At 45.2% G+C, this 57,671-nt stretch carries 45 protein-coding genes and 1 pseudogene (1 of these 46 only partly in view); 25 read left to right on the forward strand and 21 right to left on the reverse strand.

Annotated elements, in window-relative coordinates:
• Nucleotides 1-61 precede the first annotated feature (61 nt).
• Together ACYVF1_RS29110 and ACYVF1_RS29115 are read left to right on the forward strand one after the other, a co-directional pair.
• Complete coding sequence (locus tag ACYVF1_RS29110; protein WP_461085661.1) at nt 62-439, forward strand: hypothetical protein; 378 nt, start codon at nt 62-64, stop codon at nt 437-439.
• 122 nt (nt 440-561) lie between these two features.
• Complete coding sequence (locus ACYVF1_RS29115) at nt 562-768, forward strand: hypothetical protein (RefSeq protein ID WP_461085663.1); 207 nt, start codon at nt 562-564, stop codon at nt 766-768.
• 668 nt (nt 769-1,436) lie between these two features.
• Here ACYVF1_RS29115 and ACYVF1_RS29120 read toward each other — a convergent pair.
• The gene (locus ACYVF1_RS29120; RefSeq protein WP_461085665.1) at nt 1,437-2,915 is read right to left on the reverse strand and encodes a toll/interleukin-1 receptor domain-containing protein; all 1,479 of its coding nucleotides are present in this window, start codon (nt 2,913-2,915) and stop codon (nt 1,437-1,439) included.
• 207 nt (nt 2,916-3,122) lie between these two features.
• Here ACYVF1_RS29120 and ACYVF1_RS29125 point away from each other — a divergent pair, with 207 nt between their 5' ends.
• The 4 genes from ACYVF1_RS29125 (at nt 3,123) to ACYVF1_RS29140 (ending at nt 5,467) form a co-directional block, all read left to right on the forward strand.
• Nucleotides 3,123-3,782, forward strand: a complete 660-nt coding sequence (locus ACYVF1_RS29125) for a recombinase family protein (RefSeq protein WP_461085667.1) — start codon at nt 3,123-3,125, stop codon at nt 3,780-3,782.
• An 86-nt stretch (nt 3,783-3,868) separates the two neighbouring features.
• A complete protein-coding gene (locus ACYVF1_RS29130; RefSeq protein ID WP_461085668.1) occupies nt 3,869-4,132 on the forward strand; it encodes a hypothetical protein in 264 nt (87 codons plus the stop codon).
• The gene (locus ACYVF1_RS29135) at nt 4,129-4,542 is read left to right on the forward strand and encodes a PIN domain-containing protein (protein WP_461085670.1); all 414 of its coding nucleotides are present in this window, start codon (nt 4,129-4,131) and stop codon (nt 4,540-4,542) included. The genes ACYVF1_RS29130 and ACYVF1_RS29135 overlap by 4 nt, the downstream gene beginning before the upstream one ends.
• 28 nt (nt 4,543-4,570) lie before the next feature.
• Nucleotides 4,571-5,467 (forward strand): DUF4238 domain-containing protein, encoded by an 897-nt coding sequence (locus ACYVF1_RS29140; RefSeq protein WP_461085672.1) that lies wholly within the window; start codon nt 4,571-4,573, stop codon nt 5,465-5,467.
• 358 nt (nt 5,468-5,825) lie between these two features.
• Here the strand turns inward: ACYVF1_RS29140 and ACYVF1_RS29145 are convergent, their stop codons facing one another.
• The gene (locus ACYVF1_RS29145) at nt 5,826-6,020 is read right to left on the reverse strand and encodes a transposase (RefSeq protein WP_461085674.1); all 195 of its coding nucleotides are present in this window, start codon (nt 6,018-6,020) and stop codon (nt 5,826-5,828) included.
• Nucleotides 6,021-6,065: 45 nt separating this feature from the next.
• Between ACYVF1_RS29145 and avs1a the strand changes: the two genes are divergently transcribed.
• Genes avs1a through avs1c (ACYVF1_RS29165) form a run of 4 tightly spaced genes read left to right on the forward strand, consistent with a single transcriptional unit; the run spans nt 6,066 to nt 13,594 of the window.
• Entirely contained in the window at nt 6,066-7,259 is a 1,194-nt protein-coding gene (avs1a, locus tag ACYVF1_RS29150; protein WP_461085676.1) for an AVAST type 1 anti-phage system MBL fold metallo-hydrolase Avs1a, read from the forward strand.
• Nucleotides 7,256-13,093 carry a S1 family peptidase gene (locus tag ACYVF1_RS29155; protein ID WP_461085678.1) on the forward strand — a complete coding sequence of 1,946 codons (5,838 nt, stop codon included), beginning with the start codon at nt 7,256-7,258 and terminating at the stop codon, nt 13,091-13,093. Before avs1a ends, ACYVF1_RS29155 begins: the two co-directional genes overlap by 4 nt.
• Nucleotides 13,090-13,335 (forward strand): AVAST type 1 anti-phage system protein Avs1c, encoded by a 246-nt coding sequence (gene avs1c, locus ACYVF1_RS29160; RefSeq protein ID WP_461085680.1) that lies wholly within the window; start codon nt 13,090-13,092, stop codon nt 13,333-13,335. Before ACYVF1_RS29155 ends, avs1c (ACYVF1_RS29160) begins: the two co-directional genes overlap by 4 nt.
• The gene (gene avs1c / locus ACYVF1_RS29165) at nt 13,322-13,594 is read left to right on the forward strand and encodes an AVAST type 1 anti-phage system protein Avs1c (RefSeq protein WP_461085682.1); all 273 of its coding nucleotides are present in this window, start codon (nt 13,322-13,324) and stop codon (nt 13,592-13,594) included. Before avs1c (ACYVF1_RS29160) ends, avs1c (ACYVF1_RS29165) begins: the two co-directional genes overlap by 14 nt.
• 251 nt (nt 13,595-13,845) lie before the next feature.
• Here avs1c (ACYVF1_RS29165) and ACYVF1_RS29170 read toward each other — a convergent pair whose 3' ends face one another.
• Together ACYVF1_RS29170 and ACYVF1_RS29175 are read right to left on the reverse strand one after the other, a co-directional pair.
• Entirely contained in the window at nt 13,846-14,283 is a 438-nt protein-coding gene (locus ACYVF1_RS29170) for a transposase (protein ID WP_461085684.1), read from the reverse strand.
• A gap of 130 nt (nt 14,284-14,413) precedes the next feature.
• Entirely contained in the window at nt 14,414-14,578 is a 165-nt protein-coding gene (locus tag ACYVF1_RS29175; protein WP_461085686.1) for a transposase, read from the reverse strand.
• A gap of 869 nt (nt 14,579-15,447) precedes the next feature.
• Between ACYVF1_RS29175 and ACYVF1_RS29180 the strand changes: the two genes are divergently transcribed.
• The 3 genes from ACYVF1_RS29180 (at nt 15,448) to ACYVF1_RS29190 (ending at nt 18,411) form a co-directional block, all read left to right on the forward strand.
• Nucleotides 15,448-16,503 (forward strand): sensor histidine kinase, encoded by a 1,056-nt coding sequence (locus ACYVF1_RS29180; RefSeq protein ID WP_461085688.1) that lies wholly within the window; start codon nt 15,448-15,450, stop codon nt 16,501-16,503.
• A gap of 15 nt (nt 16,504-16,518) precedes the next feature.
• Nucleotides 16,519-17,574: a sensor histidine kinase gene (locus tag ACYVF1_RS29185; protein ID WP_461085690.1), complete on the forward strand. Its 1,056-nt coding sequence runs from the start codon at nt 16,519-16,521 to the stop codon at nt 17,572-17,574.
• A gap of 63 nt (nt 17,575-17,637) precedes the next feature.
• Nucleotides 17,638-18,411 (forward strand): LytR/AlgR family response regulator transcription factor, encoded by a 774-nt coding sequence (locus ACYVF1_RS29190; protein ID WP_461085693.1) that lies wholly within the window; start codon nt 17,638-17,640, stop codon nt 18,409-18,411.
• 129 nt (nt 18,412-18,540) lie between these two features.
• On the opposite strand, the gene ACYVF1_RS29195 is transcribed toward ACYVF1_RS29190, so the two are convergent.
• From ACYVF1_RS29195 to ACYVF1_RS29215, 5 genes are all read right to left on the reverse strand, one after another.
• Nucleotides 18,541-19,188 (reverse strand): DAPG hydrolase family protein, encoded by a 648-nt coding sequence (locus tag ACYVF1_RS29195; protein WP_461085695.1) that lies wholly within the window; start codon nt 19,186-19,188, stop codon nt 18,541-18,543.
• A 71-nt stretch (nt 19,189-19,259) separates the two neighbouring features.
• The gene (locus tag ACYVF1_RS29200; protein WP_461085697.1) at nt 19,260-20,228 is read right to left on the reverse strand and encodes a c-type cytochrome; all 969 of its coding nucleotides are present in this window, start codon (nt 20,226-20,228) and stop codon (nt 19,260-19,262) included.
• A 51-nt stretch (nt 20,229-20,279) separates the two neighbouring features.
• Nucleotides 20,280-21,626, reverse strand: a complete 1,347-nt coding sequence (locus ACYVF1_RS29205; RefSeq protein WP_461085699.1) for an NAD(P)/FAD-dependent oxidoreductase — start codon at nt 21,624-21,626, stop codon at nt 20,280-20,282.
• A gap of 82 nt (nt 21,627-21,708) precedes the next feature.
• Entirely contained in the window at nt 21,709-22,854 is a 1,146-nt protein-coding gene (locus ACYVF1_RS29210; protein ID WP_461085701.1) for an FAD-dependent monooxygenase, read from the reverse strand.
• An 88-nt stretch (nt 22,855-22,942) separates the two neighbouring features.
• Complete coding sequence (locus tag ACYVF1_RS29215; protein WP_461085703.1) at nt 22,943-23,416, reverse strand: cupin domain-containing protein; 474 nt, start codon at nt 23,414-23,416, stop codon at nt 22,943-22,945.
• Nucleotides 23,417-23,748: 332 nt separating this feature from the next.
• Here ACYVF1_RS29215 and ACYVF1_RS29220 point away from each other — a divergent pair, with 332 nt between their 5' ends.
• The gene (locus ACYVF1_RS29220) at nt 23,749-24,843 is read left to right on the forward strand and encodes a Fic family protein (protein WP_461085705.1); all 1,095 of its coding nucleotides are present in this window, start codon (nt 23,749-23,751) and stop codon (nt 24,841-24,843) included.
• Between the two features lie 208 nt (nt 24,844-25,051).
• Here ACYVF1_RS29220 and ACYVF1_RS29225 read toward each other — a convergent pair whose 3' ends face one another.
• From ACYVF1_RS29225 to ACYVF1_RS29255, 7 genes are all read right to left on the reverse strand, one after another.
• Nucleotides 25,052-28,408 carry a ThuA domain-containing protein gene (locus ACYVF1_RS29225; protein ID WP_461085707.1) on the reverse strand — a complete coding sequence of 1,119 codons (3,357 nt, stop codon included), beginning with the start codon at nt 28,406-28,408 and terminating at the stop codon, nt 25,052-25,054.
• Nucleotides 28,409-28,457: 49 nt separating this feature from the next.
• The gene (locus ACYVF1_RS29230; protein ID WP_461085709.1) at nt 28,458-29,438 is read right to left on the reverse strand and encodes a sugar phosphate isomerase/epimerase family protein; all 981 of its coding nucleotides are present in this window, start codon (nt 29,436-29,438) and stop codon (nt 28,458-28,460) included.
• Entirely contained in the window at nt 29,439-30,302 is an 864-nt protein-coding gene (locus tag ACYVF1_RS29235; RefSeq protein WP_461085711.1) for a sugar phosphate isomerase/epimerase family protein, read from the reverse strand. It abuts the gene before it with no gap.
• Nucleotides 30,303-30,355: 53 nt separating this feature from the next.
• Nucleotides 30,356-32,365, reverse strand: a complete 2,010-nt coding sequence (locus ACYVF1_RS29240; protein ID WP_461085713.1) for a RagB/SusD family nutrient uptake outer membrane protein — start codon at nt 32,363-32,365, stop codon at nt 30,356-30,358.
• 10 nt (nt 32,366-32,375) lie between these two features.
• On the reverse strand, nt 32,376-35,540 hold the full coding sequence (locus ACYVF1_RS29245; RefSeq protein ID WP_461085715.1) for a SusC/RagA family TonB-linked outer membrane protein: 3,165 nt from the start codon (nt 35,538-35,540) through the stop codon (nt 32,376-32,378).
• Nucleotides 35,541-36,064: 524 nt separating this feature from the next.
• Nucleotides 36,065-37,099, reverse strand: a complete 1,035-nt coding sequence (locus ACYVF1_RS29250; protein ID WP_461085717.1) for a helix-turn-helix domain-containing protein — start codon at nt 37,097-37,099, stop codon at nt 36,065-36,067.
• Nucleotides 37,100-37,215: 116 nt separating this feature from the next.
• Entirely contained in the window at nt 37,216-38,844 is a 1,629-nt protein-coding gene (locus tag ACYVF1_RS29255; RefSeq protein WP_461085719.1) for a serine hydrolase domain-containing protein, read from the reverse strand.
• Nucleotides 38,845-39,006: 162 nt separating this feature from the next.
• On the opposite strand from ACYVF1_RS29255, the gene ACYVF1_RS29260 reads away from it, so the two are divergent.
• The gene (locus ACYVF1_RS29260; protein ID WP_461085721.1) at nt 39,007-41,136 is read left to right on the forward strand and encodes a glycoside hydrolase family 36 protein; all 2,130 of its coding nucleotides are present in this window, start codon (nt 39,007-39,009) and stop codon (nt 41,134-41,136) included.
• A gap of 40 nt (nt 41,137-41,176) precedes the next feature.
• The gene (locus ACYVF1_RS29265) at nt 41,177-42,013 is read left to right on the forward strand and encodes a phytanoyl-CoA dioxygenase family protein (protein WP_461085723.1); all 837 of its coding nucleotides are present in this window, start codon (nt 41,177-41,179) and stop codon (nt 42,011-42,013) included.
• 475 nt (nt 42,014-42,488) lie between these two features.
• Here ACYVF1_RS29265 and ACYVF1_RS29270 read toward each other — a convergent pair whose 3' ends face one another.
• Nucleotides 42,489-43,613, reverse strand: a complete 1,125-nt coding sequence (locus ACYVF1_RS29270) for a PDDEXK nuclease domain-containing protein (protein WP_461085725.1) — start codon at nt 43,611-43,613, stop codon at nt 42,489-42,491.
• Between the two features lie 660 nt (nt 43,614-44,273).
• On the opposite strand from ACYVF1_RS29270, the gene ACYVF1_RS29275 reads away from it, so the two are divergent.
• The 4 genes from ACYVF1_RS29275 to ACYVF1_RS29290 all read left to right on the forward strand — a co-directional run bounded on the left by ACYVF1_RS29275 (nt 44,274) and on the right by ACYVF1_RS29290 (nt 49,366).
• Nucleotides 44,274-45,113 (forward strand): alpha/beta fold hydrolase, encoded by an 840-nt coding sequence (locus ACYVF1_RS29275; protein WP_461085727.1) that lies wholly within the window; start codon nt 44,274-44,276, stop codon nt 45,111-45,113.
• Between the two features lie 220 nt (nt 45,114-45,333).
• A complete protein-coding gene (locus ACYVF1_RS29280; RefSeq protein ID WP_461085729.1) occupies nt 45,334-46,275 on the forward strand; it encodes a ring-cleaving dioxygenase in 942 nt (313 codons plus the stop codon).
• Nucleotides 46,276-46,336: 61 nt separating this feature from the next.
• On the forward strand, nt 46,337-46,906 hold the full coding sequence (locus ACYVF1_RS29285) for an antibiotic biosynthesis monooxygenase (protein WP_461085731.1): 570 nt from the start codon (nt 46,337-46,339) through the stop codon (nt 46,904-46,906).
• 207 nt (nt 46,907-47,113) lie between these two features.
• On the forward strand, nt 47,114-49,366 hold the full coding sequence (locus ACYVF1_RS29290) for a tetratricopeptide repeat-containing sensor histidine kinase (protein ID WP_461085733.1): 2,253 nt from the start codon (nt 47,114-47,116) through the stop codon (nt 49,364-49,366).
• 23 nt (nt 49,367-49,389) lie between these two features.
• On the opposite strand, the gene ACYVF1_RS29295 is transcribed toward ACYVF1_RS29290, so the two are convergent.
• Both ACYVF1_RS29295 and ACYVF1_RS29300 read right to left on the reverse strand, forming a co-directional pair.
• Complete coding sequence (locus ACYVF1_RS29295) at nt 49,390-51,015, reverse strand: Na+/H+ antiporter (protein ID WP_461085735.1); 1,626 nt, start codon at nt 51,013-51,015, stop codon at nt 49,390-49,392.
• A gap of 96 nt (nt 51,016-51,111) precedes the next feature.
• A complete protein-coding gene (locus ACYVF1_RS29300; RefSeq protein ID WP_461085737.1) occupies nt 51,112-53,652 on the reverse strand; it encodes a sigma 54-interacting transcriptional regulator in 2,541 nt (846 codons plus the stop codon).
• A 236-nt stretch (nt 53,653-53,888) separates the two neighbouring features.
• Between ACYVF1_RS29300 and ACYVF1_RS29305 the strand changes: the two genes are divergently transcribed.
• From ACYVF1_RS29305 to ACYVF1_RS29320, 4 genes and pseudogenes are all read left to right on the forward strand, one after another.
• Entirely contained in the window at nt 53,889-54,734 is an 846-nt protein-coding gene (locus tag ACYVF1_RS29305; protein WP_461085739.1) for a helix-turn-helix domain-containing protein, read from the forward strand.
• Nucleotides 54,735-55,014: 280 nt separating this feature from the next.
• On the forward strand, nt 55,015-55,227 hold the full coding sequence (locus ACYVF1_RS29310; protein ID WP_461085741.1) for a Fic/DOC family N-terminal domain-containing protein: 213 nt from the start codon (nt 55,015-55,017) through the stop codon (nt 55,225-55,227).
• A 286-nt stretch (nt 55,228-55,513) separates the two neighbouring features.
• Nucleotides 55,514-55,831, forward strand: coding sequence for a Fic family protein (locus ACYVF1_RS29315; protein ID WP_461085743.1), 318 nt, complete (start codon nt 55,514-55,516; stop codon nt 55,829-55,831).
• A gap of 20 nt (nt 55,832-55,851) precedes the next feature.
• Nucleotides 55,852-56,109 (forward strand): annotated as a pseudogene (locus tag ACYVF1_RS29320) (hypothetical protein).
• A gap of 286 nt (nt 56,110-56,395) precedes the next feature.
• Here ACYVF1_RS29320 and ACYVF1_RS29325 read toward each other — a convergent pair.
• Nucleotides 56,396-56,707, reverse strand: coding sequence for a hypothetical protein (locus tag ACYVF1_RS29325; protein ID WP_461085745.1), 312 nt, complete (start codon nt 56,705-56,707; stop codon nt 56,396-56,398).
• A 165-nt stretch (nt 56,708-56,872) separates the two neighbouring features.
• Here ACYVF1_RS29325 and ACYVF1_RS29330 point away from each other — a divergent pair, with 165 nt between their 5' ends.
• On the forward strand, nt 56,873-57,250 hold the full coding sequence (locus ACYVF1_RS29330) for a hypothetical protein (protein WP_461085746.1): 378 nt from the start codon (nt 56,873-56,875) through the stop codon (nt 57,248-57,250).
• A gap of 79 nt (nt 57,251-57,329) precedes the next feature.
• Here ACYVF1_RS29330 and ACYVF1_RS29335 read toward each other — a convergent pair whose 3' ends face one another.
• Nucleotides 57,330-57,671: the 3' portion of a ParB N-terminal domain-containing protein gene (locus ACYVF1_RS29335; RefSeq protein WP_461085748.1), read on the reverse strand. Its footprint extends 621 nt past the window's final position; only the last 342 of its 963 coding nucleotides appear in the window; the start codon falls outside the window, past its right edge; it ends in the stop codon at nt 57,330-57,332.

Consider the following 57,671-nt stretch of genomic DNA (forward strand, 5'->3'; position numbering starts at 1 on the left):
ACGACGGTGAGCAACTCTTATGAAACGCGAAATTTACTACATTAACACCGATCTTTTCCTGTTGGCTCCCTATGACTTGGCTCCACTGGCCGAGGCTCTGATGAGGCATGGCGTGCTCTACTCGCTTCACGTTGGACCGGCGCAGAACGGCTTGTGGTCGGCCAGCTTCGAGACAAGTGGATCCTGCTCAGAACCTGACCTGAATATCGGTGTCATGCTCATGGCAATTGATGGCTTGGACGAGCCATCCCGTAAGCTGTGGGCAGCCTGCACCCGTCGCGAATTCGATATCGGCTATCAGTGCGGAGAGGAGCCCAGGGTGTTCAGTCAGCATCTTTCGACCCATATACTGGCCAGAATTGCCGCCGTTGGTGCGCGTGTGGTGCTTACGTTCTATTCGGTCGAGCAGCATCCGGGAAGTATACTGGATGCGAAGTAGGTCATTAAGGGGTTACTTTGCCGTTGCGCTGGGCCGCGCAACGGTGGCCGCCGATGCCATACGAAACGGCAAAACCATTCTGAATTATAAATTAATTAGCAGACTCGTATCTCCAGTACTTCATGAAGAAAAACCATGAGTTTAAGCTTGACGACTTGGTTACACTGATTGACCCGCAGGCTGCTCAGGAATTAGTTGCGGCTAACGGTGAAATTGACTGGCCTGTTCCGGTGATCAGTCAATATGGGCAGCGGGTGCACTGCTGGAACAGCCAACGACGCGAATTTACCATCACCCTGAGTGCGACTGAGATTAGGAAAGTGAATTGACTGGAGCGTTTACCACCCAAGGGGGATAGAAAGGGGAATAATAGAATTAGTGTATCTACTTCATACCTCCCTTTCCAATTATATGAGCTTTCGCTGAACCTATCAGCTATAGCTAATAACTAATCGTTAGGGCTGTTCATCGATGGAAAATCCAAATCTTTAAAATTCTGATTATCAATAGAATACTTGATTGGCGTTGACAACTGGTAGTAAAGAAGTTCAAATCCAATAACGACCGTCATGGCTTTGTTACATTAGAAATTATAGATCGAATAAGACTGACAGGATGACAGAGGAGGGTATAATATCCCATTATCCCTCAATAGCTAATCAATTAGTGGTAAAGCCGAGTCATTTCAATTGGCGATAAGTTGAAAAAATAGATCTTAGGCGGAGAATAGGCTGTTAGCTAAGGCGAAAATTTTTATCAGTGAAGCCGAGCGGCTACGGTAAGACCATGTGGCAAACCGGCGACCGGCTGAAAGGAGAGGCTGAAACCAACATGAAATAATCAGCTACCCGTACTGACCTCTGAAAATGTCTTGGGTAGAATTGGAATTATTGCGGAAATTCTAGTACAGAGCTAGCTATAAAATAATTCAGAGAAAGATACCAAGCAAAAAGTAATAAAATTTTGGTTAATACATAGAGTTTTCCTTAACACATTTTTATCGTTCAGTTGCCAATGTTTCTGGTCTTACGATCTGATTAATATTGATTGTATCACGGTAAGCTCTGGAACCTATAAAATTTTTATCGTTTTCTTCAGATAATTTTGTTTTTAATTCCTGTGGTGTTTCTACGCCAAGCAAACCTTTGACTTTATCAAAATATCGTTTAGAAACCAATTGAGTAAAAAATTCAAGATCGACATAGTTTTGACTTAGATAAGTCAAGGGTACCCACCGCTCATCATAATAGTTATCAACATTACTTTTAATATTATACTCGAAGATGAAATAACAAAGAACATCAGCCGAAATAAGTATATTTTTAGGTATTATTTCTGAGATACGCTCAACTAAAAGAACGCCCATTGGATAGCTATAGTCAATGTTTTTCAGGCGTTTGTAATAAACATCGATTGAGTTAATCGGATTATAAAATAAGCCAAACGCTAATCGTTTACTGGTAAAATATGGATTCGAGCTACTCGCTTGATATTTAGAATAAAGTAACTCTTCAAGTAATTTATATTTCTCGTTTTTTAATAATAATGCTGTCAAACTTAAGAAAAGCTCGTGAATAATAAACTTATAATGGTCGAACTGTACTTCATAATATGAACCACTTCCGGTATGTTGTGCGTGCTGAGGTAACTTATTAAAAAACTTTATCAAAATGTCCACATCAATCTCATGGCCATTTTTGGTTATTTTATCAAAGAAAGATATAAAATCATTTCGTAAATTTTTGTACTCATTCAGTAAATTGATAATTTGCTCACCACAGAATAAGTTAGTTAGTTCTTCAGGCTTAGGGATTTTAAACTTGAAAGTTATAAAAACCTTATAGAATTCATCTAAAAATTCCTCAATTGCTAATTTAACACGTTCTGGTTTTTTACTAAGTAATATATCAATTCCACGAACTAAATAGCTTGTTTTAAAGCTATCTGTCTCCTCATCTTCTTCTACAAGGAATTTAGGTAGTGTCCCCCGTTTAGGTCTTCTATGAGCTGGCTTGTTGACAATATCCCTCATTAGATCTTCAAATCCCTCTTCAAATTCATCATTATTAGAAAAATCAAGATAGACCCGTCCAGCTAAAAAAGCTGGCATATATGGATGTCCTTTATCATCACGTTCCCGTACGATAGGAATAAATTTTTCCTGATCAACCGCTTCGTAGATCTTATGGCTGATTATCAATGTTTCTGTTCCGACCCCGCCGCTTCTTTTGTCTGCCTTCTCGGTATAGCCTTTATCTATAATAATAAGAACCTTGTCAATATCTGGAGATTTAACAGACATCTCCATGAAATGGTATTTATCATGTCCTCTCTTTAAATCCCACTTGTCGAGTACAACACGAAAACCTGCTAACTCCAAACGTTTGGCTAATTCAACCACCCAGTCCTCATGTTCGGGGGTTGTCCAACTATATGAGATAAATACGGCAGGTTCTTTTTTTAACTCCACATCCATGATGTATATAAGAATCAATTTAGGCACGAATGACAAAGATACTTGCACAGAGTGAAAGGTTATATCCTAGCTACATATCGAATTCGCTGGTAAAATGTTGTTTTGATCATTTATGGCATTTTATAGACGCTCGTTTATAAAACGCCATAAAGCACTATATTTGATTCAACCAGCCGTGGAACACCTACCTTCGGTAAGGAGCGTATCATGAATTACATCTGCTATTATCGAGTATCGACCAAAGCGCAAGGACGATCCGGCTTGGGCCTGGGCGATCAGCAAGCTATTGTCAGCCGGTATCTGCGAGAAGGGGACCAAATCAGATCTGAATTTACTGAAATCGAATCTGGCCGAAAGAGTGAGCGGCCAAAGCTGGTTGAAGCAATCCGGGCTTGTCAGCAACATAAGGCAAAGCTACTTATTGCCAAGCTTGACCGGCTAAGCCGTAATGTTGCCTTTGTAATGACGCTGAGAGATTCGGGCGTTGACTTCGTAGCTTGTGATCTGCCCGATGCCAATACATTAACAGTAGGTATGATGGTGACCTTTGCTCAATATGAAGCGGAACGAACTTCTGAACGTACCCGCGCTGCCCTAGCTCAGAAGAAAACTCAGGGGTTCAAACTAGGTAAACCGGAAAACTTGACCTTGCAAGCCATTCAAAAAGGAGAAGCCATTCGGGTAGCCAATGCTATTACGAACAAAGCCAATGTCCAAGCTACAGAGCTAGCTACCCTATACCGAAACAAGGGCATGACCTATGCTCAGATTGCGGACAAGCTGAATCAAACCCACTACCAAACCAGGCGTAGCAAGCAATTTGATGGCAAAGCCGTGTATCGGCTCCTTCAGCGAGTAGGTTTGTGAGGCCTTTACAAAGCGGCTAGAACCCGATAAAATGGAAAAGCGTTATATTGGCACCAATAAACACAAATACGGATACTGATAAAACCATGCAAACTACTTACCATATAAAGCCTAATCAAGTAGATGATAGCTTGATGAAGGCTATAAGAGAGCTTTTCAAAAATGAGGACGAGCTAACCATAACTGTCTCTTCAGAAAAGAAACCTGAAGCTGTCATAACTTCAGAAGAAGAAAAGGAAAAGCTTTTCTATAGTTTGTTCGGAAGCTGGGAAGGGGAAGAATCCGGGACTGAACTAGTAGAGCAAATTTATTCAGCTCGTGTTAGCGGGACTCGTGACATAGAACTATGAGTCAGTATTTACTAGACACAAATATTTGTATTCATTTTATCAAAGGCGAGTACGATTTAGGAAGTAAAATTCAAAAGGTTGGTTTTCAATCCTGCTATATATCGGAAATTACGATTGCTGAATTACTGTATGGAGTTGAGAACAGCGCACCTGATCGAAGGTCTATAAATCTTCAGAGAGTCAAAAGTTTGAGGGCATCATTTTCCGAGCGTGTAATCCCCATAAGTGAATGCTTAGAAGAGTATGCTAATCAGAAAGTCCAACTAAGAAAAATTGGCCGACGCGTTGAAGATCTAGATATTTTCATTGGGGCAACATCAATAGTCAAAGGGTTGATTTTGGCTACTCGTAACACAAAGGATTTTATTAATATGGAAAATATCAAATTGGAGAACTGGATTAATAGCTGATAACTTACCACGTTTATTATTTGTTACTATGAAAAGCAAAAATAAACCTAAGCAACAGCATTATATTCCAAGAACCTACTTGAATCAGTTCCGAATCGCAGAAGTAGAAGGAAGTTTCACCTACTGTTACGACCTATCGAATAAATACAGAAAAAATATTCAAAAAATAGGCCTTAATCACGCCACGTTTAAAAGGAATAAATATTATCATCATTCATCTTTGATAGATCCATACTCTATCGAAACAGCTTTCTCAGAAATTGAGAATGATTATAATCGTATAATTGAAGTAATTAGCTCGGAGAAAACTATTGGTACGGAAACGGTAGAGTTACTAATTGAATGGATTTTTGTTTCAAGAATGCGAAGTCCACTTATTAGAAATAATATTGAGAATAAACTACTATTGTTAAATGCTTTCAATAAAAATACTGATTATCAATCTATTATAGAAGAGTCAAAGATAGAACACTTGTCTATTTTCTTTGACCCTCATAAATTTAGTTCCACAATGTGGCCGTTCATAAGTGGAATAAATGCGAAGAATTGGAAAATATTAGCAGCTCCAAATGGCTATTCGTTTTTAGGCTGCGACAATCCTGGATTTCTGTTAAATGCAAATCCAGAAACATACAAGAAAGAACTATTTAAACAGTTTATCGAAGTAGACGCTGATTCCTTAATATATTTTGTTTTATCTAATAAATACTGCTTGGAGATATGTTACTTTGAACAGGGAACACCACTGGATAAGTGCGCTATGAATATGGCTATAGAATTTGAAGAAATTTCTGTTTGGCATTTAGACCTTATTAATCATGGCACTTTTTTCACTGCTGTTGATGTAGTGTTTTGTGACAATAGAGAGCAGTTAAAGTTTATAGAAGATTTTGGCAAAACATACTCATCAGAAATTGATGAGTAATGTAGAAGAAAATGAAAAGCATAGGGGTAACAAACCTGCAACGCTCGTTCTTGGTTTGTTACCCCTATGCTTCTTAAGGTGCTTCGCCTTGGGTAGCTGCATCGACATCGGCTACCCAAAGCCGTCCCTGTGTGTCTACCACGAAGGTACGTTTACGCCCATTGACCTTCTTGTGAGCGTCAAAACCTCGCCATTTACCGATTATGGGAGCAAGCTTAACCGATTGTGTATCAATACTTACTACCGAAGGAAAGTTTTGACGTTCTACTTGCTGTCGGTCGAGTTGGTTAAGGGCCGCGTTAATGTGTTCAAAATAGTCGGCCTTTTTCCAGCGATCAAAATAATAGTATACGGCCTGCTAGTGGGGGAAGTTAGGCGGCTGGTTTCGCCATTGACAATCGGTACGTAAGATCCAAAAAATGGCATCCGTGATGGTACGTAATTCGTGTTTACGCTTACGCTGAAGGTCAAAAAAAGGCGAAATTGCGGCCCACTGGTAGTCGGTCAGTGGTTGCCACTGAGTAGTTATTACTTTGTTTCTTGGTCGATACAAAGTTGACTCGGCTACCAGTCCTTGTCAATTCCCTAACACGTTCTTATGTTAATACTAATTAAAAGTTATCCAGCCAAAAACGGAGATTGTTTCTTAATAAGCTTTGGGGAAACTGAAAAAGAGCGAAAGCATTTGCTTATTGACTGCGGTTACGTTGATACTTTCCAAAAGTATCTAAAGGATGATCTAATAAAAATTGGCAAGAACGAAGGAACCCTTGAAAAATTAATCCTGACACATATTGACGCTGACCACATTCAAGGAGCAATAAGGCTTTTAAAAGATAACAATGCCAAAAAATTTATAGCAATAAAAGAAGTTTGGCATAACACATATCGTCATCTCAGTGGGCAAAAGGAAGGTGAAATAAGTTTAAAGCAAGAGCGAATTTTACAACAGATAATCCGAAGAGGATATATCCAAAGCGAAAGCAAACAGGGAGAACAAGGAATTAGTGCAGAGCAAGGAACAACAGTGGGTGCATTACTGCTGCAAGGAAAATATTCATGGAATAGCGACTTTAATAATCAGGCCGTTTGTATTGAACAAAGGCCAGAAATTGAACTAGATCCTGATACTAATATCTATCTTCTCTCCCCTGACAAGCAAAAGTTAGAAAAGCTGAAAGATCTTTGGACTGATGAATTAAAAAGGTACGGCGATAATTTCAATTCGGGCAATTCGCAATTATATGATGACGCATTTGAGATGCTTGTGTCATGGGAGCAAGAGAAGGCTAAGGTATCCCCAAAGCCAATTTCCGCCACAAAAGAAACGCTCGAAGAATTATTAAAAACACCTTTTGATGAAGACAAAACGGCTACAAATGGCAGTTCTATTGCCTTTATTTTACAGTTTCAAAACAAAAGAATACTTTTTCTTGCCGATGCTCAACCTGGCTTGATAGTTCAGTCCCTTAATGAATACCAAAACGAAGGCACAATAATCTTTGATTTAATAAAAGTTTCCCATCATGGCAGCTTTGGTAATATCAGCCGTGAATTGTTAAATAAAATTGATTCGGAAAGGTACCTTATATCTACTAATGGCCAAAAGCATGGTCATCCGGACAAAGAAACTATAGCACACATCATTACCAGGAAAGCGGATTTTCATAGAAAACTATATTTTAATTATATCACTGCTAATTCAAAATATTTTGATAGGAAAGACTGGACGGGTAAATATAATTACTCAATCCACTACTTAGATCAGCAGCCTTATACACTAACATTATGAGCCAAAAAATATTAAACCCAAAGCAAATAGAAAGAGCAACTGTGCAGGTCACTTGCGGAAACAAGTCGGGCACAGCCTTTTTTGTTGCCACCGAAGGAGATAAACAAATCTTACTTACATCTGAACATAATCTGCCTGAAGGGCAACCGGTAAAGCTATATTTAAATGAAAAGGAAGTAGACGCGGAAATCCTGGAAAGAATATCAGATCGTGATGTTGCCATACTGAAGCTTAAAAATAAACCTGCAACTATTATTCCTGCCCTTCCTTTAAAAAAAACAGAAATTCCTTACGATGAAAATTGGGAAACTTATGGGTTCCCAACACAAAGGGTGGAATCTGGTGGAAGGTATACTGGCAGCGTCTCTCGGACTAATAATGGCACAAAATGGGACGTGGATTTAGAATGTGAGCAATACAACAATCTCGATCAATTTGATGGATTGTCCGGCTCGCCGTTAGCAATGAACGGGCATGTAGTAGGAGTAATTGGCTACGATACCGTAGGGACACTTGGCGCAACAAGTATCAGTAGTATTGCCGAGATCTTGAACAAGCACCATATCATGGTCACTATTGATAAAGGGCATGCTATACCAGATTCGATAGAAAGTGATATATCAGACACTACGCCCAATGAAGAAGTATTGCAAAAAATAAATGATGTAGTTGCAGCGCAAATTGATGGGAGCTATTTTTTGGTGAGTGGCAGCCCGGGGTCAGGCAAAACTACACTAGCTGCTCAATTGGAGTTGGAGGCTGGCAATCATATTATTAGCGACCGTTTTTTTGTAAAGGTTCCGGAAAGCGAAGAAATTCCGACACAAATCAGGGCGACACCGGATTTCTTTATGAGATGGGTAGAAGAAGTTTGTCACCGTACCTTGTATAACAGTCCGCCACCTAAGCCCAAGGCTGAAAAATCATTAAATGACAGGATAATAGACATCCACCAGGCGATACAGCAGTTATCCTTGCATTATCAACAACAAGAGAAAACAGCCTTTTTGATTATAGACGGGTTGGATGATGTTGGCGAATCCCAAATAGAGAACTTTCTCTCCGTGTTGCCTGCTAAGTTGCCACCCCACATCAAGGTGATTTTATCATGTACATCAAAAGAGTTATTACCTAATGTATTCCAGACCACAATTGATGCATCAAAAGAAATTAAGGTTACACCACTCTCCATTCAGAATGCGGAAAAATATCTTTCCGAGCATGTAAAAGAAAAAGGACTTAATACAAATCAAATAGCCGCACTGGCAGAAAAATCAGAAGGGCATCCTCTTTATCTAAGGTATTTGACCAAGTATATTTTAGGAATGGACGAAATACCTTCCATTGATGATTGGATTAATTCCATTCCTGTAATTGGCGGGGAAATAGAAAACTATTATAACAAAATCTGGCTGCAAATAAATGAACATCCAGATGAAATTTGGCTTGCAGCTACTTTATCCAGATTAAGAATACCGGTAGATAAGAAAACTTTATCAGAAATACAGCCCGAGGCTACGAAACACAGTTTCCTGCCAAGTTTTAAGAAAATCGAACACTTGTTGAGAGACAATGAAGCAATAAATATCTATCACACTTCTTTTTCTGATTTTGTAAATAAAAAGACTGCTGAATTAGACGAACAGGTACATAAAAATATAAGTGATTACATTCAAAAACACCCTCAGACAAACTTTAGTCTGTCTGAAAAAGTGTATCACCTGGCACATGGAGATGAGCAAAGCAAAAGAAACGCATTAGACGAGTGCAACCAGGCATGGATTGATGACTGTGCATTGAATAGTATTAATCCTGATATTGTTTTGGTAGACGTTAAAAATGTCATTGGTCTTGCTGCTGAATTGGGAATAGCGCACAAAGTCATTTCTTTATTGCTTCTTTCGCAGCGGGTAAATTTTAGGTACAATACACTCTTTCAGGAAAACGCCATTTTTCTTGTAAATGCTTTATTGGCTTTAGGCAAACCGGAAGAAGCGATAAGGTATGTTGTACGCAATAAAACGCTAATCACTGCTGATGGAGATGCATTATACCTTCTACAAAAATTTTATGAGTATGAGGCAGACGAAGAAGCTGAAATTTTATTGAATGCGATTAACCAAACTTGTAGAAACATAATTGAGAATGAGTTAGACGCTGGTTCTTTTAATCGTTTTATTAAACTAAAATTTAGTGCTGTTACCCTGTCTTCAAATTCAGATTTTAAAAACGCTTTTCGTGAATTCGACCATATTAAGAAAGTAACTATAAAGCTGATTGAAGATAATGGAAACCCAGAGGAAGTAGTTCACAGCTTTAAGGATGAGGTTGGGGCATATAATGGAGGATACTTTGTTTGGCGTTTTAATATTCCTCCAACAACAAAGAAAATCGAAGAAGAGCTTAAAAAGTTCAAATTTGATAATCGCTCAAGTGGATTTATTGCCCTGGTAATTCATCAAGCCTTAGAGTTTCAGGATAAAAGTCCAAAAAGAAAAACGGCTGATAATATCCCTGCCTGGATAGAGGATTTAGAATACGTGATTGACAAATATGGTACTCATCCTGACTATTATTTCTTTCTGCTTTATATTTTATTGGGCAGATCTAAGAGGTTTGATCTCATCGAGAACCTATACAAAGACGTCTTTCCAGGTACCGAAGAATTCGATTTGCGAAAAGAAAATGGCGTTGACTTAAATCATCAATCCATACATCGGTTTACACTCAATGCAGAATGTCTTGGGTATTTTGATACTGTAGACCAGTATCCGCCACTACCACAATATGGCTACTCATCCAATTGGGAAGAAAGTATAAAATCTGTTTTTAAGCATTTATGCTTTCTGGCAGGAAAAGTAAAACGTTATAAAATTGATGGCAGGAATGAAGAGGTCAAACAGCTTCAGAGTAAACTAACTGCTTTAATTGAAAAGTTAATTCCGGACTTAAGGGATAGGATGAATTGGAAGAGAAGTTATGCCCTTCCTGAGTTGATTTACCCGGTCATCTACAAAAACCTGATTCATTTATTAATAGATGCTTTTCCCGATTATATTCCCGTTTTTGTTGAGCAGATAGTCAATAAGAAGCCATATCAACTTGGACTCTATACCGAAGGTTATACCGATAGCTTATTTGTTGTTGCCAGGGAATTAGCTAAGGAGGTCAAACATGAAGTGTCGGCTTTCAAAGTAGCAAAAGTCTTAGAAGAGCATATTGTAAACACAGTAGAAAATAGATGGGAAAGAAATGAATACCTGTTGAGATTAGTAGAATTGTATGCGCTCCTGAAGAATCATGATAGAGCTAAACAAGTTTTCAAGGAAATGATTAATACCTCAATGGGGCCGTCATGGTACAAAGAAGCTCAGTTGGGAATAATCAATACTGCTGTTTCAAATATCGTTCCTAAAGATGGCAATCTTTCCTACCTGCAGAAGTTCGCAGCACATCTTCATAACGCATCTGGTGAAATGACATTTCAACGATATGTGAAACAGCAACAGGAAGAGTTTGTCGGTGACCTGGCTAAAGTCGGGTTTTTAAATAAGTCAATAGAGTACTTTAAGCACTTGTTGCTTCCGGATCACCGAACGGTTATTGCTAATGCTGAGTCGGGGACGGTTGATATGCCTTACATAGGCGGGGGATATGTGTTAGGAGCCAGGGCAATTGAGGAGCAGAGTGGTATAATGGACATGCTGCGGAATACTGAAGATTCAGGTTCCCTTATCGTTTGGGGACTCTGTGAATTGTTTATGCTTGGAGATGATAGATACATTAGAGGCTATGCAAAGATTCAGGCAGGTATTCTAAACCATTTGGAAAACAGCGATCCAGGAAAGTTAGACATAGTATTTAAACGCCTGGCTCGCTTTGTAGTAGCTGAAATAAGCGATGAATTTCGATACGAGTACCTACGGGAATTGTTTAGTGAATTGAGTGTTTCAAATTTCGAGAAGGTGAAACCGTATTTAGAAGCGGTTGGAATGCAGCCAACTGAACCCTCAAAAGAAGAAACTGAAGATGAAAGAGAATCTTCGACGCCTAAACAAGAAGAGAAAGATGCCCTTGACGATCTAATTATTGCAAGAGAAGAAGCACAGAGGAAAATTGAAACAGAAAATAAGAGCGGTGCAAGAAAAGTAATAGTCGACGCACTGCAAAAAGTTCAGGATGAAAAATATGGCGTATGGTCATTTAACTATTCCAATAAAATTAATGACATAAGAAATCTTTTTGCGGAAACGTACGATAACTCAGCAGAATTTATCAAAGACATAAAACAACTGATTATTAATGAGCCCTATTTTGAAGAATGGGTAATTGCCAACCAAATTATTTCATTGCTTCGGAATATAAATGATGAGAACGAAAAGCAGTTGATCTTAGAAGCTGTCCTGGAACATATTAATTTGATGGTGAGGACTGACCAGCATTTTTATGACCGGTATGAGTGGCTGAATAAAGGAGCCGATAAAGTAAACATAGATGAACAAGATGATCATTTACTAAAATTCCTTATTTGGTTTTTAAATCATCCGTCATTAGTTGTAAAAAATCGAGTTATTGAAACCTTGGTTTGGCTCGGCTCCATTAACCCAGGCATTGTTTTGCGAGCACTAGTGAAGGAAATACTTTGTGAAGGCTATAGCATTTCAAAAGAACTCTCCGCTGCTATTATTCATCAGCTCTCAAATGTAAGTCCTGATAGTTTTGCAGAAAACCTGAAAGTTGCTTTGGAAGAAAAGGAGCAAGAGCTATTGAAGCTTAATCACTTTATGATAAGGGAGGCCATTCTCGCATCTCTTATCGAGCTTAAAAATAATGGCATTGCTGATCTGGATGAGTTGATTGCAAAGTTGGAGCGAACTTTTGCTGCAACTAATAAGAGCAAAGGTGAAATAGTGCTTGAAGAAGAATTTTTGGAACCGTTAAGCGACTCCATATATGAACTTAATGAGTTAAATATTTTGACCAAACAGTTTGCTGAAACATTGGTGGGACAGGTAAAAGCATTAGTACCACTCTCCATTAAAGATAGCAGGAAAGCGAGTGAGTATATTGATCGAAGTTTTAATGATCATAACGACATTTCACTTGTTTCGGATTTTGATGCTCTTTTGAGATATGCTTTAAATGTTGCTGTGTGTTCTTGCACAACACTCAGTAACAGAGAGAAGGTTGCTGATATATTGCGGTTTTATCAACCAACTTTCCCTGAAAACAAATTAACACCTCAGTTTAATAGCAGTAACGAAAATTTTGAAAATGCGGTAAAGGATTTTATTAAAACTGGCAATATTGCTTTTGACAAACTGTCAGTTAACAATGATCTTCCGTTGAATTACTATGCTACAGAACACTCGGAATCTCGGCGAAGCATTAAAGAGAAAATAGAGCTCACCGCCTACCTGATCCCAGTAGCAAAATTCTCTGCAAAACGCTACCCTTATCCTTTGCCGACTTTTTCTGCGAATGGTTACCCTAGTAGTGTTTCTGAGAAAGAAGAAGATGTAATTCCGTTATTTATCAAGAGTGAATATGCGGGTAATGTTACTGGAAGTGAGTTAGTACCGGCTGTAATGACTGCCACTCTAAGTACTCTAATTCCAAATCTTAAAGACAATACTCAATCGGTATACTGGCGTAAAGGAAGAAATTGGGATAATAGAGCACAGGGGGTTGCTGAAAAAACAGGTTATTATACAACCGTAACGAAAGACAAAATCGAAACGCTGAAAGCCGGGTATAAGCTTATTTGGCAAGTATCTTTTGGATATAAATTCAAATATATTGATGTGTTTGAACAAAAGGAGATAGTAAGATGATTACACCTAACAAGAGAAAGGAATTTGAAAGGCATATTGACATACTTACTGAAAGCATTGAAAGGAAAACATTTCACTTACCGCCTAGTCGCAGGATGCTCAATAGCTTGCTGAACGCAAAACAATTGCCGAACAGACGTATTAATTTTTTGACTATTGACGAATCCACACGACTATTAGCTAATTCATTGGCAAATTTCGACAGACCAGAATTTAAAAGCCGAAAAAATGCCGAACAGTAGAAGGGAATTCGAACGTAATATGCATTTGCTCAAGGAAAAATCAGAAAAAGGGCAGATACACATTTCCAAATCAAGCATAAGATCAATTAAGGGACTTTTGAATGCCCGGTACGCGCCCAATCAAAGGGTAAACCTTCATACAATTAATGAAATGGCTCGACTAATGGCGAATACCGTGACACAAATGAGTCAACAAAAAGAATTTAAATCAAAAGAAGATGAAGAAGACGAAATACGGGATGTCCCCACCGAAAACTAGAAAAGAATTTGAGCAAAATCTTTTCCTGTTAGTCCAAGATACTCATTGAATACTGGAAAATGGCGACAATGATTTACTTAGAAATTTTTTCTGGGCCGCTTATCCGCACATAAAAAACATCAAAAATCATTCTGATGGTAGACTGAATTTTTAACAATAGATGAACAATCTCGATTACAAGCTAATATAAAAAAGTGGATGGGGAAAATGCAAAGTAAGAACGTGTCGGGAAATTATAGTTGGTAATGAGGTCAGATGCGCTGGAGCATCAGTTGAATGTTGGCTAAATACAACCAACTCACAGAAGAAGATAGCGTATACTCATAGTCTTTAACAATGCGACGCAGATAATTACTCCACGCAATGGTCCGCTCGACTACCCAGCGTTTGGCAACCGGTACAAACCCTTGAACTGATTCGGGACGGGAGGCTTTCTCAAAATCAATCGACCAGCCAGCCAATGCTTTGGTAAACACACAATTATACGACTGATCACCATATACTTTTCCTAAGCGTTCTCCGGCTCGCCAAAGCATCTGGCTAATCAGTGAAACAGCTGCTTGACCGTCAGCTCGATTAGCAGAATGGACGGCTGCTAACCAGAGCCGGCCTTGCGTATCAACGACAAGCTGTTGCTTCCGCCCGTTAACTCTTTTATGCGCATCGATACCCTGGTACTCACAGATCATAGGGATCAATTTAACGCTTTGTGTATCAATATATAGCGCGGAAGGATAAGCTTCTTTTTTGACTCGTTTACGCTCTAGTTGATTAAGGGCAACATTGATTCGCTCGAAAGTGACATCCTGCTTCCACTGATCAAAAAAGCACGGGGCCGTCCGTGCGGTAAACGGCCTGCCAATTGGGCCACTCGTCGGGTAAATTACGCCACTGGCAACCAGTCCGTAAGAGCCATAGAATAACGTTGACGATCTGACGAGGGTTTTGTTTACGCTTTCGTTTGAGCCGGATGGCCGGTGCCATTGAAAATAGGCGAAATTGCGGCCCATTGAGGGTCGATCAGTAGCTTCCACTGTTTGGTTATAGCTCTGTAGTTTGGCGACTACAAAGTTGGCACGACTCTCAAGTTCTATCAATTCCTAAACACGTTCTTAATCTCAGAAAACGCTCTTATATGAGACGAGAGCGGCTTCACCCGTTATTTTGTACACAAGTAAATGAGCGTTTGCTTGTGAACAAGATAATCGATTAATAAGGTCGTTACTAATTTGTTACTCCTATCTACTCCATTTAGATTGGAAATCAAGGTCCGTCTTTTTCACTTTCAGACAAAAGAATTGATTTTCTCAATTCGTCCAATTAAAGCCAACTACGAGTAAAGATCGTGAACTACTAATTTGAACGGATTTTCTGAACGCAAAAAGTCCCGTTTCCAGCCCCTTCCCTCCTACCCGGCCACCGTTCAGAAAAACGTCCAATTCGAATCTGGCTCGGAAACGCAAAATTTCAACCACACTCCAACACCAAGCACCAGTTGCGTCTTAGGCCCGCAGCCGTTTCGAACGGTTTGCTGCTTCAGAACTAAGATTGCTTCCCCCACCCTTTTATTTGCCTGTTTGACAGAATAGCCGCTTTGCTTTAGCATACGTTGAAGACAATTTTGAGGAGTCAATTCATGCGTATTTAACCGACAACAGAGAAGAATCAGTCATTCAACTTTTTACTTACTGGATATTTCCAGTAAGGTGTTCCTTTATGTCAACAGCTATCGAGCGCATAAATCCAACGTTATAGTATATTGTGAGTATGGGGTTTGGAAAGGTTTTAAAAGCAACGCAATACTTAAAAACCCTTGATTTAATTAAGCAGACATATAGCCTGTTTTTACGGCAATGAAACAACTAAACGATAAATGGGTGCGCTGGATTGGGTTGCCACTTTGTTTGGTATTAGCTAACTTAATTTATCTCGAAGAATACAACTATAATGTATGGCTCTTTTTTGGATGGGTCGCTTTGGGGTGGATCTATATCCGGATTATCTGGGTCGGTTTAGATCGCTGGCGCATCTGGACCCGCCAACGCTACACAGACATTGCACAAACGCCCAAGCGAGTCAGTGTTTCATTTCTTGGCTATGTTGTCATTACAGGAAGTGCTCAGATCGCGTTCATAGCACTCACCGCCTACACACAAACGGCACCCGTCCCCGTAACGAGTACTGTACTCGCAACTCATCTGGGAATTGGTCTGCTAGCGATTAGTATATTCGGCACAGCCTATGAAGTGTTCTACTTCTTACAAAAGTACCGCCAGGCCGTTGAAGAAGCCGAAGTTGTCCAACTGGAAACGCTGCAAAGCCAGTTTGACCAATTGATGAATCAGGTGAACCCCCACTTTTTGTTTAATTCGCTCAACAGCCTTTCCGCCCTGATCGCTACGGATAAATCAGGTGCCAATGCCTTTTTGGAGGAATTAGCCGCCGTATACCGCTATCTATTGCAGTCGAACCCGATGCAATTAACAAGCCTTCGGTCTGAAGTCGGTTTTTTTGAGTCTTTAGCCCATATTTTACAGGTGCGTTACGGAAACGCCCTTAACCTGCAAATTCAGGTTTCTCCCGAATGGTTTGAGGCTTACCTTCCCCCCTGCAGTTTACATCTTTTAGTGGACAACGCCATTCGTCATAATAGTATTCAGGTCAACCAGCCGTTACGCATTGCCATAACAACCACCAGTTCGTGTCCAGCGTTTAACGGTCAGCCAGCCCTTGTCGTGACCAATACGATTCAACGGAAAGCGTTGCGCGTCGACAATCGACCAGGTGGCTTGCACCAACTGACCGAACGCTTTGCCCTGTTAACGTTACCGGACCCCCAAATTGCCGATGACGGTAACCAGTTTGCGGTTACCCTACCGTTGAGTCCTAAGCCAACCACCCTGTCCTAACGGCTGCCCTTATCTATGATCCGAATCATACAAAATCGGTATACGCAACAGGATACCCGACTGGCGGTCTGGATTCTCTCAGCATACGTTTTGTTCATCAATGGAATGTTGTTTGGGACTGCCTATTTTCAACAAATTGGCCTGTTTGTAGTCGCTACGTTATGTACGGCGGTCATATGGACACCCATTTATTTCCTGCATGGCCTACCCGCCGTTTATTTACGGCAGCGGTTTCCGGCTATTGGCCAAACGTGGCTACGCTTGCTATTGGCATTGTGCATCCACGGACTGATGTCATCCGGTGCCTTTTTATTGTTGTTTTATGGCTATGACTGGGTCGGGTTTCCCTACTACACCTTTTCGGCTACCCGGTTGACGTGGACCCTGGCACTTGGCCTGATTGGCAATGTCATTACCAATGCTATTCACGAAGGGTTTTATACGTTTGAAAAGTGGGTGCAGGCGTTGCAGCGGACCCAGAGGCTGAAAAAGACGCATTTGCAGAGCCGGCTGGATAGCCTCAAACAACAGGTGAACCCTCATTTTTTGTTTAATTCCCTAAATACGCTCTCATCGCTCATCAACAAAGACGGTGAACGGGCCGAACGGTTTGTGGACGAGTTAGCGAGCGTGTATCGGTACCTACTCCAGTCAAACCAAACAACCCTAACCTCGTTACAGAAAGAGCTGTTCTTTATACAATCGTATTATCACTTATTAAAAACCCGCTATGGTAACCGCATTGATTTACGGGTGGCGATTAAACCGGAATACGAGCAGGCTCAACTCCCTCCCCTGACGCTGCAGCTGCTCCTCGAAAACGCGGTGAAGCATAACGTAATGCTGGCGCATCAACCCTTGCGGATCAGCATTCGGATTACCGACGATGGACGTTTGCAAATGACCAATACCCTGCAACGTAAGCCAGGTAAAATTGCCTCGAATGGGGTGGGTTTGGCTAATATTGCTACGAAATACCAGCTACTAGGCCAGGGAAATCTGGACGTTCAGGAAACCGATACGGCGTTCATTGTTACCATTCCGCTCCTTAGAGACGTGCATTCATTTTAGTCCATAAATCAATAATAGACCTTTTTAACCTGAACGAAGGGCAACTAAAACTCCACAATCGCTATGAACGTACTGGTCGTTGAAGATGAAGAACTGGCCGCCGAAAAAATTACGGATTTACTCACACAAGTTGATGCCTCGATCCGAATCGTTGGTTTGACGGCCAGTGTTCAGGCTTCAGTTGAGTGGCTCCAGAACCATGCGGCTCCGGACTTAATTTTGATGGATATCGAACTGGCTGATGGACAAAGTTTTGCCATTTTTGAGCAGGTAAGTGTCGAATCGCCTGTCATCTTCACTACGTCCTACGATGAATACGCCATTCGGGCTTTTAAGGTCAACAGCATCGATTATCTGCTTAAACCGATTAAGCGTCAGGATTTAGAAGCCAGCCTCAACAAGCATAAAAAATTACGTTCGGCAGGAGCAGATCGGGAGGCTAAAGTAGCCATTCGTGAGTTGGCCCAGGAATTACGAGAACAAATACAACACATTGAGTACCGAAAACGCTTCTTAGTGAGGCATCTTTCCCAGTGGATTCCCATCGAAGTAACTGATATTGCTTACTTCTATTCGGAAGATGGCATAAGTTTATTTCGTACGACTAAGGGGCAAAAATACCCAATCGATTACACGCTCGATGAGTTAGAGACGATGGTCGATCCGGCACAGTTTTTCCGGGCTAATCGCCAGTACATCATTCATATCAGCTCCGTAGTAAAGATTCATCAGTATTTCAATTACAAACTAAAGCTAACGTTACATCCAGCCTCCGAAAACGAAGTATTGGTCAGCCGCGAGCGATCCGTGGATTTCAAAAAGTGGATGGGTAAGTAGCAATGGGCATTAGCTAATTAGTCGATTAATAGCTTATAGAGATTCATGTAAACTGCTATTACGTAGCGCATCAACTCGTTAGTGCTACGTCTTTACAGGTATGAATCACCGCTACGGATTGAATTGAAATTAGTTGGCAACCATGGTTTGATGAGCATACAATTCAGGTAAGAAAAACTCAAAGTTGCCGACTTCTTCAATATTGTGCCGTAGCCAGGCCTGCCCCATCGCCTTAGTAAAAATAAACCGATGCATGAAGGGATTGATCAGCCATTGACCTAACCGACTCTCGTGGCCCACCTGCATGCGGGACCGATAAAGTGTCCCCCCTTCAGTTGGGATGAATTGGTGAGCCAGCCGAAACACTTCCCGACCAGCCTCCCGTCGAACTAAAGTGATGCCTTCCTCATCCAGTTTGATGACTTCTTCGATGCTGTCAACAAGCTGGTTTAGGTTCCGGTTAAAGGCTTCTACGATTCGAAAATGAGCGCCTACGCCCGCTCCGCCACCCGGCGCTGGCTTCACTAATGCCCAATGAATATGATCGAGCGGATGCCAGACCAGGTATCGAGGATACGTCTGCCCCTGGTATTCCATAGTACCGCCAATGTTGGTAAACCACCAGGCTAGCATGGCAGGCGTTACGTCCTTAATCAACTCGTGTTCAATGGTCAGTTCAAAACTACCGTAGGGTAAACTAGTAAAATTAGTAACCGCGCTCGAAAGAGATTTCATTGCCCAACCAAAGGGCGGTTTGGGAGGAAGTTGCCAGTTCATAATTGATCGTATAAGTTGTTCGTAAGATTCGTGTAGAAACTGCTACGTTGGCTCAGTTCATCAGTACCAACTCAAAACGTTTTAACAGAATTGTGAACCGGTTTAATGGTGCGCAGGTACGTATAGACCGCGCTCAAATCCGATTCGGTCATGCCCGCATACATCGTCCAGGGCATCAATGACTGAGGTTGGCCGGGTTTAACCAGGTGGGGAACATGTCCACGGGCCGGATCGTAGGCTTTGAACCGGTTGATGAATGCCTGTTTGCTCCACCGGCCAATGCCCGTTTCAAGGTCGGGCGTAATGTTAGCCGATCGGACTTCGCCACCGGCGACCGGAAAAGCCCGGCCACCGGCAAATTCCATTCCGTCCACGGGTTGTCCCCGCTCCTGCTGCGTGTGGCATTCCACACAAGCAGCCGCATTCACCAAATACCTACCGTGCGCCACTACGTCCGTTGTGTCGGGCCGTTTTTGAAAACTTGGCTTCTTCGGAATGGTGTTCAGGATGAAGTTCATTGGAAAATCAGCTTTCGATGGTGGAGTCGTACTGACAATCGGCTTCAGCGTGCGGATATAGGCCACAATGGATTTGATGTCTTCAACATTCATTCGACCGTAAGCGGGGTGGGGCATTACCGGAAAGATGGCTTTTCCGTCCCGATTAACACCGGCGCTGATCGCCCGCACGAGGTCGGTATCGGTCCAGTTTCCGATTCCTGCCGGTGTGATGTTGGGCGCATAAAACGTACCGGGAAAACCCATTTCTGGACTAAAGCGATCACCGCCTTTTCCAAATGTACCTGCGATCGGTGGCCCGGCAAACCGGTTCCAGTCGCGGGTACTGTGACAGTCAATGCAAATAGTCACGTGGTTGGCTAAGTAACGACCCCGTTCTACTTGAGCCACGGTCGCTTGAATCTGAATCAGTGGCATGTCGCCCACGTTGGGCAACGCAAATTTGACGTATAGCAGCAAGGCCGCCAGTCCAATGGCTAGCACGCCTAGGCCAATACCAATCAGGCGTAGTGTCTTTTTCATACCTGTTTTTTAGTTGATTCGTATAAAGTGCAGACGCAATTCTTGAATAGGCTAAGCATCAACAGCTTCCAGTCGTGGCGAGGGTTGTTTCGGAAACTCACCTTGGCGCGTAACCGGGCGAATGATCAGGCGAGTGCCGCCCTGAAAGGTGAAAAAGTGGTATAGCCAGTTGGCCATCACGACCAGCTTATTACGAAAACCAACCACGTAGCAGAAGTGAATAAACAACCAAACGACCCAGACGGGAAAACCTGTTAGTTGCAGCTTACCCGGAAAGTCGCCCACAGCTTTGTTACGTCCGATGATTGCCAGCGAACCATAGTCAAGGTACTTGAACGGCAGGAGCGTTTTCCCCAGTTGTAAACGGCGCAGATTTTTAGCCAGGTGACTGCCCTGTTGCATTGCCGGTTGTGCTACGTTCGGATAGCCGGCAGGATAGTCAGCTGACCGCATCAGCGCTACGTCGCCAATCGCAAAAATATCGGGGTGATTCTCGAGTTGGCTATACGGATTGACTTTATACCGACTGCCTTCCGTAGCAGAGGTTGGTAGCCCCGCCAAGGTTGCGCCCGTTACGCCAGCGGTCCAAATTAGCGTTCGGGTTGGGATTTGTTCTCCATTTTTTAACGTAGCAATCTGTCCATCATACTCGTCTACGAGGGTGTTTAATCGTAGAAGAACGCCCATCTTCTCCAGGTCTTGACGGGTGGTATGGCTGGCGTGGCTTGACATGGTGTGTAACAACCGATCATTCCCTTCCACTAAGTAGATGTGAAACTGCTTGTGATCCATGTCCGGGTAATCCCCAGGCAGTACGTACTGACGCATCTCGGCCAGGGCGCCAGCAACTTCTACACCGGTTGGCCCACCCCCCACAATGACGATATTGAGCAACTGTTGCCGAGTCGATTCGTCAGGAGCCACGCTGGCCTGCTCAAGCACTTGCAGAACCTGACTGCGCAGATTCAAGGCGTCGGGAAGACCTTTCAGTGGAAACGCAAATTGCCTCATTTGTTCATTGCCAAAATAGTTGGCACGTGTTCCTGTCGCGATCACTAAATAATCGTAAGTCAATTCACCGGCGGGTGTCGATATCGTTTTAGCGGTGCTATTTACACTCGTCACCTGGGCTACCCGAAAATAGAAGTCAGTTAATCGCCTGGCGAAGAGCTTACGGAGCGGATAGGCAATGGCATCAGGCTCCAGATCAGCGGTCGCCACCTGGTAGAGCAGGGGCCAGAAGCTGAAGTAGTTCTGTGCACTGAGCATGACTACCTGGTAGTTACTGCCCACAAGCCCTTTTGCGGCATAGATGCCGCCAAAACCACCCCCAACAATGACAACCCGTGGTTTAGTCGTCTGGGGGATATTGAGTGAAGGGGTTACTTGCTGTATCATAATTAAAAGAGGAAGAATTGCGTTGCGCCATACGCCGTGACTGCTACGATCGGATTATCGGGCGTTGACACGGAATACGGAATTAGAAATCAACGTCGTAAACCCGTTTCAGTTGTTGCTCATTCACGCTGGAGGGTAGAAGCCGAAAAACACTGTTACGTAGCCAGGCAAACACTGGGCTTTGGGTTTGGGCAATCTGACCAATTCGTCGGGAGTTATCCGTAATGTAATGGGTCCGTTTCAGGCGCCGTTGCTCAAATCGGTTGAAGGCATCAGGTACTGAGCCGCCCTTTTTCAGTTCATCAGCCAGCACTACGGCGTCCTCAATGGCCTGACAAGCCCCCTGTCCCATGTTTGGGGTGGTAGCATGGGCCGCGTCACCGATCAACACAATGTTGTCAAACGTGTATTGAGACAGCGGTTTCAGGTCGTACACGTCATGCCAAAGCAGCTTCTGGTTGTCAGTCCGGTCTAAAACCTGCGGAATTGGCGCATGATAATCGCCAAAGACACGTAGTAAATCCGAAGTTGTATACTGACGTAGCTGCGGATCATTTGGTTGAGCGTTTATGCAGGCAAACCAGTACAACCGGTTGTTCGTCAGAGGAACCAAACCTATTCGTCCGTTTGGCCCCCAGGTTTCCGTAGCTTCGGATAAATTCAGGTCGGTGTTGTCGATCACGGAACGCCAACAGGTGTAATTCGCGTACCGGGGTTGACTGCCCGGCAGGAGTTGCTGACGGATGGGGGAATGAATCCCATCAGCGACAATCAAGTAGTCCGTTGTCTGCTCGGTTCCGTCATCAAAATGGATGATAACGCGCCCATTATTTTGTACGGTCTGAATCGCCCGCTTACTGGTTACAATGGGTGTATCGCCTAGATGGCTGAGCAGTTCACAATGCAACTCAGCCCGGTGAATGGTAAAATTGTCGATGCCGTATTTCTGGCTGATCGCTTTGCTGTCGGTACGGGTAATGGTACGTCCATGCTGATCCAGAATGACAAACGCGTCCAGCAGTCGCCCGGCGTTGAGGATGGACTCTGCAATTCCCAGTTTTTGAAACGCTTTTACGGCATTAGCGGCCAGACCAAGCCCAGCACCCAACGGTTTAATGATGGGTGCGGCTTCATAAATAGTTGGTTGAATACCAATCTGACGCAAGGCAATGGCTGTCGTCAGTCCGGCGATACCAGCACCGACAATCGTGAATTGGTTGTTGTTCATGTTGGCAAGGGTGAGTGATTAAGGGCTAACTGATGAAATGCTTCGGTAGATGGGGCAACACAATGTGCTACCCCTTTCGCTGCCGCAGCTACACGTACTGGAGCCCGTACTGGGTTGAGGCTTCCATGATCTGGTTTAGCACCGGCGCTGGTGGTGGGCCTACCGGTGCCGGAGGCATCACTTCACCCTGCGCTTCTTCGCTGAGTTCGTAGAAGAACCCCTCGAAATAACCGGGCGTCAGATAGACCAAGGCCTTGGCCGTGGGCGTAACGATTTCAAACGCGTGGGCAATCAGCCGGGGCATAAATACGGTGTCGCCGGTAGTAGCCTCAATTACCCGATCACCAATGGTGAACCGCATAATTCCTTCCTGCACGTAAAACAGCTCGTCTTCGCGCTCGTGGATGTGTTTGGGTGGTTCGCAGCCCTTTCGCAGGGTCATCTGAACAAGAGAAAAGGTTCCGTCCGTTTCGTCCGACGTTACCAAAAATTTCATCAGGTGGCCATTGTGCCAACGTAAAGCGCCTGTTTGAATGCTGAGTTGTACTTGAGAATTTGTCATTGCGTATTCGTTTAATTGAACGATGCAAAGTTGAGCAGCCGCTTCACAAGGGCGGTGTGTAACTCTCATGGAACCATCAAATTGATCTGTGAAGCCAGCAGAATACGCGAGTGAAACGCTACGAATAGCCGTATGCTATGGATAAGCGTTGATAGTTAGTTGGCCCCTGCCCTATTTGCAATTGTTCAGAAAACGGGTTCAGCATACCAATCTGCTTACTAATTATATAACCGGTCTACAAATGAAACGCTCCTTTAGGCTTATAAAGACAATCATGTGCATGAAATGTACATAACGCATCTATCGTGCGCATTTTTCATGTATATTTGTACATGATAGATTTTCAAGCCGAACTTCCCTATAATAGGCTACCCCTCTTACCGCCTGCCCGTGAACTTGTAGAAACCATACCGATCCTGCGCCAGGAAAGCCGGGCGGCTTCGGCGCTGGCTGAATTAAAAGGGTTGAGCCGATTGTTATCCAATCCCGCTATCTTAATCAATGCGCTGGTACTCAAAGAAGCCAAAGCCTCTTCCGAAATCGAAAACATTATTACTACTGATGACAAGCTCTACCGGGCCTTGAGTCTTAAAGGGCAAGATGTTGATACGGCTACCAAAGAAGTACTTCGCTACCGACAAGCCCTCTACACGGGGTATCACTTTATTAAACAGAAAGGATTTTTAAGTACCAATGGCATCCTTCAGATTCAGCAGGAACTGGAGCAAAATCAGGCGGGCATCCGGCGGCTTCCCGGTACTAGCCTACGAAATGATCGGACCAATCAAGTCATTTACACGCCACCTGATGACCCCGCTGTGGTAAATACCTTAATGCACAATTTGGAAGAATACCTTAATCATAGTGAGCTAGAGGACGTTTCGCTGCTCATTAAGCTGGCGGTCCAGCATTATCAGTTTGAGAGCATTCATCCCTTTTACGATGGCAATGGGCGTACTGGACGCATTATCAATGTGCTTTATTTACTCCTTCATGATTTACTAGGTGAACCCATCCTTTACCTAAGCGGCTATATCATTGAGCACAAAGCGGATTATTACCGATTTTTACAAGCGGTGCGTACGGAGCAGAACTGGGAGGATTGGATCCTATTCATCTTACAAGCCGTTGAGGTAACAGCTCGGCAGACGATTGAACAAATTACTCGTATTCAAGGGCTATTTGACCAGACGGTTGAGCAAGTTCGTAGCCAAGCGCCAAAAATATATAGTAAAGAGTTAATCGAGGTGTTATTCGAGTATCCCTATAGTAAAATCGAGTACTTGGTTGATCGCCTACAAATTGACCGTCGGACGGCCTCAAAGTATTTGCGTAGCTTAGAGCAGAAGGGCGTTCTTAGAGCCGAAAAGAAGTGGAAAGAAACGCTGTTTATTAATGTTGCCCTCTTCAATTTGTTACGTCAATAGCCAATTTACCAGCGGAATTTAAGATGTAACCTATATTGGTTTTTTCGCGTACACTAGTTCATTGTTGATCGTTCACAAAAAGTTGATTCTCAGCATTAATTGAACTTTTCAAAATCAGCTGCCAGAACCGTTCAGAAAAACGTCCGATTCAAATCAGGACAGCCCAATTTCAATACCTATCAACTGATCTTCTGTGACATTCGGCCAATTACTTGATGAACTTTATTGCATTTTTTATGGAGTAGGACAGCTTTCTCACGACGAAATAAAGGTCATGTTCGTCTTTAACAGCATTTAGCTTAATGACCTGAACAGCTTCCTGCCCACCGGAAACCGGTTGAGTTTGTCCAATAACAAGTCCGTCGGGGGAGTCGATCCGAACGTCAAGCGTATCCGAACCGGCGCCAATAAATTCAATCTGGCGGATGTCGGTCAGATCGATTTTAGGATAACCTACATAGGAGCCTTTTCCATGCAATAGCTCAATTTCTCCCTTCGGATTGGGAATTTTCACATTCATGGCCCCTTTGCGGAACGGCGCTTGGGAAGGCAGAAGACCCGGTGCTCGTAACACAATAGCGTCTTCACCAGTGGCTGTTGGCAATCCGTTAGCCCCTTTGTCGGTATAGCTCGCATAGAGGATATAAACGCCTTTGGCACTTAACCGCGTTGGTAACTGAATCGTATGCTTGCCTTCAACGGGCAACGATTTTTTGGGCGGTTGCGCCAGATTCAGGATGAAGGCAATCATTCGTTTAGCATCGTCCAGAGGCAATTCCGGATGGGCCGACATCGCTACGGCACCCCAAGTGCCACCACCTCCGCTAATTACTTTTTTGGCCAGCTGTTCCTCGGCGCTAGCGTCGCCTTTGTAACGGTGAGCTATTTGCGTAAATGTAGGACCAATGGATTTTTGATTTATCGAGTGACAATGGTAGCAATCGTTGGCATTGATAATCATCCCACCCTTTAGCGCAAGTCCATTCTGATTCACTGCTGACGTTGCAGTTCGGGGAAATGTAAACCCATCCGTCGCATAATTCATGGTGACGCTTACTTTTTCCGGTGAAATTTGCCCGTCAGCAAGACTACCGTCTTCCGTATCATGCACATTAATGCTGTAGTTGATGTCTTCGTTCGGAAAGAAAAAGGTTTTATTGCCTTTCGTAACCTGCACAGTTACGGTCGGCACATCATTCCCCGCATATAAGCGAACCGATTCGGAGGCTTTACCGCCTTTGCTATCCTGTACGGTAAGTGTTGCGGTATAAATTCCCTGCTTATCAGCCCGAATACTGGGGTTAGGAGTCGTAAATGAGGTAACAGCACCCGATGGAGATACAACTTTCCAGGCGTAAGTGAGCGCGTCATTATCGAAATCGTGAGTTCCCTTCGAGGATAAATTGACGGTGAACGGCACTCGTCCATTGTATCGATCAGTGGTGATAACTGGTACAGGATTTCGATTGCCGGGATTGTACTCATGCCGAATCAATCGGGAGTCGTCGTTTTGGCGGAACCAACCCTTACCATATTCGAGTACATACAAGCTACCATCTGGACCAAATTGCATATCCATTGGACCAGCCAAAGGCATGTTGGGTAGAAACCGTTCCATGGATTTATAATTACCCTTTTCGTCAAGCGATACCACCATAATCCAGTTGCGGAGCCATTCCGTAATAAACCATTTTCCTTCGTAGTAGGCTGGAAATGGATGTTTAGCCTGTTTATAATCAGCTTGTCGATAAAGAGGTCCGCCCATAGCTGAACGGGCACCCCGGCCCATTAAAGGAAATTCAGTAGGTGTTATATTGGAATACCAGATCAGCGCACCTTGCACTGGTGGTAGATTACGCAGCCCCGTATTCAGACGAGACGGATTGATCGGCTTAGCGGGATCGAACGGCTCACCCGTTTTACCGGTGGCAAAATCATACTGATAATACGGTCGGTTATTTCCTCCGAAATAAGGCCAGCCATAATTACCCGGCTTTCGGATTTGGTTGAATTCATCGTACGCCATCGGCCCCCGATTTATGGAATCGACGGACGCATCCGGGCCAACTTCGCCTTCATACAACCATCCCGTTTGCGTATCCATCGAAAGCCGCCAGGGTTGCCGATGGCCCATGCTGTAGATTTCAGGGCGCGTTTTTACGGTTCCTTTCGGAAACAGATTGCCTTTAGGAATGGTATAGGTGCCATTTGGTTCAGGGTGAATACGTAGTATTTTACCCCGCAGATCGGCGGTGTTTGCTGCGGTACGTTGGGCGTTAAAAAGTTCGCGGCCTGGTCGCTCATCAATGGGGGCATATAGTGTAGCGCGGGGGCTGGTATTGTCGCCAACGGTAATAAACAGATCGCCCGTGCCGCGTGGGTCAAACAGCAACCCTCCGCCCGTATGGATACCATCGGCATTTTTATGCGGTATGGCGAGCAGGACCTTTTCGGATTGCAGATTGAGCAACCCGTTTTTAGAAACCGTAAATCGTGAAATGTGGTAATTAGAGACCGAATCTTTGGCCGCTGGTTCGGCATAGAAAGCGTACAAATGGCCAGTACGTTCAAAATCTGGCGAAACGGCGAGGCCCAGCAACCCATCTTCGTAAGCACTTAATACTGGAATCGTACCAATCGGTTTTGTCGTCTTGGTGCTGGCATTATAAAACAGAATCGTTCCCCGGCGCTGGGCAACAAATACGTTGCCATTTTTAGTAATCGCCATCTGAATCGGCTCATCCATTTTAGTGATTAACTCATGGCGGATGAAGCGGTTATCTTCTGGAATGGCTTTCGTATAGTCCAGCGATTTGGAATTCGGCCCTCCCATAACCCACTGTAAACCGCCCGAAATCTGTTTAAGAAAATAAGGCTCCTGCCAATTGGCTTTTGTGTGTCCCCAGGCCGTATAAAACGACCGGCCGCCATCGTATTTACGATACCAGACCATTGGGTGATGAGCGCCCATTTTCCCTCCCGAATACGTTTTTTCATCAACCGTCATCAGTACGTTCAGATCAGGACTGACCGATTCGAAATTGTAAAATTCGTCCGTTCTGGTCAGTGAATCCGGCATGAATGAGGTAGCGTGATGCTTTTTATTCACTACGTTGAATAGCCCTTTCTGAACGGGCGGATGGCTCTCAAAATACGCACCTACCAAGCCCCCAAACCACGACCAATCGCGTTCGGCATCGGCCGTCGCATGAATAGACAATACGCCACCCCCTGCCTGAACGTAGCGTTTTAAACTAATCCGCTGGTCTTCCGTAAAGACGGCTCCAGAAATATTGAGTAGCACAACGGCCTGGTATCGTTTGAGATTCGTTTCGTTGAAGTCCGCTGAATTTTCGGTGGTATCGACAACGAAATGGTGTTCACGCGCCAGGGCAAAGAAGGCTTTCTGGCCTTCTCGGATGGATTCGGTATGGCGATACCCTTCCGTTTTACTGAACACCAGTACTCGCGGCTCCGGATTAAAAGACGTTTTGGGCGTACAAACAAACGAGGCCAGACTGCATACCAGACCGGCCAACAGAACGATACCAACAGATCGTTTCATGATTAAAAAATAGCTACTACTAAATGATACGTGTTTCGCCACAAATGGGCTATGAACCGATAAGCGCCAGAGCTTTTTTCATAGACTCGGCCGTTTTCTGAACCGCAGCCCCGTCGTCCAACTGATTCACTACGTCGTTAAACGGTTCAGCCTGCACAAACCCATCGTAGCCAATGCTGATGAGTGCTTCAAGAAAACCTTTGAGATTAATAACGCCAGTGGCAACAGGTAATTCCCGCTGATAACCCGGCTGATCTTCAAGTGGGGAGATGCCGGGAAGGGCATCGTTCAGATCGCAACCTACTACGTCCTTGTTGGTTAATCCACGGATTGTGTCAAGGGTTTCGCCAGACGTGAACCAATGAGCCGTGTCCAGGTGAATACCTACGTTGGGTTGATTAATGGCGGCAATAAGTTCGCGGGTTTCGGCCAGCGTATGAATGAACGGGAATTTAGCCGCGGCCCAGATCGATTTGGGTCCTACGTATTCCAACCCGAGTCGGATGCCGTAGTTGTTCAGGATGTTGGCGATTTCGCGAAGGCGCTGCTGATGCAATCGAAAATTCTGCAAATAATTCAGCTCGCTGTGGTTCGACATAATCCAGGTCATGGAGCGCGTTACGCCGACGCGTTGCAACGTAGCACATTTGACCGGCAACGTAGCTAAAGCATTTTTGAAAATCTCGTCGCTTTTTCTGAATTCTACGTTCAGCTCACCCATGCCGAAGCTCACTTTTTTCGACTTCATGTCCGCCTGCAAGTCCTGCGTCTGCGCGTCGGATAGTTTGCCGAGCTGTTGCGGTAAGGCCACTACGCTCTCAAAACCGTTCTGCGAAGCGAGGTCAATTAATGTGGACTGATTGGCTTTTACCCCAATCAGACCACCATTGAGTTGCATAGAGAACTTCCTTCCCGGTAACGCCCGGCGTTCTTCGCTATCTGCTGCATAAGACGGCCAGCCGCCGGGAGCCGATAGCGCCAGCGAAGCCAATAGAGATTGCTTTATAAACGACTTTCGGTTCAACTGCATTTATCCTACCAGACTTCCCTCATCAACCATGAGTTTGCCCAGGGTTTTCTTTAAAAATTGAAGACTTCGTTCGGCTTCACTAATCGTCCCGCATTCGACACTTAGGAAGATTTCGCGGTCGATTGGCTCCATAATTTCAATCACTTTGTCCCAGTCAACCACACCTTCGCCACACGCACAGCCAACTGGCGTACCCGTTACGAGCCCTCGTTCAGCTTGTCCCTGAGCTAGGCTAATATCTTTTGCGTGAATATGTCGGACGTTTTGTCGAACTTCCATCAGTCCATCGTAAGGGTCTTCTACACCCGCCAGATACGAGTTGCCCGTATCCCAGTTAACCGCAACCCAGGGCGAATCAACGAGGTGAACGATACGCATTAATCCCTCTACGGTTTTGGTATAAATGCCGTGCGGCTCTACGCAAATATAAACCTTATGCCGGGCCGCCACCTGACTGGCTTTAGTGAGCGTATATTTCATGGTTTGATGCGCAAACGTATCATCCATCCAGTCGGGTTTGACCATCTCGTCGGTGTTGACAAAAGGCGCGTTCAATACGTTGGCAAACAGAATGGCTCTGGTCAGGCGGCTCACGGCGGCTTCGGGTTTCATTAATGGGCTATGACCGCTCAAACTGCTGACTTCAACACCGTATCGATCGCAGATTTCTTTCATCAACAGCGGGTCTTCTTCCATCGAAAAGGAGTGAAAATACTGCACTTCACTCAGTAATTCCCAGCCGGTGTGGACCATCGGCTCAATGTATTGATACCCAATTTCCCGGGCAATTTTCACTCCTTCTTCGAAGCCCTTGTCAGCGCTCCGGCAATACTCCATGTTCAGGCTGATTTTAAATGTCGCCATACTCGACTAGTTAATTAATTGAATCGATGATTTACAATGAGTTAAATGCGATTTTATTGAGGCCCCTGATTGGCGGCTGTTGGCCAGCCGGGGTTCTGATAGATGGGGGATGTATCCAAATTATTGTTCTGAGATGTAATGAGAAAATGCTGATTGGCGATCGGATTCAGGTAATGTGCCATGTGCCACTTGTAGCCATTGTACGCCAGCGATGTCGTTGTTTTTTCGTAAGGACGTAGATAGAGACTGAGTGAAGGGCTGGATACCGTGCTTTTATCCCCAACACCATACGTGAGCGTATTGATTGCGTACAGGTTTTTCATCGGTCCCCACAGCTTAAAGCCTTCGATATGGTAAGGCGTCGTAATCATCTGATCCATAGCCCGCCACCGGCGCAAATCCATGTACCGGAATCCTTCGGCCATTAACTCATTCCGTCGCTCTCGCCGAACATTATACAGCAGTGTACTAACCATCCCTCCGCCAGAGTAAACACCCCAATCGTTCTGCGCTTCTTTGCTCAGATCAGTGGCCGCAATGGTTTTCTGGTAATCCTTATCGACACCTGCCCGCTCCCGGATTTGCTGCCAGTACAGAATGGCTGTTCCATCCAGGTTACCGGTTTTTTCGACCACAGCTTCCATGTAATTGAGATAAGCTTCAGTGGCTCTGAAAACGATGCTACCTGTAAATCCGCCGTAATACGTTTGTACATGATTGGCATCGTAGTTAATGCCTTTACGTATCGAGTAACCCGTCGAATAATTATTTTCAAACGAAACCTCCAGAATTCGGGGAGCTGGTTCGATGGGGTACGGAATGGGATTGGCCGCCGTAATCAGTACGTTCTTCTGGCCGGGTTCTTTCAGGAATAACCACAAACGCCCATCCCGATCTTTCCGAACCGATTGAAGATCATCATCACCCGCGTAGCCGGAACCAGTGGCATAAATCGGTAGGCCGTTTTTCATCAGGAAGCCATCGACCATGCCTCTGGTTAATCCGCTGGCGTAATTGCCTCCGCCCGCATACAATACTACGTTATGACCGATGTTGAGCCCTTTGTCGTATTTCCGCCAAAGCAACACTTCACTGTATGATTTCAGATCGACACTGCCGAACATCGCGAAGTAGGGATTTGCCTGAGTAGCCGTAGCAAACGCATCGTAAGTCGTCTGACTTTGCGAAGTCATATTGTTGGCTACTAATGGTGTAGCGTCGGCAACCGCTTTGGACGAAGCCATTGCCTGCGTCAGGAAGTAATCAATTTCACCGTCGATGCCTCCGGCCGGAAATGTGTAGGCTTTATTGTAATCTTTTTGTTCACCCGGCCAGCCAGGACCTTTGGGGACGAAGGCCGTATTTTTGAAATACTTTAGCCAGGTTCCTTCGTACAGCGCCACCCGCGACTTAAAAATCTGCGCACAGGCTTTCGATAACCGGTTTCTATTCCCATCCGGCGAATTGGCCTGCATGTAATAAAAGGCCGAGTCCAGATCGGAGAGAATAAATCGGGCTACTTCATTCTGGGGAGACCGTTTACTGGCGGCAGTCAGCACTTCTTTTTCATCAGGCAGCGTCGTTTTGACAATCGGGAAATCGCCCAGACTCATCAGCTTGGTGAAATAATTGTAGGCCCTGAGAAAATACATTTCGCCGATGTAATGCTGAATCATGGCCGGATTGCCTGTTATAGCACCCGCTTTGAACCGGGGCAATACGGTTTGCAAAAAGTAATTACACTGGTAAATATTCGTAAACGACCAATCGCCAGCGGTGGCGGGTACGCGCCATTGCCCCGGCACAAAACGTTCAGTATGTGCCATATAAGCCATGTTATCCGTATTGACATCATTACCAAACGTACCAAAACCGCTTTGCGGATGCGTAGGCAAAATGCTATACTGAGCAATGGCGTAGGCACTTAACTGTGATTCGTCGACCAGATAATTATCGGGGGTGATATTAGACAGTGGCTGCCGGTCGAGAAAATCTGGCTTGCAGGCGTTCAGCAGGGCCAGTGCAAGCAAACAGACAATAGGAATGAGTTTATGTGTGTTCATGGTAACTGGCTTAAAACGTGATGCTTGTACCAAACGAAAGCCGCTTGAAGAGTGGATAAATAGCGCCTTGGTATCCTCCGTCAATCGTTTCCGGATCGAATACTTTCGACATTCGGGTGATGGTTAGCACATTTTCGGCTGACATGTACACGCGCAGGTTCTGGATTTTGGCCTTCTGGATTAACTTCTGAGGCAGCGTGTAGCCCAACTGAACATTTTTCAATCGGATGTAGGAAGCATCCTGAAGGAAGCGAGTTTGCGAAAGCTGATTTTTGGTCGTGCTGAACAGCGGACGTGGATAGTAAGAATCGAGGTTCAGCCCAAGTGGACTGCTGGCATCATCACGAAAGTAATCCATGTGCTGTACATACGCCGTTGACCACCAGACTTGTCCTGATGCACCAAAGAACGGGCTACCACCCCGGTAGAAATCGCGCTGGGCAACACCCTGAAAAAATCCTCTGAGATCAAATCCTTTAAAATTCAGCCCCAAGTCAATCCCGAATGAATAACGTGGAGTCGTATTCCCAATCACGATCAGGTCACCATGATTGTCTGTGGTGTTGGAGCCCTGGTCAATTTTGCCATCGCCGTTGACATCCCGATACATGATATCACCCGCTTTCCAGTTATTGCCGAGCGCATTTTGTCCACCCTTAGGCAGAGACGCCAAATGCCGATCCATGTCTTCCTGCGATTTGGCAATGCCCACGGTTTCATAGCCCCAGATATCGCCAACGGTTGTGCCCGACCGATACGTAGCGAGGCTTCCCGTTGGATTTGGGTAGTTGATAATTTCCGTTTTCGAGTCCGATAAAACTAGGTGGACAGAATAGCCCAGGTTATTTTTTAATTGGTCTTGCCATTTCAGGTCAAACTCGAAGCCGTAAGTTTTCAGATCCGTATTGTTCGAGGGCGGAACGGCAGTACCCAGAATGGCAGGTAATTCAACCGCTGGCCCAACCATGTCATTGGTAAAGCGGGTGAAATAGTCGAAACTGGCGCTTAATCGATTGCGAAGAAAACTGGCATCTACCCCCAAATTCCAGGTTCTGATACGTTCCCATGTTAGCGACGAACTAATCAAGGCTGGCGCCGATGCTGTGTTGGGTTGCACACCTCCAACCAGCCAGGTTCCATTGGCGGTACCAATTGGCATGGTCGAATACGTTGGATACCAATTAGTCGTGTTCTGATTACCGAGTTCACCGTAAGAAGCCCTGAACTTCAGGTTACTGACGTAAGGATTTATATTATCCCAAAACGCTTCGCGTGCTACGTTCCAGCCAACGGACGCCGACGGGAAGTACCGCCACTGTTTATCGCCCTGAAAGCGTGACGTACCATCGTATCGCAGATTCATTTCCAGCAGATAGCGGGCTTTGTAGTCGTAATTGAATCGGCCGAAATAACCAGCCGTTGCCCAGTCCGCATACGATCCGGCTACGATGGGCGGTGTGGCAGCGCCATTTTGATCGATACCAGACGTAGTGGCAAGCGTTGGTAGGTTCGCTACAATAATTCCCTGACGACTGGCTGATAGATTGCGGGTTTTATTGATTTCCGACTGGAAACCCGCCATCAATTTAAAATTGTGATCGCCAAACGATCGGGCGTATTCTGAATAGATATTGGGGCTGAAATAATTGGTCCGGTACGCATCCTCCTGTACGGATGAGGCTCCATCCATCAGAATAGGATCTCCCGCAATTGCATAACCATACAGTTTCTGATTGTCCTGATGCCGGAAATAATCGTTGATGCGATAGTTTAGATTTCCGTAGATGTTCCAGCCGGGAAGTGGTTCGAGGGTAAGTTTAAGCTGGTGATACATCCAGTCATTCTGGGTAGTCATTCGGCCGCCGTTGATGAGCGCATTTCCCTGGCTATCCTTAGTGACGCTGTAGATACGTCCGTTATCATCGTAAAGCGGAACAATCGGCCACGACATCCAGCCCGTGAAGTACTGGTTCATGGTAAATTCGGCATACCGACTCGACGAGGTCAGAGCGCTGGGTTTTTCAAAATCCTCACGAATAAACCGGCCACTATAATCGATGGATGCCCAATTCGAGAGTTTATTGCTGATTTTTACCGTAGACGCAAACCGTTTGAAATTATCCCGGGTGATACTTAACAGGCCATTTTCGTTGCGGAAATCGCCGGAGATATAATACATAGTACGTCCGTTGCCGCCACTCACACTTACCGCGTGTTCCTGCGTGGGTGCATTGTTTCCGTAGATCGCATCGTACATGTTAAAATTGGCGTTCCCGTAGGTGTTGGCCGTGGCCCAAAGTTTAGGATTAGCGGGATCGGGAATGTTGGTCGTCGTGATTTTTCCGGCCTGATAATCCAGGATGCGCTGCACAATCGAGGGGTTCAGGAAATCTCCACTTCCGCTGTTCCGATAGCCATCGTTGAAGAGTAAGGCAAACTGGTAGGAATTGGCCATTTGAGGCAGCGAAACCGGGCGACTCCAGCTAAAATTGTTATTGTAATTGACCTGTACCCGGTCGTTTTTTCCTTTCTTCGTCGTGATTAAAATCACGCCAAACGGCGCCCGTGAACCGTAAATAGAGGAAGAGGCAGCATCTTTCAGTACGGAAATATTCTCAATATCCTGCGGGTTAATGGCGTTGATATCTGCCTCCATCCCATCCACCAATACCAGTGGTGAACCGGCAGAGCCCTGCCCGATTGTCGCAATACCCCGAATGTTAATGGTGGGACGACTGTCGAGGCTACCACCTAAAGAACCGCTCTGGGTAATGTTTAGCCCTCCAGCTACCCCCTGCAAGGCCTGCGCTACGTTAGAAACCGGTCTGGATTCCAGTACTTTCGAATCGATGGTGGTCACCGCGCCTGTTACCTTGGCTTTCGCCTGTGTTCCATACCCAACCACGACCACCTCGTTCAGGACCGCACTATTTTCCTTTAATACTACGTTCAGCACATCACTGCTTCCCACTTTGATCGTTTGGGGCACGTACCCGATATGACTAAAGGTTAAAGAACCATCAACTGGTACACCCGAAATGGTATATTCACCTTTTTCGTTGGTATAAACGCCGATTTTCTTCTCTGTTATGATGACGTTTACAGCGGCTAACGCTTTACCACTCTCATCAGAAACCGTTCCTCGAATCGTTCTGTCAACCAGGGGATTATCCAATGATGTAGCTGATAAGTAGAAAGACGAACTAACAGCATACGTACCTGACGATACTACCGAAAAGAGGGCAGCCAGTAAAAAAAAGGTTGCTCGTTGCCTGCTAAGGGCATTGTATAAAGTAAGGGATAAGGTATGCCCTTTGGGCCTTTGATACCCAGTTAGTAGTTGTAAGATCATATCAGGAATAGGAAAAATGGACTACGTACAAACTTTAGCGATCAAACTGAATGCGCTAGAAAGTCCTGATTAACAGTTCTTTTAAACAAAAATATGTATAAAATATATTGAAATTGTTCAAGATTGAACAGTGAAGGAATTTGAACAAGCCTGACTGGAAAGCACTAAAAAATGGATGGAAACCGGTAGAATTCAGGCTAATCAACTATAAAATACCCTGACTGGTGTAACTGAGTAGACCAGAAAGAAGAAAACCTGCAAACGTTTTAAGAAAACGTCAGGCTACTATAAATAATGAGGTTCCTGAGTCGATATTACCTTCCTGAAACCCATTATACCGATTAAAATTAATCAGCAAGTTGATTGACAATGAGCTGTTTGCTGTGCTTACCACGATATTCGGCGGGGGAGCAACCGAATTGTTTGCGGAATAACGTAGAGAAATACTGACTACTCGAGAAACCATGTTCGTAGCCAATCAGCGAAACCTGCGTGCGTGTATCCTGAACCAGATGCTGGGCCGCTGCTTTCAACCGGACAAAATTAAGGTAGTGCATGGGCGTCATGTTGGTCGCTAATTTGAAATAGTGTACAAAACGAGTAGTGCCTAGTCCGCAATGGTCGGCCATTGATTCCAGCGTCCAGACGTTGTCGTAAGATTCTTCCAGATGATTAAGGAACAATTCAATGGTACGTGTACTGTCGGTCAGGCTTTTATCCAGCTTAACACTCCCGTTTCGAAAGGATTGCAGCAACTGCATGAGCAACTCATTGATGTAAATGATGAGCCAGGATTCTTTGGAAAAGCTGTGATCGCCCTGAATCAGTTCGCCAATTTTGGTAAAGCATTTTCGAACATCCTGATTTACTTTCATGATTGGCTGTTCATTCTGACGTAGCATCTTCGTCAGGTCATCCAGGTCAGGTTTAGTCAGCATAACCCACGATGGCCACGTCCATTCCTGGTGCGGTTGACGCACATCAACGTCCAGAATAATCCAGTAAAATTTACCAATACCGATGTTTGGGTTGCCAAGTTTATGCGGTTGCCAGGGACGCGTTACGGTTAATTCATTCGGCATAATCGTGTATTCTTTTTCACCAACCGAAAACGGCATGGTACCCGTTTCCAGAAAGGTTAGCTCGATGCCTTCATTTCGATGCCAGGGAAGCCCCCAACTCTGCTGAAGATGGGTATTCCAGAAACCAACGCTATTCACGCCAGGCAATACTCCTGTCGGCATCCCTTTACCCGGATAACCCAGTCGTGCCCAAGCTTCTAACTGAATTTCACCCGCTTGATGCGCTGCTATTAATGGCAGACATTTATCAGGGCGATAAATTCGTCCCGACTCTTTATAAACAGGCCTTACTAGATGCATCTCCAAGTAATTTTAGACAATCGGCAAGTCAACTGTAGACACGACCGGGGTGAACACCCTGCGCCCGAAATCTACAAAAAGCCATAATAATAGTAAAAATAATAGCATGCCTATCATTAAGTGGAGAAAGTACCTGTCAGCGTCGGACGGGAATCTTTGTACTGCTTTAAAATTCGGGTAATGCTGTTGCCGTAGGTTACCGTCAACGTAGTGTCATCAAACTGGCAGGTAACTATATCGTAGTGAGCAGATTCGTAAAATCGCCACGTCATCACGTAGGTCTTTTCATTCGTCCAAGTACCGCTGGCGGCTACTTTCCAGGTCGTTCGGGGCCGGGGAATACCAGCGCCAAGTAAATTAGTCGGGCTATTTGGCATGTTTGTTTCGCCAAGAATCCAATCATTTACCCCGCACGTAATCGAATGTTCGCCTTTGTCGTCACATAGAATAAATTGGGTATTGTTTTTATCAAACCGGAACGTAACGCTTTCTACCTGAGACATATTCGATTGAATAGCGTATGTTTTTCTGGAAATAGTGGCTTCAACGGGTGAGTGCGGTTGACTGACAGGAGGAAGTAATTTTAGGGAAGCCAGTTTCGTCTGCAACTCGCTTTGGCCGGAAGGATTAGCCGGTAAACTGTCATCTTTCATGGCGGGCAGCAGAATTCCCCACACCAGATCCATAACCCGTTTAGTACTAATACCTTCGGCATTGATGGCAACTACGGCATCCTGTTTTGGCATGACGATACTGTACTGACAAAAAGCGCCCTCGGCCCGATACGCCCCCTGCGCTACTGGCCGACTAAGCCAGAACTGATAGCCGTACCCCTGTTTGATATCGTCCTCTTCTTTTTTAGTAGGTGTTCCCGTTTCGTCGTTGGCAATCTTGAACGAAGTAGCTTCGTCAATCCATTTTTCGGAGAGAATGCGCTTACCCTTCCAGACGCCTTTCTGCAAATACAACAGACCGAATTTGGCAATGTCTTCTGTTTTCAACCGTAATCCAGCGCCACCGAAACTGATACCCTGCGGATCGCTGTCCCATTCGACACCCGTAATGCCAAGTGGCTTAAACAGGCGAGATTGCAGGTACGTAAGCAAATTCTGACCGGTTACTTTTTGTACGATAGCTGATAGCATATACGTAGCACCGGTATTATAGGTGAAATGTGTGCCGGGTGGATATTTTAGCGGCAAGGATAAAAACGTTTTAGCCCAACTGCCATTTTTGGTATTCAGTATGGGCGTTAACGTATCGGTCGCGTGTCCACTGGCCATAATGAGCAAATCACGCACTCGCATGGCTGCCAGATTTTCGTCGACTTCCGCAGGCAGATCGTTCGGGAAAAACGAAATCACTTTATCCTCGATGGCTAGCTTACCTTCCTGAACAGCAAATCCAACGGCAGTAGACGTAACGTTCTTGCTCAGGGAATACAAATCATGACTAATATCCGGCCGGTAGGGATTCCACCAGCCTTCGGCTACTACGTGCCCATGCCGAATAACCATAAAACTATGTAATCCCGCTTTCTGGGTTTCGGCCTCATTGACAAATCGTAAAAGTTCAGCTGAGGAAACACCCTGCGCTTCGGGCGTGCTACGTGGTAAAGCATTACGTTCTCGTGCGGCAGCCAGAAGGTCGTTCGGATAGCTTGTCAGAACGCTTGTACCGATTACGCAAAAACCCAACTGCTTTAGAAATTCCCGACGATCTGGACTTGACTGCGCTTGACTCATGGCCTTAGTTCGATACGAAAGAGGTTTTAAATTCTTGTTTACGTAATAAAGCAACAAGGTATAATTATACAGATAGTTATTTGTTCAAATTTTGACAGTGGTGAAATTTGAACAAAAAGCAGAGGCATGCCCCGCTACATTTGACAGCATAACCTTTGTCTCATGAAGCCGTTTTTACTCGCTTATTGCTTGTTGACTTGTTTGTTCTGTATGAGCCTGACGACGATTGGGCAAACCGATCAGACCTACGCCCGTTGGACTAAGTCAGAGCTGTTATTAAATAATGGAGTCGTCCAACGAACGATAAAACTACCTACTGATTCAACGAACCAATTCGCAACCACTACGTACAAACCGGTAGCAGGAAACTTCAGCTTTTTCCAGAAAACAAATCCCGATTTTCAGTTCGAGGTAAATGATGTCGTTTATACGGGTTCGGGCCAATGGCAACTGGTAGGTGTAAAGCAAGCTTCAGATAGCAGACAGGGTAACGGAGCGGCTGTAACGCTTAAAAGTAAAGATGGAAAGGTTGAATTGACTGTGAAGTTTTTACTCTATCCTGACCTCCCGGTTGTTCGCAAAAGCCTTTCGGTTAAAAACCTGACCAAGACCGCCATCCGACTCGAATCCGTTGACGTGGAAAAATTTATTGTCGGTGGTTACGGCTCTCCTCTCTTATGCTGGATTGGCACTGACTATGGACGAAGACGGATGATTGGCCCCTATGAAGGTACCATGCAGGATGCGTTGCTAACAGTGCATAATCCGGATAAGGCACACGGCATCGTAATTGGAAATGAAGCCTCTGGCGTCATGAAACGTACGGCCCTTTTTTGGGAAGCGCCTGATATTTGTGTAGGTCTGACGCGCAAAAACGCCCGCTTCCCCTTCCGGAAATGGATTGAGCCCGGCCAATCGTTCGAGACACCCTATGTTTTCACGATGGTTTACGTCAATCAGAAAGACCCCAATGAACTAGTAAACACGGCAGTCCCCACGTTTGTCCGAAAGCATATGGGCATCCGACTTTCGGATCTGGCCGAAAAACCAACCTTTGTGTATAATACCTGGAGTCCGTTTAAAACCAATATCAACGAACAACTCATCCGCGAACTAGCGACGGCAGCGGCCAAAGCCGGAATGAAAGAATTTATCATCGATGACGGTTGGGAGGATAAACTTGGCGACTGGGGTATCGACCAAAAGAAATTCCCCAATAGCTTAAAACCCGTCTTCGACTATATCAAGTCACTGGGCATGAAGCCGGGTTTATGGGTAAGTATTGGTACCGCTGCTCCTGACAGCAAGGTTTATCAACAACATCCCGACTGGTTTGTGCAGGATAAAGCCGGGAAACCGACCTCACTGCTGGTAGCCGGAGCCGGAAAATATACGGCCTGTTTCAGTACGGGTTGGTACGATCATATCAAGCGAATTCTGAACACGCTGGTAGGCGAATACGGTCTGGAATATCTCAAGCTGGATTTTTCAGTTGTGACCAGTCCTTACCGCTACAATCCGGTTGAATCAGGCTGTTATGCTCCGCATCATCACGGCCATAAAGACCATAATGAGTCGCTATTTGTCAACTATGAACGGATGTGGGCGCTTTTCGATGAGCTGCACACGCTGAATCCTAAGTTGTTCATCGACTGCACATTTGAGACAATGGGTGGTTTACAATTGATTGACTATGCGCTAATCAAACATGCCGAAGGCGATTGGCTTTCCAATTTCTATGAGCCGGACGAACGAGTTGATTTACGCGTACGTAACATGGCCTGGTGGCGGTCACCGGCTATGCCTGCCACTGCGCTGGTAATCGGTAATCCGGCGATGCAGGACAAAGGCTGGGAAACTCATATACAGTCATTAGCTGGTGCCTTGCCCATCATGCTTGGTGACCCCCGAAAATTGTCGGAAGCGGATCTTCATAAATACCGTAGCTACGCCGACTGGCTACAAACCATGCAAACAAAATACGATTTTATGAGCTTTCGACAGGATTTGCCCGGCTTCGGCGAACCAAATGAAGGCAGGTGGGATGGTTTTCAACGTATCAATACAGATACCAAACAGGGCGGTATTATCGGCGTATTCAGGCATGGGGCAGCAGAAACCCAGCGAATGGTTACCATTCAGCAGCTAGACCCGACAAAAAGCTATCAGGTCAAATCAATGGATGGGAACGTAGTAGCTTCTATGAGTGGACAGACTCTTCGAACGACTGGCTTTCCCGTGACGATTCCGAATCTATATGCCGGAGTACTTTTTGAAATTACCCCTAACTGATTGACTACGCATCATTTCTCAACCCTAAAATTCCAATCGTATGCGCTACGAGCCATTGACGACCCAACAAATCCAGCACTATCATCGAGATGGATACGTAATTGTCCGTAATCTATTGAATACCGACGAAATTGATCGGCTCTACCAAGTCGTTATTGACGACAGCATCATTCGTAAAAACGCCATTAATGTAAACGATAGCACAGGGAAACGGAGCAAACTTTCGCTCTGGTACAAACCGGGTAATGACATTTACGGACTACTTACCCGGAGTCAGCGGCTGGTCGAATCCGTTGATAAAATGCTTGATGGTAGTTCGCCGGTTTGCCATTTTCATTCCAAGCTCATGCAAAAAGAACCGCGCGTCGGTGGGGCCTGGGAGTGGCATCAGGATTATGGGTACTGGTATAAAAACGAGTTTCTTTTACCCGATCAGATGATGTCGGTCATGGTTGCCATTACGGATGCGAATCAGGAGAATGGTTGTTTGCAGGTCATTAATGGGTCGCATAAAATGGGCCGTATCGAACACGGTTTTTCAGGCGAACAAGTAGGCGCTTCACAGCGCTACGTAGAACTGGCCCTAAATACAATGGAACTAGTATATGTTGAGTTAGCTGCTGGTGATGTACTGTTTTTCCACAGCAATCTCCTCCACCGATCCGAAGCGAATCTATCAGACAAAGCACGCTGGTCATTGATTTCGTGCTACAATCGCCAGACAAATAGGGGCTACAATGAAAATACATCCTCGTCGTCAAGTATTACGCCCATCGAGATTGTACCTAATGATGCCTTATTACAGTGGGCTGCTTCTGGCCTGGCAGAAGCGGAAGCCGGTTTTCTCGCTAAAGAAGCTGACGAAGCGCTGAAGTAGTTTCATTCGCCAATACCTACTGCATTCAGTTTATACAAATAAGAAGTGTTAAAAAATATAGGTTGGTTAGAAATCAGGAGTTCTTTTTTGGAGGACTCTTGATTTGTTTATTGTGGTAACAAAACCAGTTCCTTTGGCGGTAACTATTATGCTAAAGCGCTTTACTAGTTTGATTTCCTCACGACTTAGGTTAGTTCGGCGAGCCTCACAGAGCTTTTACTATTGCATCTATCAAAACATTACGGCGACTTGGCCAAGTACTGCTACATGCCGATCAGTATATCTGTTGTATGCGATTGTACTGAGTGATTCGTTTGGTCTGTTACGTTCGTTCGTTGTCGTTTTCGAATAAGCCCCAAAAATTAAATCCATAGTCAGTAATGGAATAATAATGAGATGATTATGAATGGTAAACTTTCTTAAAAAAACTATTCAAAAAAATGTTGGAATAGATGCAGAACCGTATTTAAATTTGTTAATTTAGGCCCTCCCATTGATTTTTCAACTCCTGCTCTAGATCTTCAATGGACGGTAGTTGAGATTTCAAATCCTCAGGTACGGCTCTGGTCAACTGATAGTCAGCGACACTCAAGGGATTAGTGATGCCAGCCAGTGCATACTCGGCTAAGGCCTGGTTTTTGCCTTTGCACAATAGTAAACCAATTGTTGGATTATCTTCCTTTGTCCGAAGATAGTCGTTGACCACATTCACGTAGAAGTTAATCTGGCCAGCGTCCCCTGGCTCAAAGTCTCTGGCCTTTAGTTCGATCACTATATAACAACGCAATCGAATATGATAGAACAGCAAATCGATGTAGTACTCCCCATCGCCTACTTTCAAAGGATACTGGCGACCCACAAAAGCAAAACCCTGGCCTAGCTCCAGCAGAAATCTACTCACCTGCTGAACTAATTGACTTTCCACATCTCGCTCGTTGGCCTTGGCCGTAGCTACCACAAAGTCGAATATATAAGGATCTTTCAATAGCTGGGTGGCCAGATCAGACTGCGGCTTAGCTAGGGTATGCTCAAAATTAGTCAGCTTGGGTGTTCTTACTTGGCGTTTGTACAAATCCATCTCAATTTGATGGCGAAGTACGTTTCGGCCCCAACTTCCCCTCAACGTCTGTTCAATGTACCAAAGACGCTGTCCGGCGTCTTTAACTTTATCCAGCAGGATAATGTGGTGTGACCACGTAATTTTTGATAAAACGGAGCGCAGGAATACTTGCTCGAAGTTTTCTGCACTCCCTAAAATGGGAGCTACATCAATGTTCTGCTGAGAGGCTTCAGGTAATTTTGCAACACCCTGTTGCAAAATTAAGGGCAGATTAGCCAGCACAAATTTCTTCATATAGCCCAAGTTACGGGTCGAAAAGCCCTCGATACCTGGATAGGCTTGGCGAATGTCAGCCGAGAGACGATCAATTATTTTGGCCCCCCAACCTTGTTGCTGTTGAAAAAGCAGGATTAAACTACCCACCCGCCAGTAGGACAGTAAGAGTTGTTGGTTGGCGGAGGTAGCGACTTTAACTTGAGCCTGCAGAATCTGTTGTTTAATCCGTTGAAGTAGTTCTGGGTACTGCTTAAACTCTTCCATTAGAAATTTAATGATGATCAGGCTGCTAATATTACTAGATAGAGTCGGCGACCCTTACGAAAATTACCACCCCTAAGAGAACACCCTTTGAATTAAGATATGGGCCTGCTAGAAATGGTACCCTCTTTTGACTGGACATTCGGATCTTAGGCAAGTGTGAACAAAGTTAACAGTTGAAGCTCATCATAAGGGCTCATTTCATTAGTGCTGACTTCTTCAATTTGTTGGGCCAATAGGTAGGCAACCAGCATGTTTTAAGACGTAACCTATGTTTGCTATTTGTATAAACTAGTTCATTTGCAATTGTTCACAAAAAGGCCAATTTTCATCATTAACTGAACTGATCGTAATCAGCCATCAAAATCGTTCAGAAAAACGTCCGATTTAGATTGAAATCCTCCACTCAATTTTTGATATCTGCATAGCATTATACGTAAGGTGTAGACTATTGCCTATATCCTTCCTTTATACCTTATTACATTCATTGGCTCAGCCTTTACAATACGCTTTTAGCAAAAATCGGTATAAAAGCGTCAGTTTATACCGTATTCTCCGCGATTTGTACCGTTACTGAAACACCACTTACCGCCAATTTTGTCTCGGTAATTCGAGGAGATTCTGTTCTCTCCGATATTGTTCAACTCTTATAGCTCCAAAACTATGCCTACGTTAAAAGTTAAAGACGGTACCGAGATTTTTTATAAAGATTGGGGAACCGGACAGCCCGTCGTCTTCCATCATGGCTGGCCGTTGTCCTGCGATGATTGGGACGCCCAGATGATGTTTTTTCTGAAACAGGGCTATCGCGTAGTTGCCCATGATCGCCGGGGACACGGACGCTCATCTCAGGTCACGGACGGACACAACATCGACACCTATGCCGCTGATGCTGCCGAATTAGCTGAGTTTCTGGACTTAAAAGATGCCATCCACATCGGGCACTCCACGGGTGGTGGCGAAGTGGCCCGTTACGTAGCAAAATATGGACAGGGACGGGTTGCCAAAGCGGTGCTTATCAGCGCTGTTACACCGTTGATGGTACAAACCGAAACTAATCCGGACGGAGTACCGATGTCGGTGTTCGATGAGATTCGGGAAAATACAGCTACCCGGCGTCCGCAATATTTTTACGAGTTCACGCTGCCTTTCTACGGCTATAATCGGCCCGGTGCGACTCCCCTTCAGGGCGTACGGGATAACTGGTGGCGCCAAGGCATGATGGGCGGTATCAACGCACATTATTACGGTATCAAAGCGTTTTCAGAAACCGATTTTACGGAAGATCTTAAGAACATAGACGTACCGGTTCTGGTCCTGCACGGCGAAGATGACCAGATTGTACCCATTGATGTTTCGGCCCGCAAAGCGATCAAGCTCCTTAATGATGGCCGTCTGATCACGTATCCTGGGTTTCCACATGGCATGCCGACCACGGAAGCGGCCACCATCAATGCTGACTTACTGACTTTTATACAATCAGAATCCTGGCCCGCTTTTTAGAAGAGTATTAACCATAGAACGGACGCTGGCTAAAAGCGCTTTCCTGATGACGGAAGCGCTTTTAGCCAGGAACGAAGAAGTTATCGAACATTATTTAAAACCGTTTTTGTCATGCTAACGAAGGAAGCATCTTAAGATGCCCTTACCTAAGTCTAATGATACTCTAAGATGCTTCCTTCGTCAGCATGACAAGAAATCCTATTTATCCTTCTTTTCCAGTATGAACGATTCAATATTAGGCCTGCATCACATTACGGCCATTGCCAACAATGCGCAGCGCAACTACGATTTTTACACCCACGTGCTGGGCTTGCGCATGGTGAAAAAGACGGTCAATTTTGATGATCCCAATACGTATCATTTTTACTACGGCAACGAAACGGGTACGCCTGGCACGATCCTAACCTTTTTTCCCTGGGAAGGCATCGGTCCCGGGCGAAACGGCGTTGGTATGGCCACCGAAATTGGGTATTCTGTTCCGAAAGGTAGCCTGGATAACTGGGTCGGTCGCTTCCGGGGATTAGGCGTGTCGGTAGGCGAACAGGCTGAGCGCTTTGGCGAAACCTATCTGCCCTTTACCGATCCTGACGGGCTCGCGCTCGCGCTTATCGTTCCTGGCCAGCCCGACGACCGAGCAGGCTGGGAAACGGAAGATATTAAGCAGGATATGGCCACGCAGGGATTCCACAGTGTTACGTTGACGCTGCAAAAAATAGAGGATACGGTGAACGTATTAACCGATATTTTTGGCTACCGACTACTGGCGCAGGACGGAAATCGCTACCGGTTTCAAACGGACGCTGTGCCTTCCGCGTCGATTGTCGATTTGCTGGAAGAGCCAACTGGCAAACTGGGCCGAAACGCTGCCGGAACGAACCACCACGTAGCGTTTCGGGTCGCCAATGATGCCATTCAGATGGAGTTTCGGGAAAAGATTCTGGACAGCGGCTTACAGATCACGTCAAAAATCAATCGCGATTATTTCTTCTCGCTCTACTTCCGCGAACCCGGTGGTGTGCTGTTCGAAATTGCTACTGATAACCCTGGCTTTACGGTCGACGAACCACTGGCTGACTTGGGAAGTGGCCTAAAACTACCAAAGCAGTACGAAGCCTCGCGGGCAAAAATCGAACAAGGTTTACCCCAGTTGAAAACAAACTAATTGAGTGAGTTTTCTATATTATGCCGCAATTTGGCATATTGAGCCATAAACAACGCGTAGTATGTCAGCGGGTATTCCCATCAAAGCCGATAGTGCCGTTACGACTACCATCGTTCAGCGTCCCTTCAAACAGCAGGTTCAGGCGTATGAAAACTGGCTAACCGAAATTGTGCCGCTCGCTCAGGAGGCCGCTGGTCATCGGGGTGTCAACGTAATCCGACCACACGGGCAAAGTGACGAATATACCATTGTGCTGCACTTTGATTCGGAAACAAATCTGCGCAACTGGCTTGACTCAACCACCCGCAAGCGCATGATCGAGAGAGTACGGCCTCTGCTGAACGAAGAGGAAAAAATCGATATAAAGACCGGGCTTGAATTCTGGTTTACTCCGCCACAAACCCCAAAAAAGGCCCCGCCTTACAAGCAGTTTTTAGTGACGCTATCCGCTATTTTTCCGCTCTCCTATTTCATTCCGCAACTACTCGCCCCAGTGGTTCAGTTACTACCTTTTCTGGCGGTTCCATTGCTCAAAAGTTTTCTAACCAGTTCGATCATCGTTGCGCTAATGACATTTGTGATTATGCCCCGCTACGTTCGGCTGGTAGCCAAATGGCTGTATGCATCCTGAGTGAACGTACCTGGGTCGGGCAATAAAAACAGGGTTAAGCCTATATTTGTATAACACGTTCCTATTCCGCCGATTTGTGCTGGCTTACTAACGGTAGGCGTGTTTCTGTAAAACCTAAAGAGTATGCCGCCAGGGAGGAACAGGTTCATTGACCGATGGTTAGCCAGCTTGGTGCGTGCTTGCCCTGGTAAGCGACTACTTCTTTTTTTGGCCATAGGTCTCCAAGCTTTACTAGCTGATGGGCAACCCATAAACCGGCAGCAGGTTAACCGTTTACTCAGCCAATTACGAACCAGCCTGCCCAATGAAAACAGACTCGCTATTTTACTCGAATTAGGCAAGTTTCATATCTACAAACCGGGTGAATCTAAAATCGATTTAGACAGCGGTCGAACGTATTTACTCAAGGCCAAAAAATTAAGTGATTCCCTGCATCTGGTCACCTGGCAACATGATGCCGAAAGCATGCTGGTGATCGCCGATATGGAAGGCGGCAATAATCAACTTGGGCGAGCGCGGTTTGCGCAGTTGATTCGCGATTGCCAGCAGAAAGGCGATCGGATGGGGGAAGCGAATACCCGCTTCCGACTGGGTATCTGGCTAAGAAATGTTGATTCCGATTACCGACCTGTTTTTGCCAATTTTCGTCAGGCAGCCGCTCTTTATAAAACGTTACGTAATCCAGAGAAAGAAATTCTCGCCCTAAAAGAAATCGGGGATACGTACTTGTACGAAGGTAAATTAGATAGCGCCGAAGCAACGTTGCTGCACGTAGTAAAGCGCTATAAATCAATCGGCTATTCCAATCTGCATTATACCTACAACTCGCTGTCCAGCGTCGGTACGTTGAAAGGCGATTATGAAAAAGGGTTGCGCTACGCTTTATTGTGCATTGACAGTATGCACAAAACGGGGGATACGGTTTCGGCAGCCGCCTTTTACGGCGATTTGGGGCGAATTTATGATGAGACTGGCAACCACCGGAAAGCCATCGAATGGCATAAAAAATCGCTCGCCAAATGGCGACAAGAAAAGTTACCCAACTTTGCGCTGTTTAATACCGCGGGTTTTATTGCGAAAGACTTGATTGCGCAGAAAAAACCGAAAGAAGCGCTTCAGTTGATTAAAAATCTGGTTCAGGAAATTCCGACCAATACCGTCATTCAAAAAGCCTGCGTTGCTCAGAATTTAGCGTACTGTTACGATGCGTTGCATAACCCGCGTTTGGCCGAACAGTATTACAAAGAAACGCTGGCCTGGTATGCCAAAAATGGTCTCGATTTTGAAGCCTCTCAGCAGGCCGAGCAGGATATCGGCACCTTTTATTTTGAACAGAAAGACTTCAAGAAAGCGGGCTATCACCTGGAAAAAGCGCTTAGTTTTTCTCCGCAGAAAAATTCGCTGTCGACCATAAAAGATATTCATCTGCTTTTATTTAAAGTGGATTCGGCGCAGGGAAATTATGTGGAGGCTATTCGTCATTTTCGGATGAACAAAATCCTGAATGATTCGCTTTTTAACGAGACGAAAAGTAAGCAGATTGCCAGCCTGCAAATCAACTACGACACCCGGCAAAAAGAGCAGGATATAACCTTGCTACGTAAACAAAGTAGGCTCCAGCAAATCGAACTGGCGCACGAAAAAACGACGCGCAACGGGATCATTGCGGGAGCGGTTCTGTTAGCCAGCTTACTGGGAGTCAGCTATAATCGGTACCGACTCAAACAGCGAAATAATCAGCTCCTGCAAGCCAAGCAGGCGGAGATCAATCAGAAAAATAGCTCGCTGGAGCAGGTGCTAGGCGAAAAAGAAAGGATGCTGGACGAAAAGGAATGGATGCTCCGGGAGATTCACCACCGGGTGAAAAATAATTTGCAGGTGATTGCAAGCTTACTCAACACACAGTCTGATTTTCTGCACGATCCGACGGCGCTGGCGGCTATTAAAGACAGCCAGAACCGGGTACAGGCCATGGCCCTGATTCATCAGAAATTGTATCAGTCAGACAAGCTAGATCAGGTGAATATGGCCGAGTTCATCGACGAGATTGTCGACTATTTAAGGGAATCGTTCAGTCCGCTCAACTCGGTACAGGTCGTTTTAGAGGTAGCTCCGATACAACTTGGCGTTAACCTGGCCACGCCCATCGGGTTAATTATCAATGAAGCCTTCACGAATGCGCTTAAGTACGCTTTTCCTCAAAAAGCCGATTCAACACATCATTCGGGTACGATTCAAATCAAGCTTCAGCCGCTCAATGATCAGCTCTGTCGATTGATAATCAGCGATGACGGGGTTGGGCTGCCAGCCGGCTTGTATGTTGAAAATAGTGATACGTTGGGCTTAACGATGATTCGAGGGCTTAGTCAACAAATTGGGGGTAAGCTACAGATTAGTCAGAACCAAGGCGTACACATCCAGTTGGAATTTAGTTCGGTCAAAAAATCGGAAAGGGCCTAACCTGAACGGTTTTGAGTACCTGTTTACACATCTGTGTTTTGCAGTTGGATTTCTTCCCGATCCAGTTCGTTTTCCAGCTCATGAAACAGTTCGATATCAATTTGTTGGTTATCCCGAAGCGCTAACAATTCGTCCCGCTGCGACTGAATCGCGACCAGCTTCAGTTTTTGACCTAGCTTGTGCTGGTTAAGCGCCGTAGTCGACTCGCTCTGTTCCAGTTCATTAACATGAGCCTGATGACGGGCAATGATTTCCTTCACCACATTTCCAGTAAGTGCTTCACGGCTGACAAGTTGATTCACACCGGCCAAAGCCCGCTTCGACAGTCGTTGCCGTATTTCGTGTCGGGAAAGATAGTCAGTAGGCTGCTGACCAAATTGTAAGACCCGGATGACCGCGGGAAGCGCTATCCCCTGCCCGACCAGCGTAAATAGAATCACGCAGAATGTAATGAACAGAATCAGGTTCCGACCCGGACATGGAAGCCCATTTGGTAACTGCTCCGGAATAGATAGCGCAGCGGCCAGCGACACAATCCCCCGCATGCTGACATAAGCCAGCAGGGTTGTATGCTTACGCGACGGGAATACAGGCAACAGGTGGATAAGACGGCGGAACTGATTTGATAGGGTATCGGCCAGGAAAATGAACAGAAAGCGGATCAGAATCGCCGTTACACTAATAATCAACCCAAAACCAACTAGTTGACTTAATGACTGCCCCTTGATCGCGGTTACTACATGAGGCAGCTGTAAACCAATCAGAATGAAAATCAGGCCGTTAAGCAAGACGATAACAAAATCCCAGACAGCCACTGCCTGCATCCGTACCACCGGACTATGTACCCGTGATTGCTTGTGACCAATCAGAAGTCCCGTTGTGACGACGCTCAACACACCACTGAGGTGGAGTTTTTCGGCCGCCAAATAAGCCGAATAAGCCGTCACAAACGTTAATACCGTTTCTAAAGCGGGTTCGAGCCGACCGTATTTGTGCAACCAGAACGACACATAGCCGACGGCCAGGCCAACCCCTACCCCACCCCCAGCCAATACCAGAAAATGCAGCAGCGAATCGCTGAACGAAAAAGCGCCCGTATCCATAGTTGCCAACGCCAGTTGGAAAAGCACCAGCGCCGTCGCGTCATTGACCAGACTTTCGCCTTCCAGAATGGTCATAATTCGTCGGGGGACAGCGAGCGTCTTCATCACCGACGTGGCCGCTACGGCATCGGAGGGCGAGACGATGGCGCCGAGCAATAGTCCCATCGACAGCGTAAAACCTGGAATCAGCGCATGAGCCACCAACGCTATGCCCACGCTGGTAGCCAGCACCAGAGCTAACGCCAACACCACGATGGGTTCTAGATTCCGGCGGAAGTCGCTCCAGTTGGTATACCAGGCGGCACTGTACAGCACCGGCGGTAGAAATACCAGCAGCACGATCGACGGCTCCAACGACACGCTGGGTAAGCCCGGAATAAAGCCAATGCATAGCCCACCAACGGTTAGCAGGATCGGGAAAACCAGATGGAGCCGACGCGATAAGAGCGCCAGCCCGATTACAAAAATGAGTAGTAAAATAACGGTTTCCAGTGGGTGCATCCGGATTGAAAAACAAGTAGTGGTTAGCGCAGCAGCGTATCGCAAACTTACCGGCTGATGACGAGGAGGAACGGTATAAATCGAGGATTCTTCAGTATATATAGTGGTTCCTGTTACTGATTCTGCTCTAATCCTGTGTGCTCAGTACTTGGTGCTTTTTAAGTACCCGCTGATATTTAGCTTTTTCATCCGGGCTTCCAGCGTTGTCGGTTTTAGATTGAGCAATTCAGCCGCCCCACCGCTACCCCGAATCCGATTCCCTGATTTAGCCAGAGCCATCAGAATGGCCGCCCGCATGGTTTCGTCAATAGGCTGCACCTCCTCTATGGCTTGGCTGGTTGCATGCGTTGAACTTATCAACGAACTGGCCCGCAGCGGTTCGGCTAGTTCTAGCGTAGCCGTTGGCGACAGAATGGCCGCTCGTTCCAGTACGTGCTCCAGTTCCCGAATATTGCCCGGCCAGGGATACGTCAGCAATTGTTGAAGCGAGGCATTGGCGATGCTGGTCAGGGGTTTGCCCAATTTCTTGCTGATACGTCGGAGAAAATGCATCGCCAGCGGGCGGATATCGTCGGGTCGCTCACGGAGGGGCGGCACCACAATCGGAAATACAGCTAGCCGGTAATATAGATCGGAACGAAATCGACCATCGGCCACTTCCTGCTGTAGGTTCCGGTTGGTGGCCGCAATGATTCGGGTGTCGATCTGGATAGGACCTTTCCCACCCAAGCGCTCGATTTCTTTTTCCTGAATCGCCCGCAGCAGTTTAGCCTGTAGTTCAAGCGGTAATTCGCCGACTTCGTCCAGAAACAACGTACCGCCATTGGCCAGTTCAAACTTGCCAATTCGTTTGTCGGTCGCTCCGGTAAAGCTGCCCCGTTCGTGCCCAAACAATTCGGATTCAATAAGTTGGGCGGGCAAAGCGGCACAGTTCACTTTGACAACCGCTCGGCCTTTGCGAGACGACAAATTATGGATGGCTCTGGCAACGAGTTCCTTACCAGTTCCGGTTTCGCCTAGAATCAGTACCGTCGAATCGGTTGGAGCCACCTGACCAATGTTTTTAAAGACGGTTTGCAAAGCGGAGCTAACACCAATAATCTCCTCGAAATTATGGCTGGTTTTGATTTCTTCGGTCAGGTACGTTTTTTCAAGTTCGAGCTGCTCACTCAAGGTTTTGATCTGCTCGAAGGCAAGCAGGTTTTCCAGCGCCAGTCCCAACTGAATGCTGATATCCTGTAACGTACTGAGGTCCTTGTAGGTAAACGCATACGGCGCCCGGCTAGCCAACACCAGCGACGCCATCGGCTGATCTTTACTAAAAATCGGGACGTATATAGCCGACTGTAAACCCAGTTTTCGGTATAAATCATTCACTACGTTGTCGGATGCTACGTCGGTAAACTGGCAACCCACACTGAGCGTTGGTTTAATCAGCCAAGAGCGCATATCGGCCAGGGCCTGTTTCCAGTCGGCCTGCTGAATTCCATACTGACGAAATAAATCCTGTTCAGGCAGTGGCACAAAAGAACCAGCCTCCTTATGCACCAAACTATCGAACGTACCGGTTTCTGGCGATCGACCAACTTGAAAAATTGCCGCCAGATCGACGGGCATCAGTTCGTTAATACTGCTGGCCACCTGCGCTAAAATTGTCCCTAAATCACGGCCATATCGGAAGGCATTCACAATCGTTAACTCAATGGCTTTTACTTGTCGGCGGGCCTCTAGTTCTTCATACGCCAGCAAATTATCCAGCGCCAGGGCAATCTGGGGTGTAATCAAACTAACCGCCTGATAATCTTTCTGGGTAAATCCATCCGCCAGCGTACTGGATAAAATGATCGTCGTCAGGGAGTTGCGCTTGAGCTGAATGGGAAACAGCATGATTGAGCGAACCCCAAAATTATCCCGGCAGGAGCGCGCCGTTACGTAGCTGTCGCAGAGTTGGTCAAACGCTTCGCCGATGAATACGCCCATTTGCTCTCCTAGCCGATCCGGTGCTTCACGGTCTAGCTTATCGAGCAATTGCGTATCGGCTTCGCTACGTAACAAGGCAGCCAAATTCACCCGACCAAACGTATTGGCCTCGTTTTTTTCCAGCATCAACCAGTAAAACGATGATTCATCAGGCAGGCCAATGCGTAGGTTGAGGAAGGAAAAAGGCACGAGTTGGTTAATTTGGTGGGCAATGGCCAGACACAATTGCTCTCGATCCTGAATCGTTACAATGGCGTTGTTAACTGCAATCTGAATCGCCTGCTGCTGACGAAGTTTAGCCTCTTCGCTGTGCGCATGCCGGTAACGGGCTATTTCCAGTGTCGTCAGCACATCTTTCTCCCGAAATGGCTTCGTCAGAAAGCCAAACGGTTGGGTAAGTTTAGCCGCTTCCAGCAGGTTATCGGTCAGGTTGGCGGATAGAAAAACGAAGGGAATCGATTCTTCATTCAGCCAGTGGGCCAGATCGATTCCGGTTTCATCACCGTCCAGAAAAATGTCTAACAGCACAATATCCGGCGTTTGATCGACTACGGTTGCTTTGGCTTCATCCACCGATCCGGCCAGGCCAATAACCTGGTAACCTGCTTTTGTGAGGATACGCCGAAGGTCGTGCGCAATCAGAAACTCATCTTCCACTACGAGCAGCGAAGGCAGCCGAGTTAGTTCACCAGGATAGGCCATATCAAACTAACTAAGTTGATGATGTGTAAAGGTACAACGTACTAGCCACTCCATTACCGATCTCCAATATATTGGAGGCTCTATTATTTTGGAGGTTTTTTCAGAACAGCTATATTTTATAACACTTTCAAATTCAAAGGATTGATATAAAAAATCTATCTATTTGACGTATTGGCATTGTGTTGGCGATAGAGATTGTATCAAACGAGCCCACCTCTTGTAAAACTCTATTAGCTATGAAACACGCTAGCCAACACGAACCGTTACTTGTCGAACAGTTTGAAACAGTCCATTGGTCTACGTCCCTTCAAAGACCTACTCATTACCAACTAGTACTTATTCAGAAAGGCATAGGTGAGTGTATCATTAATGGGAATCGGTTCGCTTACCAGACCGGCAATGTATTTTTCCTAAGTCCTTCCGATACTTACTACTTCAAGATTTCCCAAAAGACCAGCTTTTACTGCCTATCGTTTACGAAATCCTATATAGCTAGTCTGATGGTAACGAACGCCCATTTATGGCCCCATGTTAGTGAGTATGGCATCCAATTATCAGGAACTGTTATCGCCAATTCAGCTGATCAACGAAATCTGCTGGTATTGGTCGAGATTTTAATAGCGGAGCAGCAACGTCTTTGCTCGTTACTGGCTAATCCAGTCGTCGAATCGCTGATGAAGACGATTCTAAATTTAGTGGATCGTCATCTCGTTCAGCATCCATTTGACGTACCTGCGTGGTCAACGACACCTTCGGCGTTTAGTCAACGGATCGTAGCGTATATCGGCCAGCACATAACAGAGCCCGATTTGTTACGTCTGGATAAACTGGCGGATGTTTTCAATTATTCGGCAAGCCACTTAGGGGCACTGTTTAAGCAACAGCTGGGCGAATCCATTCAGCAATACATCATCCGCTACAAACTCAAACAGGTTGAAACACGGTTGAGCCTAAGCACCATGACCATCTCGCAGATCGCCCATGAATTCGGTTTTTCTGACGTCTGTCATCTAAATAAGTTATTCAAGCGGTATTATCAGCACACCCCTACCCATTACCGGCGAAGAATAAATATACCCTAAAGTGTTATTTGGTGACCACCTGGTAATTCAAATAGGATAAAATTACTGTATTTATTTGACTGATAATAGGCTACGTGTCAATGTGAAAGATGCAATTATTAGTCCTGAATGACTGTTAAGGTAGGCCTTTAACTTTAAAAAAACCTTGTCATATGGTTCAGCTCATTAATAAACATAAAGATCTGAATCAGGAATAACTTATCTAGAACTATAAAAGCAACCATGTGCATGAAATGTACATAATACTGCTGTCGTGTACGTTTTTTGTTCATATTTACACATGACTGGATTTAAAGCCGAGCCGCCTTATTTTAATTTGTCCCTGTTACCCCCTGCTCGAGAACTTGTCGAAACTATATCGATCCTACGCCAGGAAAGCCGAGCCGCTTCGGCACTGGCTGAACTAAAAGGCTTAAGCCGATTAATGCCCAACCCTGCCATCTTAATCAATGCGTTGGTCTTAAAAGAAGCGAAGGTGTCCTCTGAAATTTAAAACATCATTACCAACTATGACAAACGCTATAGGGCATTAACCGTCAGAGGACAAGATATTGATACAGCCAACAAAGAAGTACTGCGCTATCGACAAGCCCTCTACATGGAGTATCACTTTATTAAACATAAAGGATTTTTAAGCACAATGGAATCCTTCAGAATCAGCAGGAACTGGGGCAAAACCAGGCGGGCATCCGTCGGCTTCCCGGTACGAGTCTACGGAATGATCGTACGAACCAAGTTATTTACATGCCCCCTGATGATCCCCTGTGCTCAATGAGTTAATGCATAATCTAGAGGTATGTCTAAATAGTAATGAGTCCGACGACATTTCTGTACTCATAAAATTGGCCATTCAGCATTACCAATTTGAGTGCATTCATCCCTTTTACGATGGTAATGGGCGTACTAGACGCATTATCAATGTGCTTTATCTACTCCTTCACGATTTATTAGGTGAACCCATTCTGTACCTAAGTGGCTACATCATTGCGCACAAGCGGACTATTATCGGTTTTTACAGGCCGTGCGCACCCAGCAAAACTGGGAAGATTGGATCCTATTCATCTAACAAGCCGTTGAGCCCACGGCTTGTTAGATGAATAGGATCCAATCTTCCTAAATTCAAGAACTTTTTGACCAGACGATTGAACAGGTGCGAAACCAGGCTCCTAAGGTGTATAGCAAAGAGTTAATCGAGGTCTTGTTCGAATACCTGTCTAGTAAGATAGAATGCCTGGTTGATCGCCTGCAGATCGACTGACGAACAGCGTCGAAATATTTACGAAGTTTAGAAGAGCTGGGTGTGCTACGAGCCGAAAAGAAGTGGAAGGAAACGCTATTAATTAATTTTGCTTTATTCGATTTATTGCGCCAATAGTGAGGTTCGTTATTGACTTTATGGTGTAACGTATATTTGAGAATCGTATAAACTAGTTCAGCCTTTATCAATCACAAAAAGGTTGGTTATCAACATTAATTGAACTAGTCGTAATCAGCAATCAAAATCGTCCACGAAAACCTCCGATTTAATTGGGTCCAGGCCTACTAAATCCTGAATATATAGGATCGTCAAGATAGAATGAAAGCTCATTAATGTGTTTGATCAGACTTTATCAGATGTCAAATGAAGCGATTCGCATGAGGCTAATTGGGCTTAATACTCATCAACTAGCGGGTAAATTCGTTCGTCTGGTTTCAAACTCAGCGTACTCTAGTGCGAAAAACCGACAGACACTGGGGTACGCTCGACGCAGTGCATTCAAGTGTTCATATACCTGGAATATAGTCACCACCTGAAATGGCTTAGCTAAAGGATCTTCAGCTAACCGTGTCAATTTTTTCTCTTCATTTAGAAATAACTCTTGTCCATTGCCGTCTTCCATAAACAATACATAACTCAGGGAGAGACTTTCTTCTTCTTCATCCATAAACGCGCGATCCGACCGGTAAGAAGTCTTAAGTTGAGGTGTTATCATAGCCAATTGGGTTACCCTATATAACGCCCTAAAGCAAGGTGAAAATTTACGCTTTTCGAAGGCCTTGCACCAACAGGACAAAACTGTGCACCAACAGGACAAAAGTGTGCACGAAACCCGCTTCAATTTTGATAGTTTCTGTGTTATAGTAAGAAAGGATAGCCTATGCAAAAATTCGAATCAACGTCTTTTGAAGAGGAAGTATACCGGAAAGATGACCTGGTGCTAACCGTCAGTGACGTGGCTGATCCGGCGGCTGTTGATCTACTGAAGCGCACCATCTATGGGACAAAGGGCGTTCGGTATCAACACACCAATCAGGCTACCAAAATCCATGATTTACTGAATCCCCGTTTTTTTCAGTTGCGTCAGGCTGGACAGTTAGTGGGTATCTACTGCCTGGATGAACGTCTGCTGGATCTGGGTACGCAACAGGTCACCGGCTTTTACGGCCGTTACCTGGCGGTTGAGGAGTCCCATTCGGGTAAAGGCTATGGCAGGCCTATAATAAGTCAATTTGATATAAGAAACACCCTTTATTAATTTGTAAGGCACTTAAAAATTAACCTATTAAATAGATTAATGTATTTATAATTTCAAACGCTCTCCCCTCCTATTGGGGTTATTTGTCCTCTTCCTGTAGCTTACGTGCACACTCAATAATATTATTACAGATCTGATTTACATTAGCTTTCTTTTCATTGAGCTTATTGACCAATTCTTGAAGCTGTTGTTTGAGTTGTTCTTTCGAGACTTTCTTTTTAGATGGCTTTGCTGCAGTAGATTGAGATTTATTTTGTTTTTGCTGAAAAACTTGCTCTAGTTCAACTACGTTTCCAATTGGATTAGAGTTTAAATCTGTTTGTCCAAGGCGTTGTATTAAGGCTTTATCAACCTTAGTATTACCAGATAAAATTTCCTGTTTAAACGCAGGTACAAGCTTTTCTAACCCTTGGGCATATAC

The organism is Spirosoma flavus, from assembly GCF_054778555.1.

Excerpts from the sequence above, each read along its gene's own strand:
- ACYVF1_RS29115 (WP_461085663.1), top strand. The coding sequence starts at position 562 with ATGAAGAAAAACCATGAGTTTAAGCTTGACGACTTGGTTACACTGATT.
- ACYVF1_RS29120 (WP_461085665.1), bottom strand. The coding sequence starts at position 2,915 with ATGGATGTGGAGTTAAAAAAAGAACCTGCCGTATTTATCTCATATAGT.
- ACYVF1_RS29125 (WP_461085667.1), top strand. The coding sequence starts at position 3,123 with ATGAATTACATCTGCTATTATCGAGTATCGACCAAAGCGCAAGGACGA.
- ACYVF1_RS29130 (WP_461085668.1), top strand. The coding sequence starts at position 3,869 with ATGCAAACTACTTACCATATAAAGCCTAATCAAGTAGATGATAGCTTG.
- ACYVF1_RS29135 (WP_461085670.1), top strand. The coding sequence starts at position 4,129 with ATGAGTCAGTATTTACTAGACACAAATATTTGTATTCATTTTATCAAA.
- ACYVF1_RS29140 (WP_461085672.1), top strand. The coding sequence starts at position 4,571 with ATGAAAAGCAAAAATAAACCTAAGCAACAGCATTATATTCCAAGAACC.
- avs1a (WP_461085676.1), top strand. The coding sequence starts at position 6,066 with ATGTTAATACTAATTAAAAGTTATCCAGCCAAAAACGGAGATTGTTTC.
- ACYVF1_RS29155 (WP_461085678.1), top strand. The coding sequence starts at position 7,256 with ATGAGCCAAAAAATATTAAACCCAAAGCAAATAGAAAGAGCAACTGTG.
- avs1c (WP_461085680.1), top strand. The coding sequence starts at position 13,090 with ATGATTACACCTAACAAGAGAAAGGAATTTGAAAGGCATATTGACATA.
- avs1c (WP_461085682.1), top strand. The coding sequence starts at position 13,322 with ATGCCGAACAGTAGAAGGGAATTCGAACGTAATATGCATTTGCTCAAG.
- ACYVF1_RS29170 (WP_461085684.1), bottom strand. The coding sequence starts at position 14,283 with ATGATCTGTGAGTACCAGGGTATCGATGCGCATAAAAGAGTTAACGGG.
- ACYVF1_RS29175 (WP_461085686.1), bottom strand. The coding sequence starts at position 14,578 with ATGGCACCGGCCATCCGGCTCAAACGAAAGCGTAAACAAAACCCTCGT.
- ACYVF1_RS29180 (WP_461085688.1), top strand. The coding sequence starts at position 15,448 with ATGAAACAACTAAACGATAAATGGGTGCGCTGGATTGGGTTGCCACTT.
- ACYVF1_RS29185 (WP_461085690.1), top strand. The coding sequence starts at position 16,519 with ATGATCCGAATCATACAAAATCGGTATACGCAACAGGATACCCGACTG.
- ACYVF1_RS29190 (WP_461085693.1), top strand. The coding sequence starts at position 17,638 with ATGAACGTACTGGTCGTTGAAGATGAAGAACTGGCCGCCGAAAAAATT.
- ACYVF1_RS29195 (WP_461085695.1), bottom strand. The coding sequence starts at position 19,188 with ATGAACTGGCAACTTCCTCCCAAACCGCCCTTTGGTTGGGCAATGAAA.
- ACYVF1_RS29200 (WP_461085697.1), bottom strand. The coding sequence starts at position 20,228 with ATGAAAAAGACACTACGCCTGATTGGTATTGGCCTAGGCGTGCTAGCC.
- ACYVF1_RS29205 (WP_461085699.1), bottom strand. The coding sequence starts at position 21,626 with ATGATACAGCAAGTAACCCCTTCACTCAATATCCCCCAGACGACTAAA.
- ACYVF1_RS29210 (WP_461085701.1), bottom strand. The coding sequence starts at position 22,854 with ATGAACAACAACCAATTCACGATTGTCGGTGCTGGTATCGCCGGACTG.
- ACYVF1_RS29215 (WP_461085703.1), bottom strand. The coding sequence starts at position 23,416 with ATGACAAATTCTCAAGTACAACTCAGCATTCAAACAGGCGCTTTACGT.
- ACYVF1_RS29220 (WP_461085705.1), top strand. The coding sequence starts at position 23,749 with ATGATAGATTTTCAAGCCGAACTTCCCTATAATAGGCTACCCCTCTTA.
- ACYVF1_RS29225 (WP_461085707.1), bottom strand. The coding sequence starts at position 28,408 with ATGAAACGATCTGTTGGTATCGTTCTGTTGGCCGGTCTGGTATGCAGT.
- ACYVF1_RS29230 (WP_461085709.1), bottom strand. The coding sequence starts at position 29,438 with ATGCAGTTGAACCGAAAGTCGTTTATAAAGCAATCTCTATTGGCTTCG.
- ACYVF1_RS29235 (WP_461085711.1), bottom strand. The coding sequence starts at position 30,302 with ATGGCGACATTTAAAATCAGCCTGAACATGGAGTATTGCCGGAGCGCT.
- ACYVF1_RS29240 (WP_461085713.1), bottom strand. The coding sequence starts at position 32,365 with ATGAACACACATAAACTCATTCCTATTGTCTGTTTGCTTGCACTGGCC.
- ACYVF1_RS29250 (WP_461085717.1), bottom strand. The coding sequence starts at position 37,099 with ATGCATCTAGTAAGGCCTGTTTATAAAGAGTCGGGACGAATTTATCGC.
- ACYVF1_RS29255 (WP_461085719.1), bottom strand. The coding sequence starts at position 38,844 with ATGAGTCAAGCGCAGTCAAGTCCAGATCGTCGGGAATTTCTAAAGCAG.
- ACYVF1_RS29260 (WP_461085721.1), top strand. The coding sequence starts at position 39,007 with ATGAAGCCGTTTTTACTCGCTTATTGCTTGTTGACTTGTTTGTTCTGT.
- ACYVF1_RS29265 (WP_461085723.1), top strand. The coding sequence starts at position 41,177 with ATGCGCTACGAGCCATTGACGACCCAACAAATCCAGCACTATCATCGA.
- ACYVF1_RS29270 (WP_461085725.1), bottom strand. The coding sequence starts at position 43,613 with ATGGAAGAGTTTAAGCAGTACCCAGAACTACTTCAACGGATTAAACAA.
- ACYVF1_RS29275 (WP_461085727.1), top strand. The coding sequence starts at position 44,274 with ATGCCTACGTTAAAAGTTAAAGACGGTACCGAGATTTTTTATAAAGAT.
- ACYVF1_RS29280 (WP_461085729.1), top strand. The coding sequence starts at position 45,334 with ATGAACGATTCAATATTAGGCCTGCATCACATTACGGCCATTGCCAAC.
- ACYVF1_RS29285 (WP_461085731.1), top strand. The coding sequence starts at position 46,337 with ATGTCAGCGGGTATTCCCATCAAAGCCGATAGTGCCGTTACGACTACC.
- ACYVF1_RS29300 (WP_461085737.1), bottom strand. The coding sequence starts at position 53,652 with ATGGCCTATCCTGGTGAACTAACTCGGCTGCCTTCGCTGCTCGTAGTG.
- ACYVF1_RS29305 (WP_461085739.1), top strand. The coding sequence starts at position 53,889 with ATGAAACACGCTAGCCAACACGAACCGTTACTTGTCGAACAGTTTGAA.
- ACYVF1_RS29310 (WP_461085741.1), top strand. The coding sequence starts at position 55,015 with ATGACTGGATTTAAAGCCGAGCCGCCTTATTTTAATTTGTCCCTGTTA.
- ACYVF1_RS29315 (WP_461085743.1), top strand. The coding sequence starts at position 55,514 with ATGCATAATCTAGAGGTATGTCTAAATAGTAATGAGTCCGACGACATT.
- ACYVF1_RS29325 (WP_461085745.1), bottom strand. The coding sequence starts at position 56,707 with ATGATAACACCTCAACTTAAGACTTCTTACCGGTCGGATCGCGCGTTT.
- ACYVF1_RS29330 (WP_461085746.1), top strand. The coding sequence starts at position 56,873 with ATGCAAAAATTCGAATCAACGTCTTTTGAAGAGGAAGTATACCGGAAA.